70 protein-coding genes (2 of these 70 only partly in view) are annotated in these 57,671 nt (G+C 29.7%); 69 read left to right on the top strand and 1 reads right to left on the bottom strand.

All coding sequences use genetic code 11. The features are described 5' to 3' along the window. From KQI86_RS01570 to KQI86_RS01420, 32 genes are all read left to right on the top strand, one after another. On the top strand, positions 1-274 hold the final stretch of the coding sequence (locus KQI86_RS01570; protein ID WP_216437403.1) for a DegT/DnrJ/EryC1/StrS family aminotransferase. The gene continues 902 nt to the left of window position 1, outside the view; the window shows 274 of its 1,176 coding nt (coding positions 903-1,176); its start codon lies off the left edge, out of view; the stop codon is at positions 272-274. Positions 275-295: 21 nt separating this feature from the next. Next, positions 296-1,417 carry a DegT/DnrJ/EryC1/StrS family aminotransferase gene (locus KQI86_RS01565; RefSeq protein WP_216437402.1) on the top strand — a complete coding sequence of 374 codons (1,122 nt, stop codon included), beginning with the start codon at positions 296-298 and terminating at the stop codon, positions 1,415-1,417. 135 nt (positions 1,418-1,552) lie between these two features. After that, positions 1,553-1,720: a hypothetical protein gene (locus KQI86_RS01560; protein WP_216437401.1), complete on the top strand. Its 168-nt coding sequence runs from the start codon at positions 1,553-1,555 to the stop codon at positions 1,718-1,720. A 16-nt stretch (positions 1,721-1,736) separates the two neighbouring features. Then, the gene (locus KQI86_RS01555; RefSeq protein WP_216437400.1) at positions 1,737-1,928 is read left to right on the top strand and encodes a hypothetical protein; all 192 of its coding nucleotides are present in this window, start codon (positions 1,737-1,739) and stop codon (positions 1,926-1,928) included. Between the two features lie 202 nt (positions 1,929-2,130). Next, positions 2,131-2,559, top strand: a complete 429-nt coding sequence (mraZ, locus tag KQI86_RS01550; RefSeq protein WP_216437399.1) for a division/cell wall cluster transcriptional repressor MraZ — start codon at positions 2,131-2,133, stop codon at positions 2,557-2,559. 21 nt (positions 2,560-2,580) lie between these two features. Then, a complete protein-coding gene (rsmH, locus tag KQI86_RS01545; protein ID WP_216437398.1) occupies positions 2,581-3,513 on the top strand; it encodes a 16S rRNA (cytosine(1402)-N(4))-methyltransferase RsmH in 933 nt (310 codons plus the stop codon). 34 nt (positions 3,514-3,547) lie between these two features. Further along, positions 3,548-3,994: an FtsB family cell division protein gene (locus KQI86_RS20465; RefSeq protein ID WP_216437397.1), complete on the top strand. Its 447-nt coding sequence runs from the start codon at positions 3,548-3,550 to the stop codon at positions 3,992-3,994. 27 nt (positions 3,995-4,021) lie between these two features. Next, on the top strand, positions 4,022-6,214 hold the full coding sequence (locus tag KQI86_RS01535; RefSeq protein WP_216437396.1) for a stage V sporulation protein D: 2,193 nt from the start codon (positions 4,022-4,024) through the stop codon (positions 6,212-6,214). 72 nt (positions 6,215-6,286) lie between these two features. Then, positions 6,287-7,738: a UDP-N-acetylmuramoyl-L-alanyl-D-glutamate--2,6-diaminopimelate ligase gene (locus tag KQI86_RS01530; protein ID WP_216437395.1), complete on the top strand. Its 1,452-nt coding sequence runs from the start codon at positions 6,287-6,289 to the stop codon at positions 7,736-7,738. Between the two features lie 20 nt (positions 7,739-7,758). Further along, positions 7,759-9,150, top strand: a complete 1,392-nt coding sequence (locus KQI86_RS01525; protein ID WP_216437394.1) for a UDP-N-acetylmuramoyl-tripeptide--D-alanyl-D-alanine ligase — start codon at positions 7,759-7,761, stop codon at positions 9,148-9,150. 46 nt (positions 9,151-9,196) lie between these two features. Then, positions 9,197-10,153, top strand: coding sequence for a phospho-N-acetylmuramoyl-pentapeptide-transferase (gene mraY / locus KQI86_RS01520; RefSeq protein WP_216437393.1), 957 nt, complete (start codon positions 9,197-9,199; stop codon positions 10,151-10,153). Positions 10,154-10,172: 19 nt separating this feature from the next. Further along, on the top strand, positions 10,173-11,276 hold the full coding sequence (spoVE, locus tag KQI86_RS01515) for a stage V sporulation protein E (protein WP_216437392.1): 1,104 nt from the start codon (positions 10,173-10,175) through the stop codon (positions 11,274-11,276). A gap of 132 nt (positions 11,277-11,408) precedes the next feature. Further along, the gene (locus tag KQI86_RS01510) at positions 11,409-12,191 is read left to right on the top strand and encodes a cell division protein FtsQ/DivIB (RefSeq protein WP_216437391.1); all 783 of its coding nucleotides are present in this window, start codon (positions 11,409-11,411) and stop codon (positions 12,189-12,191) included. 11 nt (positions 12,192-12,202) lie between these two features. Further along, positions 12,203-12,916: a DUF881 domain-containing protein gene (locus tag KQI86_RS01505; RefSeq protein WP_216437390.1), complete on the top strand. Its 714-nt coding sequence runs from the start codon at positions 12,203-12,205 to the stop codon at positions 12,914-12,916. Positions 12,917-12,943: 27 nt separating this feature from the next. After that, a complete protein-coding gene (locus KQI86_RS01500) occupies positions 12,944-13,285 on the top strand; it encodes a small basic family protein (protein ID WP_216437389.1) in 342 nt (113 codons plus the stop codon). Between the two features lie 11 nt (positions 13,286-13,296). After that, on the top strand, positions 13,297-14,019 hold the full coding sequence (locus KQI86_RS01495) for a DUF881 domain-containing protein (RefSeq protein WP_216437388.1): 723 nt from the start codon (positions 13,297-13,299) through the stop codon (positions 14,017-14,019). A 75-nt stretch (positions 14,020-14,094) separates the two neighbouring features. Then, a complete protein-coding gene (locus KQI86_RS01490) occupies positions 14,095-14,760 on the top strand; it encodes a YggS family pyridoxal phosphate-dependent enzyme (RefSeq protein ID WP_216437387.1) in 666 nt (221 codons plus the stop codon). A gap of 11 nt (positions 14,761-14,771) precedes the next feature. After that, complete coding sequence (locus tag KQI86_RS01485) at positions 14,772-15,227, top strand: cell division protein SepF (RefSeq protein WP_216437386.1); 456 nt, start codon at positions 14,772-14,774, stop codon at positions 15,225-15,227. A 14-nt stretch (positions 15,228-15,241) separates the two neighbouring features. After that, on the top strand, positions 15,242-15,502 hold the full coding sequence (locus KQI86_RS01480) for a YggT family protein (protein ID WP_216437385.1): 261 nt from the start codon (positions 15,242-15,244) through the stop codon (positions 15,500-15,502). A 13-nt stretch (positions 15,503-15,515) separates the two neighbouring features. Beyond that, positions 15,516-16,289: a YlmH family RNA-binding protein gene (locus KQI86_RS01475; protein WP_246582618.1), complete on the top strand. Its 774-nt coding sequence runs from the start codon at positions 15,516-15,518 to the stop codon at positions 16,287-16,289. Between the two features lie 15 nt (positions 16,290-16,304). Further along, the gene (locus KQI86_RS01470; protein ID WP_216437384.1) at positions 16,305-16,919 is read left to right on the top strand and encodes a DivIVA domain-containing protein; all 615 of its coding nucleotides are present in this window, start codon (positions 16,305-16,307) and stop codon (positions 16,917-16,919) included. Between the two features lie 62 nt (positions 16,920-16,981). Then, on the top strand, positions 16,982-18,064 hold the full coding sequence (gene aroB / locus KQI86_RS01465; RefSeq protein WP_216437383.1) for a 3-dehydroquinate synthase: 1,083 nt from the start codon (positions 16,982-16,984) through the stop codon (positions 18,062-18,064). Between the two features lie 2 nt (positions 18,065-18,066). Then, positions 18,067-18,759: a 5'-methylthioadenosine/adenosylhomocysteine nucleosidase gene (locus KQI86_RS01460; RefSeq protein ID WP_216437382.1), complete on the top strand. Its 693-nt coding sequence runs from the start codon at positions 18,067-18,069 to the stop codon at positions 18,757-18,759. A gap of 11 nt (positions 18,760-18,770) precedes the next feature. After that, complete coding sequence (aroF, locus tag KQI86_RS01455; protein WP_216437381.1) at positions 18,771-19,571, top strand: 3-deoxy-7-phosphoheptulonate synthase; 801 nt, start codon at positions 18,771-18,773, stop codon at positions 19,569-19,571. Then, a complete protein-coding gene (aroA, locus tag KQI86_RS01450) occupies positions 19,568-20,869 on the top strand; it encodes a 3-phosphoshikimate 1-carboxyvinyltransferase (protein WP_246582617.1) in 1,302 nt (433 codons plus the stop codon). The genes aroF and aroA overlap by 4 nt, the downstream gene beginning before the upstream one ends. 64 nt (positions 20,870-20,933) lie before the next feature. Next, positions 20,934-21,542 carry a TraR/DksA C4-type zinc finger protein gene (locus tag KQI86_RS01445; protein ID WP_216437380.1) on the top strand — a complete coding sequence of 203 codons (609 nt, stop codon included), beginning with the start codon at positions 20,934-20,936 and terminating at the stop codon, positions 21,540-21,542. A gap of 222 nt (positions 21,543-21,764) precedes the next feature. Further along, positions 21,765-22,238 (top strand): signal peptidase II, encoded by a 474-nt coding sequence (gene lspA / locus KQI86_RS01440; RefSeq protein WP_216437379.1) that lies wholly within the window; start codon positions 21,765-21,767, stop codon positions 22,236-22,238. Beyond that, positions 22,210-23,118 carry an RluA family pseudouridine synthase gene (locus KQI86_RS01435; protein ID WP_216437378.1) on the top strand — a complete coding sequence of 303 codons (909 nt, stop codon included), beginning with the start codon at positions 22,210-22,212 and terminating at the stop codon, positions 23,116-23,118. The genes lspA and KQI86_RS01435 overlap by 29 nt, the downstream gene beginning before the upstream one ends. Before the next feature lie 194 nt (positions 23,119-23,312). Further along, positions 23,313-23,849 (top strand): bifunctional pyr operon transcriptional regulator/uracil phosphoribosyltransferase PyrR, encoded by a 537-nt coding sequence (gene pyrR / locus KQI86_RS01430; RefSeq protein ID WP_216437377.1) that lies wholly within the window; start codon positions 23,313-23,315, stop codon positions 23,847-23,849. 65 nt (positions 23,850-23,914) lie between these two features. After that, positions 23,915-25,234: a uracil permease gene (gene uraA, locus KQI86_RS01425; RefSeq protein ID WP_216437376.1), complete on the top strand. Its 1,320-nt coding sequence runs from the start codon at positions 23,915-23,917 to the stop codon at positions 25,232-25,234. Between the two features lie 78 nt (positions 25,235-25,312). After that, entirely contained in the window at positions 25,313-25,444 is a 132-nt protein-coding gene (locus tag KQI86_RS20310) for a hypothetical protein (RefSeq protein WP_281417144.1), read from the top strand. 46 nt (positions 25,445-25,490) lie between these two features. Beyond that, positions 25,491-26,249: an exodeoxyribonuclease III gene (locus KQI86_RS01420; protein WP_216437375.1), complete on the top strand. Its 759-nt coding sequence runs from the start codon at positions 25,491-25,493 to the stop codon at positions 26,247-26,249. 41 nt (positions 26,250-26,290) lie between these two features. Here KQI86_RS01420 and KQI86_RS01415 read toward each other — a convergent pair whose 3' ends face one another. Then, positions 26,291-28,027 carry an Rqc2 family fibronectin-binding protein gene (locus tag KQI86_RS01415; RefSeq protein ID WP_216437374.1) on the bottom strand — a complete coding sequence of 579 codons (1,737 nt, stop codon included), beginning with the start codon at positions 28,025-28,027 and terminating at the stop codon, positions 26,291-26,293. 131 nt (positions 28,028-28,158) lie between these two features. Between KQI86_RS01415 and dapF the strand changes: the two genes are divergently transcribed. The 37 genes from dapF to KQI86_RS01230 form a co-directional block, all read left to right on the top strand. Next, complete coding sequence (gene dapF, locus KQI86_RS01410; protein ID WP_216437373.1) at positions 28,159-28,980, top strand: diaminopimelate epimerase; 822 nt, start codon at positions 28,159-28,161, stop codon at positions 28,978-28,980. Position 28,981: 1 nt separating this feature from the next. Next, complete coding sequence (locus KQI86_RS01405; protein WP_216437372.1) at positions 28,982-30,055, top strand: hypothetical protein; 1,074 nt, start codon at positions 28,982-28,984, stop codon at positions 30,053-30,055. Positions 30,056-30,269: 214 nt separating this feature from the next. Next, positions 30,270-31,385, top strand: coding sequence for a GspE/PulE family protein (locus KQI86_RS01400; protein WP_216437371.1), 1,116 nt, complete (start codon positions 30,270-30,272; stop codon positions 31,383-31,385). A 16-nt stretch (positions 31,386-31,401) separates the two neighbouring features. Beyond that, entirely contained in the window at positions 31,402-32,478 is a 1,077-nt protein-coding gene (locus KQI86_RS20460) for a type II secretion system F family protein (protein WP_343216143.1), read from the top strand. Positions 32,479-32,496: 18 nt separating this feature from the next. Continuing rightward, the gene (locus tag KQI86_RS01390; RefSeq protein ID WP_216437369.1) at positions 32,497-32,913 is read left to right on the top strand and encodes a type II secretion system protein; all 417 of its coding nucleotides are present in this window, start codon (positions 32,497-32,499) and stop codon (positions 32,911-32,913) included. Next, positions 32,906-33,352: a pilus assembly FimT family protein gene (locus KQI86_RS01385; RefSeq protein WP_216437368.1), complete on the top strand. Its 447-nt coding sequence runs from the start codon at positions 32,906-32,908 to the stop codon at positions 33,350-33,352. The genes KQI86_RS01390 and KQI86_RS01385 overlap by 8 nt, the downstream gene beginning before the upstream one ends. Continuing rightward, the gene (locus KQI86_RS01380; protein ID WP_216437367.1) at positions 33,336-33,782 is read left to right on the top strand and encodes a prepilin-type N-terminal cleavage/methylation domain-containing protein; all 447 of its coding nucleotides are present in this window, start codon (positions 33,336-33,338) and stop codon (positions 33,780-33,782) included. Before KQI86_RS01385 ends, KQI86_RS01380 begins: the two co-directional genes overlap by 17 nt. Then, on the top strand, positions 33,767-34,228 hold the full coding sequence (locus KQI86_RS01375; protein WP_216437366.1) for a hypothetical protein: 462 nt from the start codon (positions 33,767-33,769) through the stop codon (positions 34,226-34,228). The genes KQI86_RS01380 and KQI86_RS01375 overlap by 16 nt, the downstream gene beginning before the upstream one ends. A gap of 123 nt (positions 34,229-34,351) precedes the next feature. Further along, the gene (locus KQI86_RS01370; protein WP_343216142.1) at positions 34,352-34,888 is read left to right on the top strand and encodes a shikimate kinase; all 537 of its coding nucleotides are present in this window, start codon (positions 34,352-34,354) and stop codon (positions 34,886-34,888) included. 102 nt (positions 34,889-34,990) lie between these two features. Continuing rightward, a complete protein-coding gene (gene aroQ / locus KQI86_RS01365; protein WP_216437364.1) occupies positions 34,991-35,446 on the top strand; it encodes a type II 3-dehydroquinate dehydratase in 456 nt (151 codons plus the stop codon). Between the two features lie 20 nt (positions 35,447-35,466). Next, positions 35,467-36,534, top strand: coding sequence for a M24 family metallopeptidase (locus tag KQI86_RS01360; RefSeq protein ID WP_216437363.1), 1,068 nt, complete (start codon positions 35,467-35,469; stop codon positions 36,532-36,534). 73 nt (positions 36,535-36,607) lie between these two features. Beyond that, complete coding sequence (efp, locus tag KQI86_RS01355) at positions 36,608-37,165, top strand: elongation factor P (protein ID WP_216437362.1); 558 nt, start codon at positions 36,608-36,610, stop codon at positions 37,163-37,165. Positions 37,166-37,249: 84 nt separating this feature from the next. After that, on the top strand, positions 37,250-37,651 hold the full coding sequence (locus KQI86_RS01350; protein ID WP_216437361.1) for a CD1247 N-terminal domain-containing protein: 402 nt from the start codon (positions 37,250-37,252) through the stop codon (positions 37,649-37,651). Between the two features lie 121 nt (positions 37,652-37,772). Then, entirely contained in the window at positions 37,773-38,687 is a 915-nt protein-coding gene (gene spoIIIAA / locus KQI86_RS01345) for a stage III sporulation protein AA (RefSeq protein WP_216438270.1), read from the top strand. Position 38,688: 1 nt separating this feature from the next. Continuing rightward, positions 38,689-39,207: a stage III sporulation protein SpoIIIAB gene (spoIIIAB, locus tag KQI86_RS01340; RefSeq protein ID WP_216437360.1), complete on the top strand. Its 519-nt coding sequence runs from the start codon at positions 38,689-38,691 to the stop codon at positions 39,205-39,207. A gap of 12 nt (positions 39,208-39,219) precedes the next feature. Continuing rightward, positions 39,220-39,417, top strand: a complete 198-nt coding sequence (spoIIIAC, locus tag KQI86_RS01335; RefSeq protein WP_216437359.1) for a stage III sporulation protein AC — start codon at positions 39,220-39,222, stop codon at positions 39,415-39,417. A 9-nt stretch (positions 39,418-39,426) separates the two neighbouring features. Continuing rightward, complete coding sequence (spoIIIAD, locus tag KQI86_RS01330) at positions 39,427-39,813, top strand: stage III sporulation protein AD (protein WP_216437358.1); 387 nt, start codon at positions 39,427-39,429, stop codon at positions 39,811-39,813. 9 nt (positions 39,814-39,822) lie between these two features. Beyond that, entirely contained in the window at positions 39,823-40,986 is a 1,164-nt protein-coding gene (gene spoIIIAE, locus KQI86_RS01325; protein ID WP_216437357.1) for a stage III sporulation protein AE, read from the top strand. Positions 40,987-40,990: 4 nt separating this feature from the next. Beyond that, complete coding sequence (gene spoIIIAF / locus KQI86_RS01320) at positions 40,991-41,572, top strand: stage III sporulation protein AF (RefSeq protein WP_216437356.1); 582 nt, start codon at positions 40,991-40,993, stop codon at positions 41,570-41,572. Positions 41,573-41,585: 13 nt separating this feature from the next. Continuing rightward, entirely contained in the window at positions 41,586-42,212 is a 627-nt protein-coding gene (gene spoIIIAG / locus KQI86_RS01315; RefSeq protein WP_216437355.1) for a stage III sporulation protein AG, read from the top strand. 59 nt (positions 42,213-42,271) lie between these two features. Then, a complete protein-coding gene (locus KQI86_RS01310) occupies positions 42,272-42,778 on the top strand; it encodes a SpoIIIAH-like family protein (protein WP_216437354.1) in 507 nt (168 codons plus the stop codon). 89 nt (positions 42,779-42,867) lie between these two features. Further along, positions 42,868-43,260: an Asp23/Gls24 family envelope stress response protein gene (locus tag KQI86_RS01305; RefSeq protein ID WP_216437353.1), complete on the top strand. Its 393-nt coding sequence runs from the start codon at positions 42,868-42,870 to the stop codon at positions 43,258-43,260. Positions 43,261-43,367: 107 nt separating this feature from the next. Then, entirely contained in the window at positions 43,368-43,841 is a 474-nt protein-coding gene (gene nusB / locus KQI86_RS01300; protein WP_216437352.1) for a transcription antitermination factor NusB, read from the top strand. A 4-nt stretch (positions 43,842-43,845) separates the two neighbouring features. Continuing rightward, positions 43,846-44,691: a bifunctional 5,10-methylenetetrahydrofolate dehydrogenase/5,10-methenyltetrahydrofolate cyclohydrolase gene (locus tag KQI86_RS01295; RefSeq protein ID WP_216437351.1), complete on the top strand. Its 846-nt coding sequence runs from the start codon at positions 43,846-43,848 to the stop codon at positions 44,689-44,691. Beyond that, positions 44,681-45,877, top strand: a complete 1,197-nt coding sequence (gene xseA, locus KQI86_RS01290) for an exodeoxyribonuclease VII large subunit (RefSeq protein WP_216437350.1) — start codon at positions 44,681-44,683, stop codon at positions 45,875-45,877. Before KQI86_RS01295 ends, xseA begins: the two co-directional genes overlap by 11 nt. A 26-nt stretch (positions 45,878-45,903) precedes the next feature. Beyond that, positions 45,904-46,125: an exodeoxyribonuclease VII small subunit gene (locus KQI86_RS01285; RefSeq protein ID WP_216437349.1), complete on the top strand. Its 222-nt coding sequence runs from the start codon at positions 45,904-45,906 to the stop codon at positions 46,123-46,125. A gap of 1 nt (position 46,126) precedes the next feature. Further along, positions 46,127-46,996 carry a polyprenyl synthetase family protein gene (locus KQI86_RS01280; protein WP_216437348.1) on the top strand — a complete coding sequence of 290 codons (870 nt, stop codon included), beginning with the start codon at positions 46,127-46,129 and terminating at the stop codon, positions 46,994-46,996. Positions 46,997-47,710: 714 nt separating this feature from the next. Next, entirely contained in the window at positions 47,711-48,301 is a 591-nt protein-coding gene (locus tag KQI86_RS01275; protein ID WP_246582615.1) for a hypothetical protein, read from the top strand. A gap of 2 nt (positions 48,302-48,303) precedes the next feature. Continuing rightward, positions 48,304-50,178 carry a 1-deoxy-D-xylulose-5-phosphate synthase gene (gene dxs / locus KQI86_RS01270; protein ID WP_216437347.1) on the top strand — a complete coding sequence of 625 codons (1,875 nt, stop codon included), beginning with the start codon at positions 48,304-48,306 and terminating at the stop codon, positions 50,176-50,178. Positions 50,179-50,193: 15 nt separating this feature from the next. After that, positions 50,194-51,006 carry a TlyA family RNA methyltransferase gene (locus tag KQI86_RS01265; RefSeq protein ID WP_216437346.1) on the top strand — a complete coding sequence of 271 codons (813 nt, stop codon included), beginning with the start codon at positions 50,194-50,196 and terminating at the stop codon, positions 51,004-51,006. 9 nt (positions 51,007-51,015) lie between these two features. Then, entirely contained in the window at positions 51,016-51,840 is an 825-nt protein-coding gene (locus tag KQI86_RS01260; protein ID WP_216437345.1) for an NAD(+)/NADH kinase, read from the top strand. Between the two features lie 24 nt (positions 51,841-51,864). Next, positions 51,865-52,317 carry an arginine repressor gene (locus KQI86_RS01255; protein WP_216437344.1) on the top strand — a complete coding sequence of 151 codons (453 nt, stop codon included), beginning with the start codon at positions 51,865-51,867 and terminating at the stop codon, positions 52,315-52,317. A gap of 11 nt (positions 52,318-52,328) precedes the next feature. Continuing rightward, positions 52,329-54,020, top strand: coding sequence for a DNA repair protein RecN (gene recN, locus KQI86_RS01250; RefSeq protein ID WP_216437343.1), 1,692 nt, complete (start codon positions 52,329-52,331; stop codon positions 54,018-54,020). Positions 54,021-54,197: 177 nt separating this feature from the next. Further along, positions 54,198-55,412, top strand: a complete 1,215-nt coding sequence (gene spoIVB / locus KQI86_RS01245; protein WP_216437342.1) for a SpoIVB peptidase — start codon at positions 54,198-54,200, stop codon at positions 55,410-55,412. Between the two features lie 143 nt (positions 55,413-55,555). Next, on the top strand, positions 55,556-56,368 hold the full coding sequence (spo0A, locus tag KQI86_RS01240; RefSeq protein WP_216437341.1) for a sporulation transcription factor Spo0A: 813 nt from the start codon (positions 55,556-55,558) through the stop codon (positions 56,366-56,368). 158 nt (positions 56,369-56,526) lie between these two features. Further along, a complete protein-coding gene (locus KQI86_RS01235; protein ID WP_216437340.1) occupies positions 56,527-57,075 on the top strand; it encodes a tyrosine-type recombinase/integrase in 549 nt (182 codons plus the stop codon). Between the two features lie 448 nt (positions 57,076-57,523). Beyond that, on the top strand, positions 57,524-57,671 hold the 5' portion of the coding sequence (locus KQI86_RS01230) for a hypothetical protein (RefSeq protein ID WP_216437339.1). It continues 38 nt past the right edge of the window; only the first 148 of its 186 coding nucleotides appear in the window; its start codon is at positions 57,524-57,526; its stop codon lies beyond the right edge, outside the window.

The raw sequence follows: 57,671 nt of genomic DNA, 5'->3' as shown, positions 1-57,671 counted from the left end.
TCTATATCCTTTAAGAATAAAAGGTTTTGAAGAAGAAAGTAGAGATAAAGTTATTCAAACTTTAGCAGATAAGGATATAGCTACTAATGTACACTTTATACCTGTTCCTATGTTAAGTCTTTATAAAAACTTAGGATATAATGTTCAGGATTATCCAAATGCTTATAATCAATACAAAAATGAAATAAGCTTACCAGTGTATTCTACTTTAGCATTAGAAGATGCTGATTATTTAATTAAAGAGCTTATAAAAGCTGTAGAAGAGTTATTATAACTTAGAGGAGGATTATTATTTATGGAAGTTAATTTTTATACGTCTCAAAGAGAATATTTAGCTAAGAGGGAAGAATTTCAACAAGCCATTGAAAATGTACTTAAGGATGGAATAGCCACTCTTGGGAAGGAAGTTAAAGATTTTGAAAAATCAATAGAAGATTTTACTGGAGCAAAGCATGCAATTGGAGTAGCATCAGGAACAGATGGATTGATTCTTACTTCAGACATATTAGGATATAAGAATGGAAAAGAGATTATAACATCACCCTTTACTTTCCTAGCATCCACATCTTGTATAGCAAGATATGGTGGGAAGCCAGTGTTTGTGGACATAGATCCTGAAACTTTTAACATAGATACTACAAAGATAGAAGAAAAAATTACAAAAGATACTGTAGGATTGCTACCAATTCATCTATTCTGCCAGATGGCTAATATGGATGATATAATGGACATTTCAAAAAAACATAACCTATCTGTGTTAGAAGATGCTGCAGAAGCTTTTGGAATGAGATGGAAAGGAAAGGGAGATACTTATAGACATGCAGGAGCTATAGGAGACATAGGGATTTTCTCATTCTTCCCAACTAAAACTTTAGGAGCTTATGGCGATGGAGGAATGGTTATAACAAATGATGATAAATTAGCGGAACTAACTAAAATATATAGAGTTCATGGAGCTAAGGCAAAATATCATTATGACTACATAGGATATAATTCAAGATTAGATACAATGCAGGCAGCTATACTACTTGTAAAAATGAAATATATTAATGACGCTATTAAGAGAAGAGAAGAAATAGCAAATATTTATAAAGAAAGATTAAAAGACATAGAAGAATTAAAACTTCCAGTTATCAAGGGAGATCAAATGCCAGTTTATTATGTATTTAATATACTTTGCGAAAAAAGAGATGAGTTAAATGCATTCTTAAAGAAAAGTGGTATAGGAACAAGTATTTACTATCCAATGCCATTACATCTTCAAAATTGCTTTAGCTATTTAGGATATAAAAAGGGAGATTTCCCAGTAGCTGAAAAAGTGTGTGGAGAAATTCTTGCATTACCAATATATCCTGAAATAAAAGATGAAGAAGTAGAATATGTATGTGAAAAAATAAGAGAGTTCTATAAAAAATAATAAAGTAATAATGAAAAAGACTGTTGATAGCATGTGTTATTAACAGTCTTTTTATCGTTGGGAAAAACTATAGAGGATAAATAAAATATAAAATGAACAAAATATTATTGAACTCTAAGAAAGGAGTGAATAGCAATGGGAAAGAAAAAAGGTAAGCATGAAGCTTCTGTAGAGTTTGCTAAGGAATTATTAGAAGAAGGAACAGGAATGGAAGAAATAGTTGAGAGAACGGGATTAAATCATTCTCAGATAAAAAAGGTAATGTTAAAGATGGAAAAAGGAGTAATAAATAACCTAGAGTAGATAAGGAGCGATTCCTGTGGCGTTAAAAGATATAAATGATAGAAAGAATTTTATAAATAAGTTAGAGAAAAAATTTGATGGAATAGATAAAGAAAGTGAAATATCTATACTTCAAAATGTTCAAGAGTTAGGTAATTCTTTAAGTTTCAATAATATGATAACTCCTAGACCATTTCCATTTGAAAAAAATCAAGATAATTCCTATTAATATACTTTATGGTAGGCTATTCCACTGATTTAGGTAGTGGAATAGCTTTGTATTTTTTTACCATTGTATTTTATTAAAAATTTTATTAAAAACTTTATTAAAAGCACTTTAAAAGAAGGAATTTTTGGTTTATCATAGAATTGTACATATAGTGGTTAAAAGTGGTTTAAAGTGGAGGAAAATAGTTCATAGGGGTGTGAAAATGTTTATAGGGGAGCACATACATGGAATTGATTCTAAAAATAGAATAATAGTTCCCTCTAAGTTTAGAGAAAACCTAGGTGATAAATTTATTTTAACTAAAGGTTTGGATGGATGTCTCTACATATACCCTATGGAAGAATGGTATATATTAGAAGAAAAATTAAAAAAACTCCCTTTAACAAGCAAAGATGCCAGAGCTTTTTCTAGATTCTTTTTCTCAGGAGCTAATGAAATAGTAGTAGATAAACAAGGAAGGGCACTAATACCACAAAGTCTTTTAGAGTATGCTAATATACAAAAAGAAATAGTAAGTATAGGTGTATTAAATAGAATTGAAATTTGGAGTAAAGAAAAATGGGAAGACTATAATGAATCTAATATAGATTTCGATGAGATTGCGGAGAAAATGAGTGAATTAGGAATATAAATTAAGAATGGAGTAATATATATGGAATTTAATCATGTATCAGTATTATTAAATGAATGTTTAGAAGGATTAAATATAAAAGAAAATGGAATATATGTAGATTGTACATTAGGTGGAGGAGGACATTCATCTGAAATACTAAAAAGATTATCAAAGGAAGGTACTTTGATTGGTATCGATCAAGATGAGGATGCTTTAAGAGCTGCAAAGGAAAGGCTTAAAGATTTTGAAAATGTAATTTATGTACATAATAATTTTTATAATATCGATTCTATATTAAATGAATTAAATATAGATAAAGTGGATGGTATACTAATGGATTTAGGGGTTTCTTCCTATCAATTAGATAGAGGAGAAAGAGGTTTTAGTTATATGAAGGATGCTCCTTTAGATATGAGAATGGATAGAAGAGGAGAGGTGGATGCTTACTATATTATAAACAATTATTCGGAAAATGATTTAGAAAGAATAATTAGAGATTATGGTGAGGAAAGATTTGCAAGGAGAATAGCTAAATTTATAGTGGAGAAAAGAAAATCACAGGAAATTAAAACTACAGGAGAATTAACAGAAATAATTAAAGAAGCTATACCTGCTAAGTTTAGAAGGGAAGGGCCTCATCCAGCAAAAAGAACATTTCAAGCCATAAGAATTGAAGTTAATAGGGAATTAGATATTTTAAACAAGGCTGTAGAGGACAGCGTTGCACATTTATCTAAAGGTGGAAGAATAGCTATTATAACATTTCATTCATTAGAAGATAGAATAATAAAAAATAAGTACAAAGATTTAGAAAATCTTTGTAGTTGCCCTAAAGATTTTCCTATATGCGTATGTGGTAATGTACCTCAATTAAAGATAATAAGTAGAAAGCCTATAGAACCATCAAAAGAAGAGATTGAAATAAATCCAAGAAGTAGAAGTGCAAAACTAAGAGTGGGAGAAAAACTATAATTAGATGTTCTAATTAAAAAGGGGAGTGAATAAAGTGATAATAACTGATAAAAATCAATACATAAACGGAAGTACCGTGCTTGCTCCTAATTCGTATCCAGAAGTAAAAAAGGGTACGAAAGAAAAGACAAATGCTGATAGAAAAGCCTTAATTGAAGAAAAAAATAAAAGACTTAAGAATAAATTTAAAATTATAAGAAATATATCGCTTGTATTTATAGTAGGAGTAACCATAGTAGGAAGATATGGCCAAATATACAATATGCAGAGAGAATTGAACGGCTTAAACAAAAAAATAAGTGATATAAATAAAGATAATGAAAATTTAAGGATAGAGCTTCTAAAGTACAATAACTTAAGCTTCATTGAAGAAATAGCTACAACTAAGTTAAAAATGGTTAAACCAACAAAAGCAGATATTATATATGTTGATATGACAAAAGATGCGATGAAAGCAGGAGAGGATGGGAAGAAGAAGTAAGCAAGAGATTTTAACGGAGGTATAATTTTGAACAAAAAAGTATACAGAGACAGAGTTAAAGCAAAGAAAAGAATGTTCGTAATATTGTTGGGATTATCTGTTTTATTTATTGCTCTTATAGGCAGACTTGGATTTTTGATGATACATAAGGGTAAAGAGTATAAGAAACTAGCTATTAATCAATGGACTAGTGAGGTAAAAATAGCAGCTAAAAGAGGAAGGATTTTAGATAGAAATGGTAATGAATTAGCTGTAAGTGCTAATGTTTACAGGGTAGACTTAGATTTAAATACTTTAAGACAAACTATGGAAAAGAAAAAAATTACTGATAAAGAAGTAGCTGCACAATTAGCTCAAGCGCTAGAGATGGAGCAGGAAGATGTTTTGAAAATTATAAATAAGAAGTTCCCTAGTGGTTTGCCATATGGTTCTGCTACTTTAAAAAGAAGAATAGAAAAACCTATGGCAGATAAAGTAAGGGAATTAGATTTAAGAGGAGTATTAGTTTCAGCAGATACAAAGAGATATTATCCTAACGATAATTTTTTAGCTCATGTATTAGGACATACTAACTCCGATGGAGATGGTTTAACTGGAATAGAAATGTATTACAATTCAATATTATCAGGAAAACCAGGAACTAGAATAGCTGAAATGGATAGCGCTAGAATTAGTGAATTACCATATGTAATATCTGAATTTACTGAACCAGAGGATGGAAAAGATGTTGTTTTAACAATAGATGAAATGATTCAACATTTTGCAGAAAAAGCTGCTGATCAAGCGTTAAAAGATAACAAAGCTAAAGCAGTTACAATTATAGTTATGAATCCTAGTAATGGAGAAATATTAGCCATGGTCAACAAACCTGATTATAATCCTAATAATCCTTGGATAGAAGGTAAGACTGGAGATGAGCTTCAAGCGGCATGGAGAAATAGAGCAGTTAATGATACTTTTGAACCTGGATCTATCTTTAAAGTTTTAACTATGGCGGCAGCTCTTGATGAAAATATATCTCCACCAGGTGAAAAATTTCACTGCAATGGCTTTACTACTATTGGAAAACAGACAATAAAATGCTGGAACTGGTATAATGGAGGTCACGGCACTCAAAGTCTTGAGGATATAATAAAAAATTCTTGCAATGTTGGTTTTGCAGAATTAGGAAGAAGATTAGGAAAAGAAAAATTACCTTCATACATAAGTAAATATGGATTTGGTCAAGCAACGGGCATAGACCTTCCAGGAGAAGCTAAAGGTATAGTAAAAAAAGCAGACAAAATGGCTGAAATAGATTTAGCTACTATAGCCTTTGGACAGGCAAATACTGTTTCAACAGTGCAATATATGACTGCTTTTAATGCAGCAATTAATGGTGGAAAATGGATAAGGCCACACTTATTAAAAGAAGTTTCTCATTATGATGAGAATACTAATAAATATGTTGTAGATAAAAAATTTGATAATTACGGAGAAAAGCAAGTAATTACTCCTGAAACATCAAATACTTTAAGAGGTTTCTTAGAGAAGGTTGTAACTGAAGGAGGAAGTAAGAAAGCCTTTATAGAAGGATATAGAATTGGAGGGAAAACAGGTACAGCTCAAAAACCTGTTGGAGGTAAATATGGACAGGGTAAGTATATATCTTCCTTTGCTGGAATGGCTCCGGTAGATAACCCCGTAGTTTCATTGCTTGTGTCTATAGATGAGCCTGATCCATCAAACTATTATGGAGGTCAGATAGCAGCGCCAGTTGGGCAACAAGTATTTAATGATATTTTTAATTATTTATCATTAAAGAGCGATGCATCTCCAGAAAAAGTTGCGGAAAGCCTTAAAAAAGATGTGATAATACCTGAAGTAAGAGGATTAAAGAAAAATGAAGCGCTAAAGGTTTTAAAAGAGCACGGTCTAGATTATAAAATTGATGAGACAGGTGAGTATATTGTGGATATAAACCCAAAACCTGGATATAATGTAAAAGAAGGAAGTAAAATATTACTTTACACCGGAAGTACTGATAATTATAATAAAGTAGTAGCAGTTCCTAGTTTAACAGGATACACTGCAGAAAGAGCTTCTCAAATTCTTAATAGTATAGGTCTTAAAGGAAATTACTCAGGAAATGGATTGATCTATCATCAAAACATAAAAGCAGGGCAAGAGGTCAATAAAGGAACTACAATATACCTAAAATTAGAAGAAGTCATTGAGTAATATTACAGTGAACGGCCATTTCCGTTCACTGTTGTATTGTAAACTTACATAGTAGTTTTAAGAGGTGAAGAAATGAAGCTGAATGAAATATTAAATGGAATTGAATATGAAGTGGTAAAAGGAAATATAGATATAAATATTTCAAATCTACATTATAATTCTCAAAACATACAGAACAATGATCTATTTATTGCTATAGAAGGATACAACACTGATGGACATAAGTATATTAAATCTGCTATTGAAAGAGGGGCAGTAGCTATCATTTGTAGCAAAGATATTGAAGAAGAAATAGAAAATTGCACCATAGTTAAAGTTAAAAGTGGAAGAAAGGCAATGGCTATACTTTCATCTAATTATTATGGTAATCCAAAAGATAAACTAAAGATAATAGGAATTACAGGTACAAATGGAAAAACCACATCAACTTTTATGATAAAATCCATATTAGAAGAAGGTGGTTACAAGGTTGGACTGTTAGGTACTATTGCAAACTACATAGGAGATAAAAAAATTCACACTGAAAGAACTACACCAGAATCTTTAGAAATTCATAAATTATTTAGAGATATGGTGGATGAAGGGGTTGAATACTGTGTAATGGAGGTATCTTCACATTCTCTATATTTAGATAGAGTATATGGAATAGAGTTTGAGGAAGGTATATTTACTAATTTAACTCAGGATCACCTTGACTTTCATAAGACTTTTGAAAATTATTATAGCTCTAAACTTTTACTATTTAAAAATAGTAAAAAATCTGTAATTAATATAGATGATAAGTATGGGATAAACATATTAAAAGACCTATCTAGTTCTTGTTACACTTATTCAATTGAAGGAGAAGGAGATTTAAGAGCAGAGAATATTGAAATGCATCCAAGAGGTATAAAATTTTCAGTAGACTATAAAGGGCAAAGAGAAGATATAGATATTCATATACCAGGAAGATATAATATTTCAAATGCATTAGGTGCAATGCTTTCTTGCTTAAATGAAGGAATGTCCTTAGATATAGTTAAAAGAGGATTAGAAAATCTATCAGGAGTACCTGGAAGATGTGAAATAGTAACTAAAAATTATGATTTAGGTTATGATGTGATTGTTGACTACGCTCATACTCCAGATGGTCTAGAAAATATATTAAAAACCGTAAAAGAATTTACCGAAGGAAGATTAATTAGTATTTTTGGCTGCGGTGGGGATAGAGATAAAGGTAAAAGGCCTATAATGGGGAAAATAGGAACAGAGCTAAGTGATATATCTATAATAACCTCAGATAATCCGAGAAAAGAAGAACCATTAAAAATAATTGAGGATATAGTAATTGGATTAGATAAAGACAATTATATAATTGTTGAGAATAGAAGAGAAGCGATTAAAAAGGCTATGGAAATGGCTAAAAAAGGTGATGTAATTGTTCTGGCAGGAAAAGGCCATGAAGATTATCAAATATTAAAAGATAAGACTATACATTTTGATGAAAGAGAAGTTATAAAAGAAATAATAGATGAGCTTTATTAAAAAGGGAAGGGGTCTTTTATTTGGAGTTTTTGAGTATAGATGAAGTAGTTAAAGCTATTAATGGAAAAATAGTTAAAGAGGGTAATTCTTTTAAATTTAACGGCGTATCCACAGATACTCGTAAGATTGAAAAAGGAAATATATTTTTCGCATTAAAAGGAGAAAATTTTAATGGCAATAGTTATATAAATGACGCAAGCGATAAAGGAGCTACTTTATGTATTATTGATGAAATTATGTTTAATGAAGAGAAGATAAAAGAATATACTTCAATAATAAAAGTTGAAAACACTAGAAAAGCATTATTAGATTTAGCGGAATATTATAGAAGTAAATTAAATATAAAAATAGTAGGCATAACAGGTTCAACTGGAAAAACTTCCACTAAAGATTTAACTGCTGCTGCTCTTAGTTCAAAATATAAGGTTTTTAAAACGGAAGGTAATTTTAACAATGAAATAGGCTTGCCACTGATGATATTTAAATTAAACAATGATTATGATGTTGCAGTTTTAGAATTTGGTATGAATAACTTAGGAGAAATTCATAGAATGTGCAAAGCAGCAAGACCAGATATAGCCCTAATTACCAATGTTGGTATATCTCATATAGAGAATTTAAAAACCAGAGAAAATATATTAAAAGCTAAATTAGAAATTGCTGACTTTTTCCATGAAGATAACGTACTTATTGTAAATGGAGATAATGATTTATTGAGTCCTTTAAACAGCCATAAGTTTAATATTATTAAAGCTGGTTTTAATAATAAAGAAGATTATTATGCCAATCATATAATTCTAAATGAAGACAATGTTTTGTTTACAGTGTGTGAAGAAAAGACTGGAGAGAATGAGGAGATTGAAATCAATCTTCCAGGAAAGCACAATGTATGGAATGCACTGCTAAGTATAGCTTGTGGAAGAGTTTTGGGCATGAGCTTAAAAGAAATTAGAGAAGGACTTAAAAATATAAGCACTACTGGTATGAGACTTGATATAATTAGAGAAGAAAAATATACTATAATAAATGATTGCTATAATGCAAGCCCTGATTCTATGAAAGCAGGAATAGATGTTTTAATAAATATTAAGGGTGAAAGAAAAATAGCTGTTTTAGGAACAATGAAAGAATTAGGTGATGAGGCTTATAATGCACATAAAGAAGTAGGAAAATATGTGGCTGAAAAGGGAGTAGAAGTCTTAATTACCCTTGGAGAATTTAACAAAGCTTATGAAGAAGGATATGTAAATGAAACTAAGGGTGAGAAAAAAGAAATTTTTAATTTTAATAGTGAAGATGAAGCAGCTAATTTTTTAAGGGATCATATTAAATATGGTGATGTTTTATTGTTTAAGGCATCACGATCTATGAAATTTGAAGGTATAATTAAAAAATTAAAAACTAAAGAATAAAAACGCTTAAGGAGGTGACTTTGCTCTAAAATGGAGCATTAATATAATGAACAGTAAAATAATATATTCAGTACTTGTAGCATTCTTTTTTTCAATAATTGGAGGGCCAATATTAATTCCAATACTTCATAAGCTAAAATTTGGTCAAAGTATAAGGGAAGAGGGGCCAAAAAGTCATCAAAAAAAAGCTGGAACTCCTACTATGGGGGGAATAATATTTATTATATCTTCCATAATTTCTATGATAATACTTGTAAGAAAACCTAGTGATGAGGCTATGTTTGCTTTATATGCATTTTTGGCCTTTGGAGCAATAGGGTTTATAGATGACTTTTTAAAGATAGTACATAAGAAAAATTTAGGTCTTAGAGCATATCAGAAAATGATATTATTACTGGTTATTTCTTATGGATTCGCATATTATGCTGCTAATAATCCAGATATAGGAACTTCAATAATAATACCATTTACAGGAAAATCTTTGGATTTAGGGATATTTTATATACCTTTTATAATTTTCTATTTTACAGCTACAACTAATGCGGTAAATTTAACGGACGGTCTTGATGGACTTGCTACTTCTGTTACTATTCTTGTAATGACTTTCTTTGTAATAGTGAGTTACAATATGGGATACTATACCTTATCAATATTCTGTGGCGTTGTTGCTGGAGCATTATTAGGATTTTTAAGATATAATGCTTTTCCAGCCCAGGTTTTTATGGGAGATACGGGTTCCTTGGCTCTAGGTGGAGCTGTAGCAGCTGTGGCTATGATATTAAAATTGCCATTATTAATAGTGATAGTAGGCGGAATATATGTAATGGAGGTTTTATCAGTAATTATACAGGTAACTTCTTTTAAATTGACGGGAAAAAGAGTATTTAAAATGAGTCCACTTCACCATCATTTTGAATTAAGTGGATGGCATGAAACAAAAGTTGTGTCTGTATTTTCGATTATAACAGTTATATTGTGCATGATAGCATTTTTATCTTTTTAGTAATTGGTAGGAGGTTAATATGAAAAAACTCCAAAAGAAGATGGGAAGTATAGATTTTTTTCTGTTTTGCGTAATTATGCTTTTGGTTGCTATTGGTATAATAATGGTATATAGTGCTAGCTCTTACTTTGCTTTTTATAAGCATGGGGATGACATGTTCTTTTTAAAAAGACAAGGTGCTTTTGCTATAGTAAGCATTGCATTTATGATAATAACCATAAATATTGATTATCATTATTATAAAAGATACACAAAATTACTTATGATAATAACTACTATACTGCTACTAGTGGTTTTTGCCTTCCCAGCGGTAAATGGTGCTAGAAGATGGATTGCATTAGGACCAATAAACATACAACCTTCTGAAATCGCTAAGTATATGATAGTTGCATATTTAGCAAAAAGCATCGATGCCAAAGGAGAAAAGATGAAAAGCTTCACAAAAGGTGTGCTGCCACATCTTTTGGTAGCGGTATTTTACGCAGGATTGATTTACGCTGAGAAAAACTTAAGTATTGCAACGGTGGTTATGGCAGTAACTTTTTTCGTACTGTTTGTAGGAGGAGCAAAATTCATACATCTTCTTATAGTAGTTACTCCTGTAATATTAGCTGGTGCTGCAGCTATACTATTGGTGCCTTTTAGGAGAGCTAGATTTTTTTCTTATAGAAATCCTTGGGTAGACCCCTTGAATACAGGCTACCAATTAATACAATCTTTTTTAGCTTTAGGTTCAGGAGGTATATGGGGAGTAGGTATTGGTCAGTCAAGACAAAAATGTTATTATATACCAGAACCGCATAATGACTTTATTTTTGCAGTAATAGGTGAAGAGTTAGGGTTAATAGGGTGTACTTTTATTATAGTTCTATTCGTACTTTTTGTATGGAGAGGAATTGTAACGGCTGTAAAAGCAAAGGATACCTATGGGACTCTATTGGCTATAGGGATTACTTCTGTAATAGCAGTTCAAGCTCTTATAAATATAGCTGTTGTAACAGGATCTATACCTGTTACGGGGGTACCATTACCCTTTATAAGTTATGGAGGCTCATCCTTGGTTGTAAATATGACGGCAATGGGTATATTATTGAACATATCTAGACATAAAAGTAGTATATAATGAAATAGCATTGCAGTACTGCAATGCTATAATTATATTTAAAATTAAATTTAAATATAAAATTTAATGAAATTAACTTTTAAAAATGTTATTATATATTTATATCCTATAATTAAAAAGGTGGAGATAAACATGGGAGAAGTTATACCTTTTCGCAGAAAGGAAAAAAATGAACTTATAATGAAAAGAAGAAGAAAAAAATTTCTTAAAAAAAGCATCATTTTTTTTCTTTTTCTTATTTCTACTCTTATTACCTTATGTTTAAAACATCCATTTTTCAATGTGAAAAATATTGAAATACAAGGTAATAAAAATATTTCACCAGAGATAATAAAGGAACTATCCAATATACAAGTAGGTAACAATATTTTCTATTTAAATATGGATAAAGCTAAAGAAGATATTAAAAATAACCCATACATAATGGAGGTTAAAATTGCAAGAAAATTACCTAGTACTGTGGTTATACAAATTAATGAAAGAGAGGCAGTATTCTATGGAAAAACATCAGACGGGTATGTTATAATTGATAAGTATGGGGTGGTTTTAGAAAAAAGGAAAGATATTAAAGGTATGAATTTAGTAAAACTTCAAGGATTTGAAATAGAAAAATCTCAAATAGGGGAGCATATTGTAGTGGAAGATGAGAGGAAACTAAAGGCTGCAACTACCATAAGTAGTCTTCTTGGTCCTAGAAAAGATAATTACAAAATAGCTCAAGTAGATATAAGTGATATTAACAATATACAATTTTTGTATAAAAATATTGTTATTAGAGCTGGAAATGAAGAGAATCTAGAGGGAAAATTAAATAAAGCTTTTAATATAATATCACAGAAAGAAGAGTTGAAAAATGCTAAGGGATATATTGATGTAAGTTTTAAAGGCAATCCCGTAGTTTATATAGAGAATTAGGAGGAAGGCTTATGCGTAAATGGAGTTCACAAGTAAGCGTGGCTATGGTCTGCGCTATACTAGGTTTTATGCTGGCATACCAGTTTAAGGTATTGTATAGAAGAGAACAGTTGGGAGTAAATCCGTATAATACTGCGGATATGACTGTTCAGATAGAACAATACAAGAAGGAAAAAGAAAGCCTAAATAAAAAGATTAATGAGACTCAAGCAAAATTGAAAGAATATGAAGAAGCAGCTGCAGGGAAAGATGATAGAACTAAAGCTCTTTTAAAGGAATTAGAGGATACAAGAATTACTACGGGAACCACAGATGTTGAGGGAGAAGGTGTAATAGTTTATTTAACTCCTAATAGTGGACTGTTTGGAAATATAGATGCAAAAATAACTGATAAGCATCTTGTTTATTTAGTTAATGAGTTAAGATATGCAGGAGCAGAAGCTATCTCAATTAACGATATTAGAATTACAGGAAAGTCTGGTATTAGAACTTCAGGTAACAGTATTTCTATAAATGGAGAAGATAGAGTATCTCCATCTAAGAGAATTGTAATAAAGGCTATAGGGCCTAAAAAGAATCTCCAGGCAATGCTGGATTTCCCTGAAACCTTTGCGGATTTTAAGGGAATATCTGAGGTAAAGTATGAGCCATCAGATAATATAAAAATAGAGAAATATAATAAATCATTTAAGTTTGAATATGCGAAACCAGTGCAACAACAATAAATTCTTTTAATTCAGGGGTGGTAAAAAATGATTGCGTTTTTAGGATTAATAATAGGAGTAGTGATAGGAGCAGTATGGAATATTAATATTCCAGAAAAGTTTTCTCCTTATATGTCAGTTGCCATATTGGCTTGTTTGGATTCTGTGTTTGGAGCAATTAGAGCTACTTTATCAAAAAATTTCCAAGCAGATATTTTTATATCAGGTTTTTTTGGTAACTCAGTGTTAGCTGCTGCGCTAGCCTATCTTGGAGATAAGTTAGGAGTACCCATATATATTGCAGCAGTAATAGTATTCGGTGGGAGAATATTCGATAACTTTGCTATTATAAGGAGATTGCTTATAGAAAAAGCTAAATCCCATAACTGAGGTGAGTGTATATGAGAAATAGCGAAGCTAGTGTATTTATTTTTATTGCTTCAATTATAATTGGTGTACTTATATCTATGAATATAAGTCTTACGAGAGAAAGTAGCATAGTTTTTTTGAGTAGTAAGGAATATCAAGATGCTTATTCTTATAGAAATCAGTTGGTTAACAACGTAAGTAACTTAAATAAGGAATATTTAAAGTATTTAGATAAACTATATAGTTATGAAAAAAATATCGCTGATAGGGATAAAATAATTGAGGAAATAAATAATGAATTAACTGAGAACAAAGAACTAATTGGGTATTCAGAATTAGAAGGTCCTGGAATTAAGATTACATTAATGGACGCTACTACTGAGTTTGTAAATGATCCTTTTGAATATGAATCAAGACTGATACATGACAGGGATATGATAAATGTAGTGAATGATTTAGCCAGCGCTGGTGCAGAGGCAATTTCTATTAATGGAATAAGATTAATTCCTTCTTCGGGTATTTTCTGTAATGGAGCTTTTTTAAGGATAAATGGAATCCAGATAAGTGCTCCATTTTATATAAATGTTATAGGAAATAAGGAAGCGTTAAAAAGCTATATGTTAGCTGAAGAAAATTATTTAAGAATTTTAATGTTTAGGGAAATACAAGTAGAAGTTACAGAAGAAGAAAATGTAAGAGTACCAGCTTTTCAAGGAAAATTAGAATATAAATATAGTAAACCAATAAAAGAATAATTATATGAAGGAATTTTATGATTTATGAAGAATAATAAAATATTAGATAGAATAATAGTCTAAGGGGCGATGGAGTTGACAATTACAGAGAACATAAAAGAAGTTTACAAAGACATAAGAGAAGACATAACAGTAATTGCAGTATCAAAGACAAAGCCACTGGAGGATATTAAAGAGGCTTATAACTCTGGAGTAAGAAACTTTGGGGAAAATAAGGTACAGGAACTAATTTATAAAATGGATAATTTTCCTCATAGAGATGTAAACTGGCATTTGTTGGGACATCTTCAAAGAAATAAAGTTAAATATATTGTTGGCAGAGTTAATTTAATACATTCCTTAGATAGTGTAAAGCTATTGGAGGAAATACAAAGACAATATGAAAAGCAAGAAAAAGTGGCTGAAGTTTTAATACAAATAAACATAGGAAAAGAAGAGAACAAAACTGGAATATTTATTGAAGATTTAGAAAATATGATAGAAAATTGTAAGAACTGCAGCAATGTTATGGTAAAAGGATTAATGGCTATAATACCTATTGGGGATGAGGAATCCTGTAGAAAATACTTTAAAGATATGAAAAAAATCTTCGATAAAATAAAAGAAAAAAGTTATGAGAATGTGCAGATGAAATACCTCTCCATGGGAATGTCAGGAGATTACAAAATAGCCATAGAAGAAGGCTCTAATATGGTTAGAATAGGAGAAGGTATTTTTGGTAAGAGAGATTATAACATATAGGAGGAGATAAAATGTCAAGTATACTAAATAAAATGATGGGATTACTAAAATTAGAAGATGAATATGATGAATTTGATGAAGATATAGAAGCGGAAGAAATGGAAGAAAGTGAAGAGGAATTTGAACCTATAGTTCATTCATCAAGCAGAAAGCCAGGAAAAGTTGTTAGCATACATACAGCAGCTACAGCAAAGGTGGTTATTGTAAAACCTTCCACATATGATGAAGTAGTTGATATTTGCGATAATTTAAAAAATAGAAAAATTATTGTTGTGAATTCTACAGCATTGGAACAGAAAACAGCTCAAAGATTATTAGATTTTATAAGCGGTGCAACCTATGCATTGGCTGGAAGCTTAGAGGAAGTAGAAAGGGGCATATACATAGTGTCACCATCCAATGTTGAAGTTGATACTACACTAAAAAGTGAACTTTCAAGTAAAGGATTGTTTGCTTGGACTAAATAGTTAGGGAGGAAATAATGAGAGGAATATCATACAGGATTATAGTTAACTTCTTTAATATAGTAGAATGGGCAATACTTATCGATGTTATATTATCTTTTATTCCTATGAATAATAATTTCACTCAAATTTTAAGAACAATTACTGAACCTCTATTGATTCCAGGCAGAAGAATTCAGGAAAGGTTATTACCTGGATTAATGATTGACTTTTCACCTGTTTTTGCATTACTTATGATTAACCTTTTAGAAAAACTATTATTATCTATAATATTATAAACTAAGCTTAAATATGATAGATAAAGCTTATTTTCTAAATATTATAGAATATGAGGACAAAAACAGGATTTCAAATATTTATGATAAAATTATTTTAGCCAATAAAGCAAATAGGGGGATATATACAGAAGATTTTTATCCCCCTAATGTTTGGAAGAAGTTAGAGCAATTAGGAGGAGTTTTACCAGTAAACGTTTATAGCAATGGAATTTTTAAAGAAGCTGAGAGAAGGATTTTAGCATTCTCTCCTGAAGAAGTATGGTATTATCCTTTAAATTTAATAAGAATTACAAATTTATCTTCCTTTTCAACCCCAAATCATAGAGACTATTTAGGAGCTTTAATGTCTTTAGGACTAAAGAGAGAAAAATTTGGAGATTTAATAATTAAAGACCATAGTTGCTATTTACCTGTTAAAGAAGATTTAAGTAAATATATTATTGAAAACTTAAAAGGAATAGGAAATTGCCCTTGCAATGTGGAAGTGGTTGATGTTTATACAGAGGCAATACCTGATTTTGAATTTAAAGATTTATTTTTAAATATAACCTCTAATAGGATTGATTGTATTGTTAGCGCTTTAACTAATTTATCTAGAAATAAGGCTACAGAATTAATTGAAGGTGGTAAGGTACTAATAGACTATTCAGTTGTAAAAGATAAAGATAAAACTCTATCTAATGATTCCATAGTTACCATAAGGGGATATGGAAAGTTTAAGTACATAGGTGAAAATGGGTTTACAGGTAGTGGAAGAATGAAAGTTAATTTTAAAAAATTTGTTTAATATGAGGTGTTTGGCATGAAAATAACTGCAATGGACATTACGGGTAAAGAATTTAAAAAAGGCTTCAGGGGTTATGATATGGATGAGGTGGATGAGTTTTTAGAAGAAGTGGCAGAAAATTATGAAACTTTATATAAAGAAAACTCAGCAACAAAGGAAAAAGTAAGTTTGATGGAAGAGAATTTAAATCATTATAGAAAAATGGAAGAGACAATACAAAACACATTACTACTAGCTCAAAATGCTGCAGATCAGTCTAAGAAATCTGCACAACAAGAAGCTGAGTTAATTATAAGAAGCGCTAATGAAACTTCGAAAAAACTATTAGACAAAGCTCATGATGATGTAATAAAGATAAATGATGAATATGAAAAAGTGCAAAATGAATTTATTATATTTAAAAACAAATTTAAGAATTTTATGCAATCTCAAATGGAAATGTTTGAAGATATGGAAAAAGATTTTATGAAAAAGTATAATATTGGTAACATAATTGATTTGGAAATGCCCAAGGAAAAAGAAATTGATGATTTAAATAAAGAATTATCCTTCGATGAAAAAGAAAATATAATCGAGGATATTAGAAATGATAGTTTTGAAGAAATAAAGAATTTTTTTGTTGAAGAATAAAGTCTCGCTCACCACAGAGTGAGATTTTTTATATGTAAATAAGTAAGCTAATGGAGGTTTTTATGAAAGAGTTAGAAATATTATCTGGAAAGCCATATAAAGTTTATATTGATAATGATTTAGATAAATTATCTAAAGTCTTAGAAGAGCATAAAATTAAGCATAAGGCTAGATTTTATTTATTAACTGATGACAAAGTTTATGAATTATATAAAGATAAGATAGAAAAATTCAAGGATATTTTTAAAGTAGAGATTTATTATTTTAATAATGGGGAAAAAAGTAAGAATTATAATACTGTAAAGGATATATATTCTTTTTTAATAGAAAAAAACGCCAATAGAAACAGTATCCTAATAGCATTAGGTGGGGGAGTAGTTGGGGATTTAGGAGGATTTGTTGCCTCTACCTATATGAGGGGAATTAAATATATTAATATACCTACTACTCTTTTATCACAAGTGGATAGCTGTATAGGAGGAAAGGTAGGATATAATTTTAATGGTGTAAAAAACATAATAGGAAATTTTTACAATCCAGAGTTTGTATATATATCCACTAACTTTTTAAAAACCTTAGATAAGAAGCAATTTGTTGACGGATTAGGAGAGGTAATTAAGTATTCTCTTATTAAAGAGGGAACAATGATTTCATATTTAAGAGAGAATTCAAAGGGTATTTTAGAAAGAGAAAATGATAAGATGCTCTATTTAGTTAAAAATTGTTTAAAGATAAAAAAAGATATTATAGAAGAGGATTATAAGGATTTAGGAATAAGAAATATTTTAAATTTTGGTCATACCGTGGGCCATGGACTGGAGATTACTTCTAATGGAGATTTGAGTCACGGAGAAGCTGTGGCATTAGGTAGCTTAGTAGCTTTAAAACTGTCAGAAGATATTTTAGCTTTGGATAAAGGAATTTATAAAGAGGTGGAAGAGGTTTTAAATAAGCTTAATTTACCTACTAAACACAAAGTTGACAATTATAAATTATTTATGTATTCTATTAATCATGATAAAAAAAATGATGAAGATTTAAATTTCGTATTACTTAATAAAATTGGAGATCCTAAAATAAGAACAAAAGTAAGCAAAGAGCAGTTATATAGTGCTTTAAATAATAGTATAAACAAGGGGGAATAGAAATGACTATAGGAATAATTGGTGCAATGATTGAAGAGGTAGAACCATTATTAAAAGAATTAAAATTAGAAAGAAAATTAGTAAAGGCAGGCATGGAATTTAACCATGGAGAGCTTTGGAATAATAAAGTGGTTATAGTTAAAAGTGGTATAGGAAAAGTGAATGCAGCAGTATGTACCCAAATATTGATAGATGATTTTAACGTAGATGCTGTCATAAACGTAGGAGTTGCAGGTGGCGTAGGAGAAGATGTTTATCCAGGTGATGTAATCATCGCAGAGAATTTAGTTCAGCATGATATGGATTCAACGGCTTTTGGAGACAAGAGAGGGCAAATTCCAAGATTAGATACTTTTGATTTTAAGTGCGATGAAACTCTATTACTTAAATCAAAAAGAGCTTGTGAGAAAATGAATAATTGTAAGTACTTTGTGGGAAGAATTGTAACTGGAGATCAATTTATAGCTGACTCAGATAAAATTAAATGGTTAAGTGAAGAATTTTCTGCATTAGCTTGTGAAATGGAAGGCGGAAGTGTGGCACAGGTATGTTATTTAAATGATATTCCTTTCGTAGTTATTAGATCAGCTTCAGATAATGCTAACAACGGTGCACATATGGACTATGAAAAATTTAAACCTATTGCAGTTAATAATTCAGTAACTATACTTAAAAACATGTTAGAAACTATGTAGGTGATAATTGAATGAAAGATTTATTGGTAGATTTAAAAAGTGGAGATAGGATAAAGGTAAAAGTAGGGGATGTTGTTATAGGTGGAACCGAAAAAGTTTTTATATCTGGTCCTTGCTCCATTGAAGACTACGAAACTATGAGAAAAATAGGGAAAGAATTAAAAAATATCGGAGTCCATATTTTAAGAGGAGGGGCATTTAAGCCTAGAACTTCTCCTTACGATTTTCAAGGTCTTAAAGATGATGGACTTAAGATTGTAAAAGCAATAAGTGAAGAGTTTAATATGCCTTTTGTCACAGAAATAATGGATACAAGAGATGTAGAAAAAGCTATTGAATACATTGATATGATTCAAATAGGGTCTAGAAATATGTATAATTATAGTCTTTTAAAGGAAGTAGGAAAAACTGATAAGCCTATTTTGCTTAAAAGAGGTATGAGTGCAACTTTAGCAGAATGGTTATATGCAGCTGAATACATCATGGCAGAAGGGAATATGAATGTAGTTTTATGTGAAAGAGGTATAAGAACCTTTGAAAGTTATACTAGAAATACACTAGATTTAAATAGTGTAGCAGTAATAAAAGATAAATATAGGCTACCTGTAATTGTAGATCCAAGTCATGGTACTGGACTAAGAGAATTAGTGCCTAAAATGAGCATAGCATCAATAGCTACTGGAGCAGATGGACTTATAATTGAAAGCCATATTAGCCCTGATAACTCTGTATCTGATGCAAGGCAAACCGTATCAATAGATACTGTAAAAGATATAATGGATAAAGCATTATTACTGGAGAGATTAGTATGATAGATGATGTATTAACTCTAGGTGGATATAAAGAAAATGTCAGTGGCACTTATATTTTGCCAGGAGATAAATCTATAGCCCATAGGTCACTTATAATTGGAGGACTTCCCAAAGGACAATATAAGATTTTTAATTTTCCTAACAGTAAAGACTGTAATGTTACTTTGAATTGTATGACTAAACTAGGTATGGAAATTAAAAAAATAGATGATATACTCTATGTAGAATCTCCAGGTTATCAAAATTTTAATAAAAAAATAGAAGAACTAAACTGCAAAAATTCAGGGACTACTATAAGATTATTATCTGGAGTATTATCAGCATTAAATATAGAAGGAAGATTAATAGGAGATAATTCTTTAAGCAAAAGACCAATGGATAGAATAACTATGCCATTAATAAAAATGGGTGCCAATATAGTTAGCAATAGTGGCAATCTCCCTTTAACTTTTAAGAAAAGCAAAGGTTTAGAGGGAATTGCATACAATATGCCTATAGCTTCTGCTCAGGTTAAGTCCTGTCTACTTATTTCAGGATTTTTATCCTATGGAACTACTGCTGTAAAAGAAAAGTTACCTACAAGAGATCATACAGAAAGGTTATTTAAATACATTGGAGCGGATATAGATGTTGTAGATGACCTTATAAAGATAAAAAATTCTTCCATAAAATCTAAGGATATTGTTGTGCCAGGTGATATATCTTCAGCAGCGTTTCTAATTTCTTTAGCTCTATTAGGCAAGGGTAATTCTATAAAAATAGAAAAATTGTTGCTAAATGAGAGAAGAAGAAGATATTTAGATATATTAATAAAAATGGGAGCCAATATAAATTATATCATTGAAGATGTGATGAACAATGAAGAGATTGGTACAGTTGAAGTTAAGAGCAGCAATTTAAAAGGTGTAATCATAGAAGAAGAAGAAATACCACATATAATCGACGAAATACCAATGTTATCTGTTCTAGCAGCTTTTAGTCAGGGAGATACTATAATAAAATCTGTAGAAGAATTAAAGTATAAAGAAAGCAATAGAATAGAGGCTATAATAAGCAATTTAAATGAGTGCGGTGTAGAAGCTTATTTTGATTCTGGAAATCTAATAATTAAAGGTGGAAATAGTTATTTTCATAAAGATATAAATCTAGATAGCTATAATGATCACAGGATCGCTATGAGCTTTTTAAGTGTAGCTATGAAAAATCACGGTAGGACAAAAATAAAAAATTGGAGTTGTAGTGAGATATCATTTCCTAATTCTATAGATTATTTTAAAGACTTTGTTAGAATAATTTAAGAGATTAAAGAAAAAATAATTATAGTTACAAAAATCCATGAGGAGAAAGGGGTTAACTATAATTATGAATAATAAAAATATGGAAATGTATAAAAGGAGATTGCTGGAGGAAAAGAAAGATGTAGAAGATTTATTGTTGCTTATGAAAAATACGGAGACTATAAATTCTAACAGTGAAATGTCCAATGAGTTATCTGTTTATGATAATCATCCTGCCGACGTAGCGACTGAATTATTTGACAAAGAAAGAGGATTGGCCCTTAAAGAAAATGAAATGAACATATTAAACAAGATAGATTCAGCGTTGAAGATGATAGAAGAAGGAAGTTATGGAAACTGTAAAAAATGTGGTAAAGAAATTAATGAAGAGAGATTAAAATTTATACCTTACGCTGAATATTGTGTGGATTGTCAAAAAGAGGTGAACTCTCCGGTAAATGAAAATTTACACACAAGGGATTTTGCACCTAAGAATAGGGCCTTAGAAGAGTTTTACACAGGCTTTAACCGTTTAGGAGAAGTAGGGTTCGATGGAGAAGATAGCTATCAAGGGGTAGGTAGATATAATAACAGAGAGAAGATATATGATGAATATTATGAAGACGAAGAAGACGGAGTAGTAGAACCAATTGAGAGAATAAGCAATCAACAATATAAAAATACTTTATATTAGTGAATAATAAAGAGGTTAGGATAGAATTTTGGCAATCAGAATTCTATTCCCCTTCTCTTTTTGCTTTTAAATCGTTGCTTAAGGCATCTTCAAAATAATAACTTGATAGTTGATAGCACCACTATCAACTGAATCTATCTCCTTGTCGGACACAAAATATTCGTCGCATCATTGACTAGTTATTTTATTTCAGATGCTAAAATAAAAAGTGGGGGTGTTCTAATGGAGATAGCAATTATAATTTTAGGTATTGTTATAGATAGGATTACTAAGCTATGGGCTGTTAAAAACTTATCATCAGGAACAGATATAGTGATTATTAAGGACTTTTTTCAGTTTTCGTATTTAGAAAATACAGGTGCTGCTTTTGGGATATTTAGAGACAAACTATTCTTTTTAACGGGTATTACATCCATAATAACAATTTGTTTAATAATATTTTTATTTAAATACAAGCCAGCAAGTATTTTGTTTAGAATTAGTTTATCTTTGGTGATAAGTGGAGCCATAGGAAATCTTATTGACAGAATACAATATAAATATGTGGTAGATTTTATACTAGTTCACTATAAAGATAAATATTATTTTCCCACATTTAATGTAGCTGATATTTTAGTTACATGCGGTGCAATTTTACTAATATTTTTTATATTAAAGGAAGAAAATTATGGAGATACGGGAATTTTTGGTAAATAAGGATTTCGAAAATGTAAGATTAGATGTGTTTTTAGCAGAACATTTAGATGGAAAATCAAGATCATTCATACAAAGACTCATTGAAAAAGAAGAAGTAAAAGTAAATGATAAGGTAAAGAAAAGCAATTATAAATTAAAAGATGGAGATGTAGTTATCACATATATTCCTAAGTCAGTTCCTTTGAATGTAGAGGGCGAAGAAATACCTTTAGAAATATTATATGAAGATAATGACGTCATAGTAGTTAATAAGCCACAAGGTATGGTAGTTCATCCAGCTCCAGGTAATTATAATGGCACCTTAGTTAATGCACTAATGCATCATTGTAAAGACCTATCAGGAATAAATGGAATAACTAGGCCAGGGATAGTACATAGAATTGATAAGGATACTTCAGGGGTGTTAGTAGTAGCTAAAAATGATATTGCTCACAATAAATTGGCTTATCAACTGAAAGAGCATACCATGACTAGAGTTTATATTGCATTAGTAGAAGGAGTTATAAAAGAAGATGAGGGAACTGTAGATGCCCCACTTGGAAGACATCCTGTGGAGAGAATAAAAATTTCTGTAATTCCTGGTGGAAGAAGGGCGGTTACGCATTTTAAGGTCTTAGAACGTTATAATTCAAATACCCTTGTTGAATGTAGATTAGAGACAGGAAGAACACATCAAATAAGAGTTCATATGTCTTACATAGGGCATCCATTGGTAGGTGATCCGGTATATGGATACAAAAAACAAAAATTTAATTTACAAGGTCAAATGCTCCATGCTAAAAAATTAGGATTTATTCATCCCACAAAGGGAGAATATATGGAGTTTAATACAGACATACCTGAGTATTTTAAGAAAATATTAGATATTTTACAAAAGTAGTTGTATTCATCATTGTAATATGATATGATTTAATAAATTAAAATTCCTTTAAATGATCCAGAGAGATTATAAGGCGTTAATTAAGAGAGATGTAATTAGATAATTGTTTGGAATTTTACGCCTTGACTCTATTATGGGTCAAGGCTTTAATTTTATATTTAATTAAAAGCTTATGGTTGAGAGGTGAAGAATTTATGAAACTTAAAGCATCCATATTAGATGACAAATCTATAAAAAGGGCTTTAACAAGAATATCTCATGAGATAATTGAAAAAAACAAAGGTGTAGAGGATATAGTGCTGATTGGTGTGAAGAGAAGGGGATATCCTTTAGCTGAGAGAATATCAAAGAATATAGAAAACTTTGAAGGATCAAATGTGCCTGTTGGAAGTGTAGATATCACACTTTACAGAGATGATTTAACCAGTGTTGATGTGCAACCACAAGTAAGTGATGAAGAAATTGGTGTAAATGTAAAGGACAAAAATGTAATAATAATAGACGATGTTATTTACACAGGAAGAACTGTAAGAGCTGCTATTGATGCAATATTTAAAAATGGAAGACCTAAAATGATTCAGCTTGCAGTACTTGTAGATAGAGGTCATAGGGAGTTACCAATAAGGCCTGATTATGTAGGCAAAAACATACCTACATCAAAGAGTGAAATAGTTTCTGTAGAAGTAGAAGAAATTGATGGAGTGGACTCAGTAAAGATTTATGAAATATAATATATAAATAGAAATCAAAAATCTTTTAAATTAGTTCAGTGAGACTAAAAAGGGAGGAATAATATATGAAAAATTATGTCGATGTTAATGAAAAATTACCCATTAGTAAAACAATACCACTAAGTTTTCAACATCTATTTGCTATGGTAGGAGCAACTATTTTAGTACCTATGCTAACAGGGATGAGCCCGTCAATGGCACTTTTCTGTAGTGGTGTGGGAACCTTAATCTATACCTTGTGTACTAAAGCTAAGCTTCCAGCATATGTTGGGTCATCCTTTGCATTTATAGCACCTATGACTGTTGCATCTGCAAGTTTTGGACCTAATGCTATGCTGTCAGGTATAATTGCCGCAGGGTTAGTTTATGTAATTGTAGCTTATATAATAAGCTTAACAGGTACAGAGTGGTTAAACAAACTTTTACCACCAGTAGTTGTAGGATCTGTTGTCTTAGTTATTGGATTAGGATTAGCAGGGGTTGCAGTTAATTGGGCAGGATTAAATTCAGGATTTATAGATCCTTCAATGGCGCATGTACCAAGATGGGCATGGATAACAGTATCAATGATAACTTTAGGTATTGGTATATTTGGGACAATGTATTTCAAAGGATTTTTAGGGGTTATTCCTATCCTCATATCAATGATTGCTGGATATTCAGCGGCTTTAATGTTAGGTGTAATACCACCAGAAAGTATAGCTAAAATTACCAATGCAAAGTTCTTTCAATTACCACCTTTTATGTTACCAAAGTTCAATATAAATGCCATGATATTAATGGCACCTGTAGCTTTTGTAACATTAGCAGAGCATATTGGACATGTATATGTAACTAACAATGTTATAGGAAAAGACTTTACAAAGGAACCAGGTCTCCACAGATCCATACTTGGAGATGGATTAGCAACTGTGTTTGCAGGTTTTGCAGGAGGTCCTCCAAACACTACTTATGGTGAAAACATTGGAGTTATGGCAATAACTAAGGTTTATAGCGTATGGGTAATTGTAGGTGCTGCAATAATAGCTATAGCACTATCCTTTATAGGACCTGTATCAGCTATAATAGAAACAATGCCTATGCCGGTTATGGGAGGAGTAAGCATTCTTCTGTTTGGTATAATCGCATCTTCAGGATTTAGAGTTTTTGTAGAGGACAAAGTAGATTTTAGTAAGAAAAGAAACCTTGTAATAGCTTCAGTTATAATAGTTCTTGGAATAGGTGGAGCAGGAATTAACTTTGAATTGAATGGTTCACCAGTTGAAATAGCAGGAGTTGCTTTAGCAACTTTAGTTGGAATAATATTAAATTTAGCACTACCAAAACAAAGTAAAACTGAAGAAGATGAGAATATAGATGAAAATAACAGAAAAACAGTAGCTTAGCTACTGTTTTTTTTATTGGTTTTATATATAATTAAAGATATAAAGTATAGTAAACCTAGGATTGGAGGAAATATTAATATGGTACAACTATTAAGTCTATGTGATGTAATAGATTCTGTCGTTACCATAATGGCAAAGATGGCATTTATATTTTTAGCCTATAAAGCTATATATGCTATGAATGTTTATATAAATAGGAATAACAAATAGTATTAATTTACTTTAATGAAAATTTATAATATAGAGGGTGATAGTAATGAGAATATATTCATGGAATGTAAATGGATTAAGGGCAATAGCCAAGAAGAATTTTTATAGTTGGATAGAAGAAGAAAAGCCAGATATACTCTGTATTCAAGAAACAAAAATTCAAGAAGAACAGTTAAAAGATGATTTAGTTAATATGGAAGAATATAAATCCTACTTTAGTTTTGCAGATAAAAAAGGATATAGTGGTGTGGCTACTTACACAAAAGCAGAACCACTAAAAGTAGAAAAAGGTATACATATTGAAAAGTTTAATAATGAGGGTAGAATATTAACAACAGAGTATAAAGAGTTTACTTTGCTCAATATATATTTTCCAAATGGGCAGATGAATGAAGAAAGACTTCAATACAAGTTAGATTTTTATGATGCTATACTGGATTATTGTAATTCATTAGTTAGTGAAGGAAAAAAGCTAATAGTATGTGGAGATTATAATACTGCTCATACAGAGATGGATATAAAAAATGCAAAAGCAAATGAAAAGACATCAGGATTTTTGCCAATTGAGAGAGCTTGGATTGATAAATTTATTGAAAATGGATATACAGATGTTTATAGATATTTATATCCAGATAAGGTTGAATACAGTTGGTGGAGTTATAGATTTAAAGCTAGAGAAAGAAATACAGGTTGGAGAATAGACTACTTCTTTGTATCGAATAATATGTTAGATTTAATAAAGGATGCTAAAATACTGACAGATGTGATGGGATCAGATCATTGTCCTATAATGATTGAGATTTAAATAAGATAAATAAAAGAAAGGATTCTGCTTAAGCAGAATCCTCAATGATTTACTCTCTCAAGTTTTGGTTCCTCAGGAGTTATATATATAGTTTTATTAGTATAATAAATCACCATGCCTGGTTTAGAACTATTTGGTTTATGGACATTTCTTATTTCAGTATAGTCCACGGGAACATTAGAGGAATCTTTTGCTTTACTGTAATATGCTGCAAGATTTGCTCCTTCCTCTAAAGTTTTATTTGTAAATTCTTTTGTTGTTTTTATAACTACATGGGAACCGGGGATATTTTTTGTATGCATCCAAATGTCATTTTTATTTCCAAATTTCAATGTTAAATAATCATTTTGAATATTGTTTTTACCAACATATATATCTATGCCCTCTGAGGAAAGAAAATGCATTGGCTTGCTGATAGAATCCTTTTTTTTCAGCTCTCTTTTAAATTTAATATACCCTGCTTCCATAAGCTCTTTTTTTATTTCATCTATACCTTTATAGTCTTCTAAATTAGCTATATTTGTTAAAACCGATTGAAGATATGTTACTTCTTCTTCTGTGACTTCAATTTGTTTTACAGAAACTTCTTCAGATTTTTTTAGCTTATTATATTTTTTATAATAGTTTTGTATATTATGAGAAGGTGTTTTGTGAGGATCTAATGAAATATTTATATATTCTTCATCTTCACTATAATAATTTAAAACATTTATCTCACTGTCTCCAGGTTTTATATTATAAATATTTGCAGTAAGCAGTTCACCATACATTCTGTATTTTTCTTTTTCTTTACATTCTTCTAAATTATTATTAAGTAAATTTAATTTTTTGTAGCATCTATCTAAGTTATTATTTATAAGTCTTTGAAGGTTAGAAGTTCTGCTATTTAGCCTATCTCCTTTATCTTTATCCTCATAATACCTATCTATTAATTCTGAAGGAGTAGAGAATTCTTTTATAGAGTATCCTTCTAAATTATATAATTTTAAACAATAGAAATCCTTATTTCCATCTAAGTTTTCATAAGAGGCAAAGTAAAAGCTATTGATTTTTATAAGATTAAATATTTCTAAAAGGATTTTATTTATTTCTTGTAATGTATCAATACTTAATTCTATATTGTTTTTTATAATTCTAAAATAAATTTCTTTAGAAAATTGACTGCTTATACCTTCAAATACCTTTGAAGGAAAATTTTTATCAAATTTAATGTTTTTTTCTGATACAAAGCTGTATAAACTTTCGTAATTATAATTTAGAGGATTTAATTTATTTGAGCTTGGAGGAAATACATAAGGTATTCCAGGATAAAGAGATCTAAAACTATTCATGTTAGGAGTGACATGTTTAATGCTATCCATTATAATATTATCTCTTTCCCTTATCAATGTAATATTACTATGCTTACCCATTATCTCTACTACTAGAGTATAGATACTATTAAAACCAAGCTCATCTTTGCTTTCAAAATCTAGAAACAGCACTCTATCAGCATTGAGTTGGCGTATATTTACTAATCTAGAGTTATTCAAGTGTTTTCTTAAAAGCATACAAAACATAGGAGGGGAAAGTGGGTTCTCCTTAGTAATATTAGTAAAATGTATTCTAGGATAAACAGGACTAGCACTTATAAGAAGTTTATAATTAGATCTATCTTTTCTAAGCAATAATACTAGTTCATCTTTTTCAGGTTGATTGATTTTTTCTACTTTACTATTTATAATTGAATTTTTTAATTCTTCTGCTATACTATATAAAAAAATACCGTCTAATGCCAAAGCTATCATCCTTTCAAGTATAATTATGAATAATAGTATAACACTATAAAAAATTAAAATAAAGTTGAATTTGTTATTGATATTACAGTATTAAAATAGTAAACTATTTCTGGAGTTTAGGAGGGGAAGAAATGAGATTTATAAAAATGCATGGAAATGGCAACGATTTTATTCTTATTGAAGATTTCCATAAGAATTTATTGAAAAGAGGAGAAGAAATAGCTAAGAGATTATGTGATAGGCACTATGGTATCGGAGGAGACGGTTTAATACTAATAAGTGGTAGTGAAGTTGCTGATATAAAAATGGATATTTTTAATGCAGATGGTTCTTATGCTTCAATGTGCGGAAATGGGATAAGATGCCTTGCAAAAAATATATATATTGAAGGAATTTGCAATAGGGATAGAATTAAAATAGAAACTGGAGATGGAATAAAAGAAGCAATATTAGGATTGAAAAGTGGAGAAATTACTGATATTACTATAAATATGGGGATGCATTCTTTTGATCCCAAGCAAATACCTGTATTATGTACTGAAGAAGTTATAAATAAATCTATAAAAGTAAATGAAAAAATCTATGATATTACCTCGCTTTTTATGGGGGTACCTCATACTGTTATATTTGGCAATATAGAGGATTTTGATATATTAGAAGGTGGACATATTGAAAAATTGAGTTTATTTCCACAGGGGACAAATGTTAATTTTTGTGAAATATTAAGCAGAGATAGGATAAAGGTAAAAACATGGGAAAGAGGAGCGGGTATAACTCTTGCATGTGGTACTGGCAGTTGTGCAAGTGTAATAGCTGCAAATAAGGTAGGGTTAGTGGATAATAGGGTTCAAGTTGACTTACCGGGAGGAGTTCTTTTTATAGAAATTACATCTAATGGTATAATGATGACTGGACCCGCAGAAATTGTATATAAGGGAGAAGTAAATTTATAAGATGTCATCAATATATAAGTTTATCTCCTTAGTTATGACTATGTTATTAGCCCTTACCGCGTCATCCTGCAGCAGAACAAATGAAGAACATTTTGAGACTAAAGTTACAGTGACTAATTTTAAATTTAATGATGTAATAATTATGGAAAACAAGGATGTTAAATCTAATATTTATAAGATAAATAATAATTCCCTTGCTAAAGTTGATAGTTTAGAATATGTATCAGAAATTGCATACAAAAAAGATGCATCTTTATATATTTTATTATTGCATGATGAAAACGAAATTAAAAAAAATAGTATAAACATATTAAAAAACGATAAAGTAAGTAATATAAATGAATTTTATTATGCAAAAGATTTAAGAATCTCTCCTAAGGGTGGTAATCTTGCTTATAGGAGTTATTCTAGCCAATCATTAGATAGCGCTGAGGGTTTATCTTTATATGGAATTGATACTAGAGAAAAAATCCAATTTAATAGTAGTGTATTGGTTTCGGGAAATTTATTTCATTGGATAAATGATGATGAAATATTATACTATGGTGTTTGTGACGAAACAAGGACTACTGCGATATATAAATATAATGTTAAAGATAATAAAGAAGAGATATATACAAAATTACCTAAGGGATATTATACTTATTTTTTACCCTATGAAAATAACTTAATGATTTTATCTAGAGATTTGAACAAAAATACTATTTATCTTTATGAAAGAGATAGCGATAAAATTATTTCAATAAGCGAGTCTATAGAAGAAATATATGATGGAGTTTATAATAAGATGAATAATGCTATGTATATTATAGGATTAGAAAAAGGAAGTGATCTTCCAGCTTTATATTCTATAAATTTAGAAAATAATAAAGTTGAGAGGATAACTTTTGATTTTCCTGTAGAGGCAGATCCTTATGGAGGATTAAAAGTGGACGATGAAGGCTCAGTATATTATTGTGGCTACACAGGATTAGATGGTCAAAATAATGAAGTTTTCAAATATAACCCTAAGGATAACTCTAATAGTTTAATATCAATAAATCCATCGAAATATAGAATAATAGGAAGTAATTAATTCTGAAATAAAATATTCGTCGTATCATTGACTAGTTATTTTATTTCAGATACTTTAAAAAGCTACATCAAATTTTATTTGATATAGCTTTTTTTATGCAGAAATAATTTTAATACATATATAGGTAGTTCTACAATGCTTTAGTGCGTATATTTGTTTAATATTTTTCCAAAGGGGTATAATGTGAAATAAATAATAAAAGGAGGGTTAATAAATGCTATCTTCATCTATAGCTTTTATAGATCATATATTAACAGAGGCTATGGAAAAGGGTGCAAGTGATATTCATATTGATCCTTGTAGCGATTATGTAATGATTAAATATAGGATTCACGGAAGTATATATGATATTCATAAATTGCCCTTGGAAGGATATGAGAGGGTTGTAGGAAGAATTAAAATAATGTCACAAATGGATACTATCGAAAAGAGAATGCCTCAAGAAGGAAAATTCCAATTTAAATTTAAGGAAGAACTTCACGATATAAGAGTATCCATATTGCCCACTATAAAAGGAGAAAAAGTATCTATTAGAATACTATATAACACATTTAAGATTATAGAATTAGATAACTTGGGTTTTGATGATAAAGAAAGAATAAAAATAAAAAGACTATTGAGTTATTCCCAAGGGATGATACTAATAACTGGGCCTACTGGTAGTGGAAAAACAACTACTCTATATGGAATGTTAAATGAAATACATAATGAAAATAATAATATAATTACTTTAGAAGAACCTGTTGAATATTCTATTGATGGAATTAACCAGGTAAATGTAAATAACAGAATAGGCCTTACCTTTTCTAAAGGGCTGAAGAGCATAATAAGGCAAGATCCAGATGTTATAATGGTTGGAGAAATAAGAGATAAAGAAACAGCTGAAATATCTGTAAGAGCATCCATAACAGGTCACTTAGTCATGTCAACTATACACACGCCAGATGCTGCCACATCTTTATTAAGGTTAATAGATATGGGTATACCTAAGTATTTAGTAGTAGATTCAATTGAAGCTGTTATAGCTCAAAGGTTAATAAAAACACTTTGTCCATATTGTAAAGAAGAAGATAATAGTATGGATTTAGAGGTGAAAATATATAAAAGCAAAGGGTGTGACATTTGTGACAATATAGGGTATTTAGGCAGAACTTTAGTGTATGAACTAATGGAGATAGATGAAAGGCATAAGGATATAATAATTAATAATTTTTCCATTAGTGCACTTAGAAATTATAGTATAAAATCTGGAATGAAATCTATGAAGGTTAGAGCTATGGATTTGGTTAAGAAAGGTATAACCTCCTTAGAAGAGGTAAACAAGTTATAGATAGGAGGGAAGAGTAATAATATTAAATAAGTTAGGACTAAATAAGCTAAGACTAAAAAGAAAGACTAATGAAAAAGATTTATATATTCTATGCAGTGAAATATCCTCTCTACTAAATGCAGGTTTAAATTTGCCATCAGCCATTGATTTAATGCAAGAGTATTTTCAGTTTAACATGAATGTGAGCCTTAAAACCATGAAGGATAAGCTATATTTAGGAGGAAGCTTTTATTCTGCTTTAAAGGATTTTGAAAAAATATACCCTAAATTTTATATAGAGATGATAGGAGTAGGGGAAGAAGCAGGAATACTATCAAAAACTTTAGAAAGATTAAGCCATTACTATAAAAGACAATTTGATATTAAAAAAGAAGTTAGAAAGGTACTAATTTATCCATTATTTTTATTTATAGTAACTAATATAATCATATCATTTCTAGTAGTTTATATTTTACCTCAATATATTAGCATGTTAAAAGAATTTAAAATCGATATTCCTAAAGTTACATCAATATGTTTCTTTGTAATCACATCAATTTATAAAAATCTTTATATTATAATACCTGCTATTATCATATCTATTTATTTATTAATTATTTCATTTAAAAAGGGAAACCAATTGTTGCATAAGCTCATATTTAAGATACCTTATATAGGGAAAATTTATAAAAAACTTCAAATATCTAGGGTGTTTTTGGCTTTAGCATTTATGTTGAATTCTGGTATCAATATTGTAGATTCTGTAGAAAAAGCTTCTAATACATTAAACAGTATTTTATTAATTAATATGTTTGATAAGTCTAAAAAACATATTTTAAGAGGAGAAAGCTTCAGCAAATCCCTAAGTAAGGATAGCTTATTAGATAAAAAACATATTATCTTAATTTCTTCAGCGGAGGAAAAAGGTGAGCTACCAGAAATACTATATAAATTATCCTCTATGGAGGAAGAGGAAGTTTTATACTCATTCTCTAGGGCAGCAAAATATATTGAACCTATAATTATTACGATAATGTCTTTACTGGTTGGGGTGTTAGTTTTTACTTTTATATTTCCAATGGTAAATTTGATGGATTCATTAATTGGAATATAAATTGTGGAGGTTTGAAAATTGATTAACATTAAGATTAATAGTAAGAAAAAGGGATTCACTTTAATAGAATTATTATTGGTGATGTCTATAATGATTATATTTATGAGTATGCTAATTCCAAGATTTAAGGGATATAGTGCAAAAGCGAACCATATAAAAGCTGATAATATTGCAAGACAATTATATTCAACGGTAATGATTAGTTATACGGAGTCAAATGGAAAGTTTGACGAGAAGAAGATAAAGGGGAATATTGAAGAACTGATGGGTATTATGACAGGAAATGATGAGGAGTACGGTGTAACTGTGGATACTTTTAATGATAATGCAGTAATAAGGTTTAAGATAGGTGACCAAAATTATAGCGTTGATATGAACAAAGATAGATACGAGTTAGAAGTAGAATCTATTAAAGCAGAATCTATTAATGAATAGGAAGGTTAAAAAGGGATTTACATTAATTGAGTTAATGTTGTCTGTAACATTTTTCATTGCAGTTTTAGGGATATTTAGATTTAGTTATGCTGGGTTTAATAAAGTATTTAATAATGTAGAGGTCATTAATTGTAATAATTCAATTTTAAGCTTTGTTAATGCTAGTAAGCAACATTGTAGAGAAAATTATACATTAGGAAGGGTATATTTTTCTAAAAAGGAGAATACTATAATGTTTTATACAAATATGAAAAAATTAAATGAATATAAACTACCTAAAGGATTTCAGTTTACTTTTGTAAATGCTGTAAATAGCGAGATAAATATAAATAGATTTGGTAGAACTAGTGATGGATGTACTATAAAATATAGAGACAGGAATAATGAAGAACAAGAAATTACTATTTCAGTAGGTACTGGGCATGTTCAAATCAAATAAGAGAGCTTTTTCTTTAATAGAAGTAGCAATAAGCATATCTTTGTTCACAATTTTATTTATCTCATCATCATTGGTAACAATGAATTATCTAAGGTTAAAAGACTATAATTCGAATTTTAAAAACTCTATATATTTTTTGGAGGGGCTGAAGAATATACTAGAATATAACAACTGTGTAGAGGATATAGAAGCTATAAATAATATTTCACCGGTTTACTTTTATGGAGAAGATATGAATGTAAAAAGCTTAAAGGAAGGTAGTTTATATTCTTTAAGTAAATTAGAATTACCAACAGATGAAACGGCATATATTTTATTAGATATAGTAAAACAAGAGAATGAAAATCATGTGTATGAAATAAAAATATTGTATATACATGGAGATAAGCTATATGAATATAAATTTATGAAGGAATGGAAAGCTCTATGAAAAAGGCATTCTCAATAATTGAAGTTATTGTATATATAAGTGTTTTTACAATAATATTCACATTAACAGGAAAAAACTTAATTCTTCAGTTGTGTAACTATGGCAAAAACATGAATTATCAACAAGAAGAACTTTATGTAGACCAAGCATTTATTTATATTGAAGAGAAGTTAAGAGAAGGAGATCATATAGAAATATTAGAGGATAAAAGTGGCAGTGAAATAAAAATAGTTACAAAAGGAATTAGTGATTACATCAAATATAATAGAGGAAAAATTATAATCTCCTATGGTAAAAGCAATTATGGGCCAACTAACAATATAATGTTAAATGTAAAAAAGTTTTTGGTGCATGATATAGAAAATACTATATATATAAATATTATTACTATGAGTGGGAAGGAATATGAAAGATGTTTTGGTGTAAAAAGAAAGAAGGATTTATAATTACATATACATTTTTTATAGGGATTTTGTGCTTAGTGATTTCATTTTACTTATTATCTGCTGAGTATACTATATACAAAAATAATTATTCCTTACTAAAATATATCATGAAAAGGAAGTAAAATATATGGTATTATAATAATATGGATAGCAAATAGAGGAGAGGGTATTATTAACATCATATTAATTGGTATGCCAGGATGTGGAAAGACTACATTAGGAAAAAAACTCAGTAAAATAACAGGGTATAATTTTATAGATACAGATCTGTTAATAGAAAAAAGGATAGGTCTACCTATAAAAAAAATATTTAATGAAAAAGGCGAAAAATATTTTAGAATATTGGAAAGAGATTTACTTTGTGAAATAAAAAACTATAAAAATCATATAATTTCTACTGGAGGAGGTTTTCCTATATATAATGACAACATGGAAGTGTTAAATAACCTAGGATTAACAGTTTTTTTGAAAGTGCCTATAGAAGAATTAATGAAGAGAAATTTAACAGAAAGACCTTTATTAGTAGAAGATATGGAAGAAAAATTAAAAGAATTGTATAAAATAAGATCTCCAATCTATAATAAGGCTAAACTTACGGTAGATAATTATAATATATCATTGGATGAAGTGGTAAAATCAATTATAGATAAAATGAAATAATTATACAATATTATTTGCAAATAAGTAGAAGTTTTGATAAAATATCATTGTTCAAATGTATTCCAGTTTATATAAATAATTCATCGAGAGGGATTGTTAAATGTGCAACCATCAAGGGTATTGATAATAAATGGACCTAATTTAAATTTACTAGGAATAAGAGAGAAAGATATATATGGTAATCTTACTTTAGATGATATTAATAATATCATAAAAGAGAACACTAAAGAGAATAATATATATCTAGACTTTTTTCAGAGTAATTATGAAGGAGAGATAGTTACTGTTATTGGTGAAAGTATAAATAAATATTCAGGAATTATAATAAACCCTGGAGCTTATTCACATTACAGTATAGCGATCTTAGATGCTATAAGAGGTGTTAACATACCTGTTATTGAGGTTCATTTAAGCAATATATATGGTAGAGAGGAATATAGAAGAAAAAGTATCACAGCTGAAGGGTGCATTGGTGTCATAAGTGGTTTTGGATATTATGGGTATATTATGGCCATACATGCATTAATTAATAATATTAATAAAGTTATTAAGCCTTAAGGATACATAGAGGTGAAAAGATGTATAAAAATAGAATTGATAATTTAAGAAAATCAATGAAATCTAAAGGAATAGACGGAATATTATTGATAGGAGATCACAATAGAAACTATATATCAGGATTTACTGGTGATGAGAGCTATGCAATAATAGGATTAGAAAAGTCAGTTTTTATAACAGACTCAAGATACACTCAACAGGCCAAAGAGGAAGTTGAGGAAATGGAAATAAGAGAGTATAAAGGCAAAATAGAAAACTTTTTAAGAGATACCATAGAAGAATTAAACATAAAAAAAATAGGATTTGAAGAAAATATTATTACCTATAAAAATTATGTTACATACAAAGAAAACTTTACTTGCGAAATGATTCCTCTTGAAGGAATTGTAGAAGAACTTAGAGTTATAAAGGATAAGAATGAAATAGAATGTATAAAAAAAGCTGCATCTATTGCAGATAAAGCTTTTGAAAAAATACTACAATTTATAAGACCAGGGACATCAGAAAAGGAAGTGGCCGTAGAACTTGAATATTGGTTAAAGAGATATGGAGGATCAGCACTTTCATTTCCTTCCATAGTTGCATCTGGTGAAAGATCAGCATTACCTCATGGTCAACCAACGGATAAAGTTATTAGAATGAATGACTTTGTTACTTTAGATTTTGGTTGCGTTTACCAAGGTTATTGTTCAGATATGACAAGAACATTAGTTATGGGTAATGCTTCTGAAAAGATGCTTCATGTATATAACACAGTTTTAAAAGCACAAGAAGAAGCTTTAAAGTCAATAAAACCTGGGCTTACAGGAACTGATATTGACAAAGTAGCAAGAGATATAATTACATCAGAAGGATATGGAAAGTATTTTGGCCATGGACTTGGTCATGGAGTAGGCAGAGAAGTGCATGAAAATCCTAGAATAAGTCCAGCAGGATCTAATGTTTTAAAACCAGGAATGGTGATTACAGATGAACCAGGAATTTATATTCCAAATGAGTTTGGAGTTAGAATTGAGGATTTAGTTTTGGTTACTGAAGAGGGATACGAAGTTCTTTCAAAGTCACCAAAAAATTTAATAATAATATAAGTTTAACAAGTATTATCTTACCTAATAAGGTTATAATATAAATGAATTAATTGTTTTGGAGGGATTCTTAGATATGATATCAGCAGGAGATTTGAGAAAAGGAACTACATTTGAATTAGATGGACAAGTTTACACAGTTGTGGACTTTTTACACGTTAAACCAGGAAAAGGAGCCGCTTTCGTTAGAGCTAAGATGAAAAATGTTATTTCTGGCGGTGTTACAGAAACAACATTCAACCCAACTCATAAGCTTCAAGAAGCTGTAATTGAAAGAAAAGAAATGCAATATTTATATACAGATGGTCAATTATACTACTTTATGGACCAAGAAACTTTTGAGCAAATTCCATTAAACTTTGAACAGGTTGAAGAAGCAATAAAATTCTTAAAAGAAAATATGTTTGCAGTAATTAAATTTTACAAAGGAGAAGCTTTCTCAGTTGAAGCTCCAAACTTTGTTGAATTACAAATTACTCATACCGAACCAGGTGCAAAGGGTAACACTGCAACTAACGTTTTAAAACCAGCAACTGTTGAAACAGGAGCGGTTGTTCCAGTTCCACTATTCGTTAATGAAGGAGATGTTATAAGAGTAGATACTAGAACTGGTGAATATATGGAAAGAGTTTAGTCAATAATATAATTAACGTGTTTTGATAACGGCATACAATAATTTGTATGTCGTTATTAATTATAATAAAAAGGGAGTGAGAATATGAGTTCAATTAACTCAAAAATATCATATCTAAGTGGATTGGTAGATGGATTAGATCTAGATGAAGGAAGTAAAGAAGGAAGAATAATAAAAGAAATGGTAAGTGTTCTTCAAAAAATTGGCGAGGAAATGGAAGAAATTAAAGATGCACAAAAAGATATGCAGGAATACATAGATGTGTTAGATGAGGATTTAACTTCATTAGAAGATGAATTATACGATGATGAAGATTATGAAAATATTGATGACTTTATCGACATGACCTGTGAGAGTTGTGGAGAGACCATATATGTTGATTCAAATATCTTACAAAGTAAGGAAAGTATAACCTGTCCAAGTTGCCATAAAGATATCTTATTAAGTGAAAATTCTTGTGACTGTGAAGAAGATTGTGATTGTTAATAATTATTTAAAGAAGAGTATCCATATAAAGGATGCTCTTTTTTATTTTTTTGATTTTCTATGTCATATTTTTCTTAATTCTAAAATACCTTTTAATAAGAAAGAAAGGAGGATAAAAATGATAAACACTAAAGAGATAATTAATATATTACCAGAAAATATAATAAAATTAGTAAATTTAGAAAAAATGGGGCTTCTCCAAGAAATAAGAATAAAGGCTGGGAAAAAGACAATTTTACAATTAGGAGAGGATGAGATTATCACAAATTATATAGCTACATTAGAAGATATTAAAGCTATTTTACAAAGAATTAGTAATTATTCTATATATGCTTATGATGAGGAAATAAGACAAGGCTATATAACTATTAGAGGCGGTCATAGGGTTGGCATATGTGGAACTTGTGTAATTGAAAGAGGTAACGTAAAGACAATAAAAGATGTAGCTTCTTTAAACATCAGAATATGTAATGAAATAATAGGTTGCTCTAATAAAATATTTAATTACATTATTCAAGGAAGGGAAGTATTAAATACTATAATAATATCTCCTCCAAGGTGTGGGAAAACTACGCTCTTAAGAGATCTTGGAAGAAATATATCCAATGGTATAAAAAATATAAATTTTAGTGGAAAAAAAGTATGTGTAATAGATGAAAGAAGTGAAATATCATCCTGTTACAATGGTATGCCTCAACTAGATGTAGGTTTGAGGACGGATGTATTAGACGGTTGTCCTAAAAGTGAGGGAATTATGATGGTGATAAGAAGTATGTCACCAGAGGTAATAATGTGTGATGAAATAGGGACAATCCCAGATATGGATAGCATTATTAAAGCGGCGAACTCTGGAGTTTCTATAATTACTACTATACATGGTTATGGCATAGAAGATTTGTATGCAAGAGAAGTATTTAAAGACATAATGGAAAACAATATTTTTAGCAGAGCTATCGTGTTAAGTAATAAAGAGGGCGTAGGAACTGTAGATTACATTTATGATTTTAAGAAAAAAAGTCATATCTATAGGGGGTAATATGTTAAAAATAATTGGTAGTTTAATGGTAATAATATCAACCACTTTGAGTGGAATTTTATATGGAGGAAATTTTAAAAAAAGAACACATCAATTAAAGGAACTGCAAAGATGTATTTATCAGCTGCAAAATGAAATAGTATACACCTATACTCCCTTACCGGAGGCATTCTTAAATATTAGTAAAAAAAGTGTATATCCAATAAATAATTTTTTCGAATCCATTTCAAAGTTACTGTACTTGAATAAGGTAAATAATGTATATGATGGATTCCAAAAAGCCTATGAAGAGGTGAAAGACATATTAAATCTTACAAAAGAAGATACAAATATATTATTTAATTTAGGCAAAAGTTTAGGAGAATCGGATATAGAAGGACAAAAAAAGGTATTTGCTCTTTCTTTAGACAGTATTAAAAATCAAATAGAGGAAGCAGAAATATTGATGAAAAAAAATGTGAAAATGTATAGATTTCTAGGTTTTTCCATAGGGATGATGATAGTGATTATATTCATTTAAAGGGGGATATAAATGTTAGATGTAAATTTAATTTTCAAAATAGGCGCAGTGAGCATTCTAGTTATGGTATTAGATAAAATATTAAAAACAAGTGGATATGATGAGTACGCCGTTATAACAAACTTAGCTGGATTGCTAATAATACTTATGATGGTGATTAATCTAGTGAGTAAACTATTTAACGTTGTTAAGACCATGTTCCAGTTGTAGGAGGATAATATGGAAATAGTAAAAATAGTGGCTTTTGCCTTTACAGCATTATTTATTGTTCTGGTAATAAAGGATGGTAAAAAAGAAGAATTAGCAATACAGATAAGTATATGTGCCGGGATAATTATATTTCTATTTATGATGAATAAGATAACAGCCATTATGAATTTGCTTCAACAGTTATCATTAAAGGCCAATATAGACTTTGTTTACTTAACTACTGTATTTAAAATTTTAGGAATATCATATTTGGCCTCCTTTTGCAGCGAGATTTGTAGAGATGCAGGACAGGCAAGTATTGCTTCAAAGGTTGAATTTGGCGGGAAAATATTGATTTTAGCCTTAGCTATTCCAATTTTAATGGCTGTTTTACAGTCAATTTTGAAAATAATGTAGGGGAGAGATATGAAAAAATATTTAAAAAGATACTTCATTATTACAATAGTGTTTTTAAGCATTTTTTCTTTAAAGGGTTATGTTGTACAAGCATCTCCTGTAGAAAATACAAAAAATAGTGAGGTTGAACAATTATATGATTACATAACAAACATGAAAAATGAACATGAACTTTTAAAAGATATGGATGCTAAATCTTTTGTTAGTAACTATATGAAGAAAGGAGAAGGGGGATTTTCTGTTAATAAATTTATTAAAGCAATAACTACATATATGTTAAGAGAATTAATAGTTTCTTTAAAGCTGATGACTACCTTAATAATAATTTCTATTGTTTGTGCATTGATAACAAATTTAGAGAAGGCCTTTAGCAATGAGCAGTTGTCCAACATAGCTTATTTTGCCTGTTATGCATTATTAATTGTTATTATGTCTAGAAGTTTTTATGTAGGTGTACAATTGGCAAGAGAAACAATAACGAGAATGTCAGACTTTATGCTAGCTTTAGTTCCTGTGCTAATAATGCTTCTAGTAGGCATAGGTGGAGTAGCTGAAGCAGCAGTTATGGACCCAGTGGTAATAGGAGCAGTAAATATAAGTGCAAGAATATTTTCAAACATACTAATACCTTTAATTTCAGCTACTTTTGTACTTCAGTTTGTAAATAATATGACAGAAGAATTTAAAATTGAAAAGCTAACAAAATTATTGAATCAAGTGGCCTTATGGGGGCAAGGAATATTGATGACTATATTTATTGGAATTATGACTGTAAGAGGCATATCATCAAAAACCTTGGACCAAGTAGTAGCTAAAACAGCAAAATATGCAGTAGATAATTTTGTGCCAATAGTAGGAAAGTGTTTATCTGATGCTATATCAACTGTTGCAGGGTATTCACTATTACTAAAAAATGCTTTGAGTAGTGTTGGATTGATTGTATTAATACTCATAGTTATTTTACCTATAATTAAGATAGCATTGACAGCTCTACTTTATAAAATTACTGCAGCATTAATTGAACCTATTGCTGAAAAGAGATTGGTTAATAGTATAACTTCTGCTGGGGATTCACTGATTTTAATTACTTCTTGTCTTATTTGTGTATCGGTAATGTTTTTTATAATGATCTCTATAATTGCTACAGCAGGTAAGATGGCAATAGGGGGGTAGACAAATGATAGATATTTTAAAAGAGTGGATTATAAATATAGCATCTTTAATATTATTTATAACTGCGGTAGAAATGCTTTTACCAGATAATAGTTTAAAAAAATATTCTAAATTTGTATTAGGCCTAATATTAATGACGGTGTTAATAAATCCAATAATTAAGATTTTTAATAAAAATTTTAATATAAGCGTATATAGTCAGAATATATCTAGAGTAATATATGACGAGGAAAAAGTGGATTCAATTGAAAAATATAAGGAAGAAAGTTTAAAAAATACAATAAAAAACTTTGAAACGAATCTGGAACAAATTATTGGAGATAAATTAAAAGATGAGTTTAAGGTTTTAAACACTAAGATAGAAATTCAAGCAGAGTATAGTGATGAGGATAATAATTTCAATATAAAAGATATAAAAATTGGTATTAAGGATGGAAAAGTTGAAAAAGTAAAAAAGGTAAAAGTAAGTGTAGGTGAAAAAACCTTAGAGGAAAAAGAGAAAGACAAGCTTCACGATGACATTAAGTCTTATTTATCTAAAGAATTAAGAGTGGAGGAAAGTATAATTACTGTTTACAAGTTATAAAGGGAGGTACGTTATGAATTTAAAAAAAATTTTAGAAAAAATAAAAAATATTGAAAATAAACCTTTAGCAAACAAAAATATTATGAATTTAATAATAGTATTCCTTATGGGAGTGCTTATATTGCTTACTGCTAATTTATTTAAGACAACAGCTAGTTCTATGAAAGGTAATTTAATTCAAAATGATAATAATAATAATAAGGAAGTGAGCGTTGATGAAGTAGTTCAAGATCCAGCTGGAGAGGAAATAGAAAAAGAACTTAAATTTGAACTGAAAAATATACTTCAACAAACAGAAGGAGTGGGAAGGGTAGAGGTAATGATATATTTTTCTAGTGGAGAAGAATATGTACCAGCAGTTAATATGAATGACTCAACCAATAACACTGAAGAGATAGACAATGAAGGAGGAAGAAGAAATACAACTCAAAAAAACAGTGGTACTACTGTAGTTATGACTACACAAGGAGATAAAACCGAACCTCTGATTGTTAAAAAAAATAAGCCTAAGGTAACAGGAGTATTAATAGTTGCCGAGGGAGCAGAAGATAAAGTTACAGAGTATAGGATAAGAAAAGCGGTTACAAATTTATTTAATATATCTGAGAATAAGGTAAATGTTTATCCTATGAAAAAGTAGTATATATTTTAAATTTTGAGCATATAATTTTGTAGAAAGATAGATGGGGGGAATAAATTATGAATAAAAAACAAGCGGCAATAATCGTAACCTTATCAGCACTAATAGTGTGTATGGGATTGTTGGCTACGAGACTTAATAATCCATTGTATGTACAAGGAGATGGAGAGAAAAGCGCAATATCACTAAAGAATAATGAAAAAGATAAGGTAGGAGTAAACTCAAATTACTTTGTAGAGGCAAAGATGGCTAGAGATAATAAAAACGCTCAAACCTTACAAGATTTAAAGATTATAATGGAAGATAAGAACATATCACAAGAGCAAAGAGATAAGACAGCTGAACAATATGTATCACTGTCAATGGCATCAACTCATGAAAATAAAGTAGAGCTTAATTTACAGGCAAAAGGATATGAAGATGTAGTTTGTTTAGTAAATGATGACAGAGCTACAGTTATAGTAAAGGCTAAAGAAAAACTTACTGATAAACAAACAAAAGAAATACAAAGCGTGGTTATCAGTGAGACAAAAATTAAAAATGTAGAAATTCAAGAAATGGAATAGTAATTGTAAAAGATATATCTATTTGATATAATATACCTTAAGATTAAGCTTTTATTGAAGTAAAAGAAAAAAGCTAGGGGGTATAGACTATGGAAGAATCAGTAAAAAAAGAAATGGATTTAGGAATAGTGAGAATATCAGATGAAGTAGTTGGAGTTATAGCAGCATTAGCTACTACAGAAATAAATGGAATTGTAGGCATGAGTGCTGGCCCTGTAGGAGGTATAACACAAATTTTAGCAGGAAAAAAGAACCTTTCAAAAGGAGTAAAGGTTACGGTGGGAGAAAATAGTGCTACTATAGATCTTCACGTAGTTGTAGAATATGGAGTGAAAATTCCAGATACAGCTCTAAAGGTTCAAGAAAATGTTAAAAAAGCTGTAGAGACAATGACTGGCTTAACAGTTTCAGCAGTGAACATACATGTTCAAAACGTAATTATTCACAAAAATGAAGAACCGGATGCAGTAGAAAATGCATAAGAACCGCCCTCTGATATCAGAGGGTGTTTCCATATTGGTGATTAATCAGTATAATTATGAATTGTTTGACAATAATTAATAATAAGCATTAACTAGGAGGATAAAGGATGAATAGAAAAAAAACAAGAGAATTAGCAATGAAACTACTATTTGAAATGATAATTAAAAAAGAAACATATTTAGAAGTAATCCAAAACCTAAAGGAAGCTAACATAGAGGAAGAAAAGGATATAGATCTGATGGAAGAAAAAGCAGAGATTGATCCAGAAAATTGGGATTTAGAAGATATAGATATTCAGTATTTAACTAAAGTATTAAAGGGAATAGAAGAAAATAAAGAGAACTTAGATAAGAAAATAGAAGCTAATTTGAAGAATTGGAAAATAAGTAGATTAGCTAAAGTGGATTTAGCTATACTTAGATTATCTACTTATGAAATATTATTTGAAGAGAATATTCCTATTAAGGTTTCAATAAATGAAGGAGTAGAATTGGCTAAAAAATATGGTGAAGACAAATCATCGGCATTTATAAATGCTGTTTTAGATAATATAGCTAAAGAAAATAATAAGGAGTGTTAAATAAATGGGGGCCACAATAGATGGAAAAAGAATTGCAGCAGAATATAAAGAAAGATTAAGATTATTAGTAGAAGAAAGGGTAGAAAAAAGATTGAGCCCACTATGTATTGCCAGTATATTAATTGGAGATGACAAAGGATCAATTTTCTATATGAATAATCAAAGTAAAATTTGCACGGAAATTGGAGTTGAATATAAAAAAATAATTATAGATAAAAATACTCCGCAAGATGAAATATTAGAAGTTATAGATAGATTAAATAATGACAGCAATACCCATGGGATAATAATTCAACTTCCTCTACCAGATAATTTGGATGAAGAAGTTATTGTTAATAGAATTAGTTATTTAAAAGACGTAGATGGACTTACAGACATTAATGCGGGTAAGTTTTATAAGGGAGAAAAATGTTTTGTGCCTTGTACATCCCAAGGCATAATGGAACTTATAAAAAGCACGGGGATAGATATAAGTGGAAAACGAGCTGTGGTTTTAGGTAGAAGTATTATAGTTGGAAAGTCTATTGCACAATTGCTGTTAAATGAAGATGCTACAGTTACTATATGCCACTCAAAAACAGTAAATGTTAAAGATATATGTAAAGAAGCGGATATATTGATATCTGCTATAGGAAGGCCTAAATTTGTAAAAGAGGATTTTATAAAAGATGGAGCTGTAGTTATAGATGTAGGCTTTAACGTGGTAAATGGAAAAATGGTAGGAGATGTTGATTACGAAAATGCAATTAATAAAGCAAGTCATATAACACCTGTACCAGGTGGTGTAGGATCTATGACTCCAATAATGCTTATTAAAAATACATGTGAGGGATTGGAAGATGAATATTAAAACCTTATCTGTTTCCGATGTAAACAATTATATAAAAAGGGTAATAGATAATGATTTTATTTTAAATAATACTTCAGTAAAGGGTGAAATTTCAAATTTTAAATTACATTCTTCGGGACATGCTTACTTTTCTTTAAAAGATTCATTGAGTAAGATTAATTGTGTAATGTTTAGGAGTTATGCTCAAAATTTAAAATTTAAACCTGAAGATGGCATGCAAGTTGTAGTAAAAGGAAGAGTATCTCTTTATACAAAAGAAGGTACTTATCAACTTTATTGTGAAGATATACAAAGTGAAGGACTTGGAGAACTATATATTTCATTTGAGAAGTTAAAGAGTAAGCTAGAGAGAGAGGGCTTGTTTGATATAAAATATAAAAAGCCAATTCCTAGATACTCTAAAAGAATTGGAGTAATAACCTCTCCTACAGGAGCAGCAATTAGAGATATTATTAATGTCACTAAAAGAAGAAATGATAAAATTGAATTAATTATATATCCATCTGCAGTTCAAGGTATAGGAGCAAGCAAAGAGATAATAAAGGGCATTGATAAGTTCAATAGTATGAAGGATATTGATGTGATTATACTTGCTAGAGGAGGAGGTTCTATAGAAGAATTATGGGCTTTTAATGATGAAGAATTAGGAAGAGCTATTAGTAAATCTAAAGTTCCTATAATAACAGGTATAGGTCATGAAATAGATTTTACTATAGCTGACTTTGTAAGTGATAGAAGAGCTCCAACTCCATCTGCAGCAGCTGAAATAGCTGTATTTAATATGGTAGACTTTAAAAACACAATTGAATATAATATAAAAAGCCTTAATAACTATATTACTAATAATATAAAGAATAAGTACAATAAAATTGAATTGCTAAAAAGAACTCTAGAACATAACAGTCCGGAAAAAGCTATTGTAAATGAATATAAAAAAATAGAATCACTAAGGGAGAAATTAAACTTAAGAGCGAGGTTAGATTTAGAGAAAAGAAAAGAGACCTTAGGCAAGATAAATGCATTACTAAATGCACATAATCCTCTTAATGTTTTAAACAAAGGTTATTCTATAATTCAAGATGATAATAATAGGATAATAAGTGATATAAATCTCATTAATGATGATAAAAGCATAACAATAATTATGAAAAATGGAAGTGAAAAGTACAGAGTAAAAAGAATATAATATAAAAATAAAAAGGATGATGACAAATGGCTAGAAAGTTAGAAAGTTATGAAAGCCTATTAGAAAAATTAGAAACAATAGTAGATAGCATGGATAAGGAGGAGTTATCATTAGATGATTCCATGAAAAAATATGAAGAAGGAGTAAATATTTGTAATAAGCTCTATAAGGTTTTAAATGAAGCTGAGGGTAAAATTAGAATACTAACGGAAAATGGGGAAAAAGATTTCCAAACGGAGGAGATTTAATATGAATATTGAAGTGCTAAAGGAAGATATCGATAGATGGCTATCGGATTATTTTAATAATAAAGGAAACTTTAATAAGACTATTTACGAATCTATGAGATATAGCTTAGAAGTTGGAGGAAAAAGAATAAGACCTATTTTAATGATTCTTACATACTCCCTTTATAAAGATAATTATGAAGAGATACTTCCTTGTGCTTGTGCATTAGAAATGATACATACCTATTCTTTAATTCACGATGATTTGCCTTGTATGGATAATGATTCTTTGAGAAGAGGAAAGCCTACGAATCACATTGTTTTTGGAGAAGCTATGGCTCTTTTAGCTGGAGATGGCTTGCTAAATGAGGCATTTAATATAATATTAAATGAAGCATTAGTTAAGGGAGAAACTTGGCTTAAGGCGGGCAGTATAATAGGGAAATCATCAGGAGTAGAAGGAATGATAGGGGGGCAGGTGGTAGATATATTATCCACTAATAAAGCTGCAACTGAAGAAGAACTATACTACATTCACAATAAAAAGACAGGAGAGCTAATAAAAGGGGCAATATTATCTGGGGCAGTACTAGGGAAAGCAGAAGAAAGAGAATTAAACATATTAAAGGAATATGGAGAAAAATTAGGCTTGGCTTTTCAAATTAAAGATGATATTTTAGATATAGTTGGAAATACAGCAACTTTGGGAAAGAGTGTGAACAAAGATAGCGATCAAAACAAAACAACTTTTATAAAAATATATGGGTTGGATAAATGTAAGGAAATGATGAATAGCATAACGGAAGAATGTATAGCGTTATTGAATAATATAAACGCAGATACAACTAATTTAAAAAATTTAACTTTGTTTCTACTTAAAAGAGATTATTAGGACATTGACTTTAGAATTTATATAATGTAAAATGTTGAAATATCGACAAGATTTAAAATGATAGTAACGAAATTAATATAAATAACATTAGAAAATAAGGGAAAATGTGGTGCAGTATTCTAGTCAGGTAAGTATCCTTTGAAGGCGGGGCTAAAAATCCGTCAAAGGGCATATCGATGAAGTTCCTTGTGCTGGCTTATGACGCCCAGTTATGGGCTGGTGCTGGGAGTAAGGAAGATGGGGCGGCCGCAATGGCATGCGACAACTGACCCTACTTTCGTGGAGACCACTATTTGTGTTTTAGGTTAGTCGCCTATTATACGGTAATGGATTAAACCTGCAATGTGGTGTAAAAGCTATGTGCAGTGTAGCCTGCCTTGAGTAGTGTGGGGAGAGGTAAAATCACCTTTAAACTTTGGCCGAAGTTTTTAAGGCTTTGCTTGCTGAAACCCATATTGCAAAAGAGGCTAGGAGGATGCCTAACTGTCGAGGAAATCTCCTAGACTGTTCCATGGTGAAGTATCTTGAGGATTGCAGTGCGGACTAAGTGGTAATCCAGTCCTGCTATTGGTGACAAAGCAGAGGGAATATTAAAGGGAAACCGTCAGAATGGCGACGTTTTGGTTATTCTTTGGGAAATCCTACTGGACCTAAGCCGCAAGTTTTACTCAATATACTACCACTTTTTCCCTAAAATATTTAGGGGGAAGGATTTTGGATATTTATCCGAAGAAAGAAAACAATAAAGAAAAGAAAAAAGAGGAAAAATCCTCTATTACTAATAAAAGCAATAGGTGGGTTTTAACTATTATTTTTTGGACAATATTAATATCAGGAAGTGCAAATCTTCTTTCCGATGTGCTACTAAGAAATGTTAACATATTAGTAGCTTTTATTATATTAATAATTATTATATTTATTGGTATAATATTTGATATAATAGGAGTAGCTGTAACAGCAGCTGAAGAAAAACCATTCCATGCAAAAGCTGCCAAGAAAATTCCTGGTGCTAAAATAGCTGTGAAGCTTATTAGAAATGCGGATAAGGTCTCTAATTTTTGTAACGATGTTGTAGGAGACGTATGTGGTATTGTCAGCGGATCTGTTGGTGTATTAATTTTAGGTAAGGTAACTGAAAACTTTCCAAACCTTAATGTGACAATAACTTCTGCATTAATCGGTGCATTGATAGCAGCTGCTACCATTGGAGGTAAAGCATTAGGAAAAAGTTTTGCTATGAATGAATGTGAAACTATTATAGATAAGGTTTCAAAAATAGTTTATATAATTAAAAAGGATAGATAAACATGAGAAAAATATTAGATGATTTTGATGATATAAATAAAATTGATATAAATAAAGTTAAAGAAATGTCTCTAGAGGAATTAGAACAATTTTCAAAGGAAATTAGAACTTTTCTAATACAGAATGTTTCAAAAACAGGTGGACATTTAGCTTCTAACTTGGGAGTTGTAGAATTAACCCTAAGTTTATACAATGTTTTTGATTTTAATAAAGATAAGTTAATATGGGACGTGGGACATCAAAGTTATGTACACAAAATATTAACTGGAAGAAAAAATCAATTTGAAACTTTAAAACAATATGGTGGATTAAGTGGTTTTCCTAAGAGAAGTGAGAGTCCTTATGACCACTTTGAAACTGGCCATAGCAGTACTTCAATTTCAGCAGCTCTCGGAATGGCTAGAGCTAGAGATTTAAAAAAAGAAAATTTTGAAGTGGTTGCCGTTATTGGTGATGGAGCTCTTACTGGGGGAATGGCTCTTGAAGCCTTAAATGATGCTGGAGATAGAAAAAGCAAAATGATTATAATATTGAACGATAATCAGATGTCTATAGATCCGAATGTAGGAGGATTATCTGAATATTTAGGGAGATTAAGGGTAGAACCAGGTTATAATAGACTAAAGCAAGATGTGGAAAGTGTATTGAATAAAATACCTAATATTGGAAAAGGTATGGCTAAAACCTTAGAAAGAATAAAAAATGGCATTAAACAAATGGTAGTGCCAGGGATGCTTTTTGAGAATATGGGAATAAAATATTTTGGACCTATAGATGGTCATGATATAAAAGAATTAAGTAGGACACTAAAAAAAGCTAGGGAAATTGACGAGCCTGTATTAATTCATGTGATAACTAAAAAAGGTAAGGGATATAGTTTTGCAGAATGCAATCCAGGCAAATTTCATGGAGTAGGTCCTTTTGATTGTAAGAATGGGGAAATGAATGGCGGAAAATCTTTAAGTTATTCAAAAGCTTTCGGCGATTCTATGGTCAAAATTGGAAAAGAAAATAAAAAGGTTGTAGCTATAACAGCTGCAATGAAAGATAGCACTGGTCTAAAAGAGTTTGGAGATAAATTTAAAGAAAGACTATTTGATGTAGGGATAGCAGAACAGCATGCTGTAACTTTAGCAGCAGGAATGGCATCACAGGGTTTAAAACCTGTTTTTGCAGTATATTCAACTTTTTTACAAAGAGCGTATGATCAAATTCTGCATGATGTCTGTATTCAAAACTTACCTGTAATATTTGCCATAGATAGAGCTGGATTAGTAGGAGGAGATGGAGAAACTCATCAGGGAGTCTTTGATTTATCTTATTTATGTCAAATGCCTAATATGACTATAATGGCGCCTAAAAGGGCTAATGAGATTGAATATATGCTAAGATGGGCACTAAAAGAAAATTCTCCTGTTGCTATAAGATATCCTAGAGGTGGAGATAATAATATAAACTATACTTCTCTAAAAGATTTTAAAAAAGGCAAGTGGGAAGTATTAGAAGAAGATGGAGATATAGTAATAATTGCAGTAGGAAAAATGATAAATCAAGCCTTATTAGTTAGGGAAAAATTATTGAATTCAGGAATAAAGGTAGGAATAATTAATGCTGTCTTTGTAAAGCCTTTAGATGAAGAGCTCTTAAAAGACTTATGCTATAAAGGTAAAAAAATAATTACTTTAGAGGATAATATTTTGAATGGTGGATTTGGTTCTACTGTATTAAGCTTTGTAAATGGATTAAATAAAAATAATAAGGTTGTGAATTTAGGTTTTAAGGATGTATTTGTTCCTCACGGTTCTGTAGATTTATTATTCAAAATTCATGGTCTTGATGTAGATGGCATCATACAAAGTATATTAAAAGTTTTATAAGAAAAGGAGCAAAACATGGCTGATAAAAAAAATAGGCTAGACGTTATATTATTGGAAAGAGGCTTATTTTCTTCAAGAGAAAGGGCAAGAGCCAGTATTATGGCAGGAGAAATATTTGTAGACGGAATTAGAATTGATAAATGCGGGGAAAAAATAAAAGAAGATGCAAAAATTGAATTTAAAGGGGAAGAAATGCCTTATGTAAGTCGTGGAGGCTATAAACTTGAAAAGGCTATAAATTCTTTTAATATAAATTTGTTAGATAAAGTATGTATGGATATTGGTGCTTCCACTGGAGGATTTACCGATTGCATGCTACAAAATGGAGCTAAAAAAGTATTCTCTATAGACGTGGGCTACGGACAACTTGCTTGGAAATTAAGAGTAGATGAGAGAGTTATCTGCATGGAAAGAACAAACTTTAGATATGTAACTCCAGAAGATATGGGGGAACAGGTGGATTTTGGAAGTATAGATGTTTCTTTCATATCTTTAGAAAAAATAATTCCTGCAGCTATAAATATTTTAGGAGATAGAGGAGAAATGGTAGCTCTAATAAAGCCTCAGTTTGAAGCAGGTAAAGATAAAGTTGGAAAAAAAGGCGTAGTAAAAGAAAAAGAAACTCATAAAGAGGTAATACTTAAGATAGTTAATTTTGTAAAGAATTTAAACTTAAAAATAAAAGGAATTCAGTATTCACCTATAAAAGGCCCAGAGGGAAATATAGAGTACTTAATTTATTTTACTAAAGATAAAGACTATATAGATGACTTTTCTTTAGATTTTATTGATGAAGTGGTGAAAATGTCTCATAGTAATTTAGATTAGAGGTAAGTTATGAGAAACATCGGTATTAATGTAAACACAAGTAAAGATATTGAAGGTAATATATTAAACAAATTAATAAAGATATTAAAAAGTAACTGCGAAGACTTAAATATAAAAGTATTTAAAGATTCTATAGGATTAGAAGATAAAAGTACTTCAGAATTGGATGTAGTTATAGTACTAGGCGGAGATGGAACAATTCTTAAAGCTTCTAAGCATTTAGGTAAATATAATGTACCAATTCTGGGTATTAACATTGGACATTTAGGTTTTTTAGCAGAAGTTGAGAGTTCTTTTTTAGAGTTAGCAATAAAAACTCTTTTAAAAGAGGAATACGAAATTGAAGAAAGAAAAATGATTCAATGTAGAGTACATAATGATGGTATTCCTTTTATTGCATTGAATGATATTGTTATAGCCAAAGATGTAACAGGTAGAATAGCAAAATATAAAATAGATATAAATGATAATTACTATACTACATTTGTTTCAGATGGAGTTATTGTATCAACTCCCACAGGTTCTACAGCATACTCTTTATCAGCGGGAGGACCTATAATATATCCTACCATGGATGTTATAAGTGTGACCCCAATATGTAGTCACTCCTTAGGAATTAGAAGCATAGTGCTGGAAGGAAATAGTGTTGTAAATATAAAAATAGATAAGAAATTTGGTAGCGTTCATCTAGTTGTAGATGGGCAAGAGGTTATTGACTTAAAAAGTATTGAAAATGTTATCATTGAACCATCACCCTATAAATGTAAAATTATTAAATTAAACTGTTTTCAAAACGATTATTTTACTTTACTAAGAAAAAAACTACATCTATAATTAAAAATAAGTAGGTGATATATTTTGAAAGTAACTCGTCATGCTAAAATATTAGAGCTAATATCTACTAAGGATATTGAAACGCAAGAGGAATTGGCAGATGAATTAAGAAAATCTGGAATGAATGTTACTCAAGCTACTGTATCTAGGGATATAAAGGAATTAAAGTTAATTAAAGTATTATCCTCTAATGGTAATTATAAATATGCTACAATTAATCATACAGAAAACTATCCATCTAATAAATTGGTTAGTATATTTGCTCATTCTGTAGTTAGCGTAGAGAATGTATCAAATTTTGTAATTATAAAAACATTATCAGGATCTGCCTCAGCAGCAGCAGAAGCTATAGATTCTTTAAGATTTGAAGGAATTGCAGGCACAATAGCAGGGGATAATAATATATTTGTTATGGCTAGAACTCCAGAACAAGCAGTAGTAATAACCCAAAGGATGAAAAAAATGATTAAAGAATAGGGGGTAAAAATGTGCTTCTTCAGTTAAATATTAAAAATTTTGCCTTAATTGAAGATTTAAGCATTTCTTTTGATAGGGGATTTAATGTATTAACGGGTGAGACTGGAGCAGGTAAATCTATTTTAATTGATGCTATAAATTATGTATTAGGCGGAAAGTTCAATAAGGATTTAATAAGAACTGGAAAAGATAAAACCTTCGTTGAAGCTATATTTACTTTAAGTAATGAAAAAACTAAAAGTGAGCTTATAAAGCAAGGAATTGATTATGAAGATTGGATAATTATAAGCAGAGAAACATTTCAAACAGGTAAAAGTATTACAAAAGTGAATGGAAGATCCATATTGTTGACTAATGTAAAACTTATAACTCAGACTTTATTAGACATTCATGGTCAACATGAAAATCAAAACTTATTAGATTCTGTAAATCATATTAGTTATCTAGATGCATTTGCGGGAGAAGATTTAAACAATTTAATGAATAAATATAGAAGTATTTATAGTGAATTAAAAATAATAGAAGATAAAATAAAAGAACTTTCGGGAAAAGATGGAGATAGGGAAAAGTTAATAGACTTTTTAAAATATCAGATAGATGAAATAGATAATGCTAAATTAAAGATTGATGAAGAGGAAGAATTAGAAGAAAGATTTAAAATTCTTTCAAATGCTGAGAAAATAAATAAAGTATTAAGCTATACATATGAAATCTTATACAATGGAGTAGGAGAAAATAGTTCTATTTTAGAAACTATTAATTATATAATAAGAGATTTAAGAAGTGTAGAAATGCATATGGAAAAGATAAAGGAAATATCTCAAGCATTAGAGGAAGTTTATTATAATATTGAGGAAAAAGTACATAATGTAAGAGATATTAAAGATTCTATTTATTACGATGAAGAAGAACTCAATGTTATAAATAGTAGGCTATATCAAATTGGAATATTAAAGAAAAAATATGGAGAAGATATTAAAGAAATATTAAGCTATAGAGATAAGATAAAATTGGAATATGACGAACTGGTAAATAGTGGACAAATAATAGAAGAACTAAATGAAAAAAAAGAAAAAATTATTGAAAAACTGAAAATATACGGTAATGATATACATAATATAAGAAAACAAAAGGCTGTATTGCTGGAAAAAGATGTAAAAAATCAATTGATTTATATAGGACTTGAAAAAAGTAATTTTAAAGTAGGAATAGAATTAAGAGATGATCTAAGTGAAAATGGAATGAATAGAGTTCAATTTTTAATATCCACAAATCCTGGAGAGCCAGAGAAACCTCTAGAAAAAATTGTTTCAGGAGGAGAATTAGCTAGAATTATGTTAGCTTTAAAGAGTATATTTGTGGGAAAAGATGAAATTCCATCAGTAATTTTTGATGAAATAGACACAGGAATAAGCGGAAGAATTGCTCAAAGTGTTGGAGAAAAGATGTATTCTATTTCAACAAAACATCAAGTATTTTGCGTGACGCATTTACCTCAAATCGCCTGCATATCAGATCATCATTATTTAGTTGCTAAAGAAGTTTTAGAAAATAAAACTTATACTCTAATCAAAAAGTTATCTATAAAAGAAAAAAAAGAAGAGATAGCCAGAATGATTGGAGGTAGTGAGGTAACTGAATTAACATTAAAAAATGCAGAAGAAATGGTAAAATTAGCAGATAGTAAAAAAAATCAGATATAATTTAAAATAAAAAGGTTACAATACTAAAGGTTATTGTAATCTTTTTTATTTTTTTTGATTTATAAAATAAGAGCATTAAGGTAAGCAATGCCATTTATGCATTGAAATTATAGCATAATAAAAACTCTAAAAGGGCAACTTAATCATAAACGTTTAATAGAAACAGGAGGTGCAATAATGAAAAAAAAGGGAAAATATAAATTAATTAATAGTTTAATAATATCCGTCCTGTTAGTATCTTCATGTGCTTATTATAAAGCTTTTAAAATACCAACAACTATGTTTATTAGAGAAGGTGAAATGTTAAAATCAAACAATATAATAAAGCTAGTAGAAGATAAAAGCGTAAAAGCTTCAAAAGGATTTGAAACAAAGGATAGAAATATAGATGTAAGTATTTTAGGATTGTTAAAGATTAAATCAGTTTCATTAAAGTCTGTACCTAAAGAATTATCTGTATATCCAGGAGGGCAACCAGTAGGAGTTAAATTAAATACAAAAGGAGTTTTAGTTGTTGCATTATCTGATTTAGAAACCTCTAATGGTAAAGTTAATAGTCCCGCAGCTGTAGCTGGTATTGAAATTGGAGATAGCATAATTAAAATCAATAATGAAGAAATAATAAACTCCGAAAAAGCAAGTTCATTAATCAATAGTTGTGAAGGAAAACCTCTGGTAGTTACATTAGAGAGAAGAGGGGAAACTTTAACTAAAAATATTATTCCGGCAAAAACTAAAGATGGAAATTATAAAATAGGTTTATGGATAAGAGATTCTACAGCTGGAGTGGGAACTCTAACTTTCTATGATGATAAAACAGGAATATTTGCAGCTTTAGGGCATCCAATAACCGATGCAGATACAGGAACTATGCTAAATATCAATTCAGGGGAAATAGTTAATTCTTCAATAATTTCTGTAAGAAAAGGAGTAAAAGGTACTCCAGGAGAATTAAAAGGTATATTTATCGATGAAGATGTAGTTTTAGGTGATATAAAGAAGAATACAGAATGTGGTATATTTGGAGTTAGTAATATGTCATTAAAAAATAAATATAATAAGAAGATGAAAATTGCTTTAAGAGATGAAATTAAAGAAGGGCCAGCCCAGATATTAACAACAATTGACGGTAAGCAACCCAAAATGTATAATATAGTCATAGAAAAACTATTACCTCAAAATACTATAGGTCCAAAAAGCATGATAATTAAGGTAACTGATAAAGAATTGTTAGAAAAGACAGGTGGGATTGTTCAAGGAATGAGTGGAAGTCCTATAATACAAAATGATAAAATAGTAGGCGCTGTAACACATGTATTGATAAATAAGCCAGACACAGGATATGGAATATATATAGAGTGGATGATAAAGGATTCTGATATATTAAAATAAAAATAAATAGATAGCCATGATGCTATCTATTATTTTTTATTTTTATAAATTTTTTCCATGTTTTAGAAGGATTTTCTTTAATCTTTGTCGAACTCTATAATTGCTAAGATATGGGAATTTATTTAGAAAAGGAGAGTATAATTATGGAACATTCAAAGATTACTGTAGTAATTGCTGATGATAACAAAGAGTTTTGTAATATTTTAAATGATTACTTACTCAATCAAAGGGATATAGTTGTTGTGGGAGTTGCAAAAGACGGAATAGAAGCTTTAAAACTAATAGAAGAGAAAAAACCAGATTTAGTAGTATTAGATATAATTATGCCACATTTAGATGGATTGGGTGTTTTAGAAAGACTAAATGGTATGAATATAAATCCAATGCCTAGAATAATAGTTTTATCTGCCGTTGGTCAAGACAAAATAACTCAAAGAGCAATAACATTGGGTGCAGACTATTATGTAGTTAAACCTTTTGACATGGATGTATTTACAAAGAGAATAAGACAAATGTTTAATAATACGATATCTAGTGATGAAGTAAAGAGAACTGTTCCTGTCTCTGAGCCAGCTAATATTAGAGTGAATAGGAATGAACCAATAGATTTAGAAGCGGAAATAACTAATATAATACATGAAATAGGAGTTCCAGCACACATTAAAGGATATATGTATCTTAGAGAAGCTATAACTATGGTTGTAAATGATATGGAACTATTGTCTGCAGTTACCAAAGAGCTGTATCCATCCATTGCTAAAAAGTATAATACTACAGCAAGTCGTGTAGAAAGAGCTATTAGGCATGCTATAGAAGTAGCTTGGTCAAGAGGTCAATTAGATACCATAAATAGAATTTTTGGTTATACAATACATAATGGAAAAGGAAAACCAACTAATTCTGAGTTTATAGCAATGGTTGCCGACAAATTAAGATTGAAAAATAGGGTTGTATAGATCTAGTAAAATCAATGGGTTAGCAGAATTTCAATGCAACCAACGGTATGAAAAGCGAACTGAAAATGTGGCTAATCGCAGGTACTTATGTATAAATTTCTAAAAAAATAGCAATAGACTTTCTCCGTTTATAGGACAATGGAGGAGGTCTATTTTTTATGAAAAAATTTAATTTTTTAATTGATGAGTTTATGATTTATTGTGAATCTAAAAATTTATCTAAAAAAACTATGATGAGTTATGAGCAAGCTTTAAGATTATTTTCTAAGTATTTAGAAGAGGAGTTACAAATAACAGATGTAACAAAAGTAACTGAGAAAATATTACGAGAGTATATTAACTATATTAAGGAGAGAGGTAAGTATACAGTTACAACAGATGAAAGTACTTTAAAAATTAATACTCCACATCGAAGAAAAGATTATAATAAAAAAGTTTCTATATCTACTGTAAATAATTATATTAGAAATATAAAAGTATTTTTTAACTTCTGCTTGGAGAGTAAGTACATTAAAATAAGTCCTACAGCAAGAATAAGGCAGTTTAAAGCTGCTAGAAGACCAAAGGAAGACATTACAGATGAAGACTTCAAAAAGCTTATTAGATCAATAGATACGACAACGTTTCATGGACATAGAGATTATTGTATCTTTCATCTATTAATGGATACCGGGATGAGAATAGGAGAAACATTATGTATGGGTTAGTTTAATAATGGTAGGTACTTATAAATTAGAACAAGTAGCCAGCATTAAGTAACCTAAAGGAAGTAGTAACAGAAGTTGTAAATGTTACAGCATAGACTTATTATCATTGCATATTAGATAATTCCTAATACACTTGACTTATTACATTATATGGAATAATATAAGTAATAAATAAGTTTGTACTAAAATATTAAAAAGGGGATGAGGGTATGAATAATTTTATCGAATATTTAATATGTTTTTTCATAACATTTTTTATTTTCCTTTTCCCAATAGCATTAATTATAAACTGGTTGAGACTAGATGCATTAAATGCTGTAATATTATGTACATCAATTATCTGTGCTACAATAATAAGTTCATCCATATGGATAAAGAAATATATAAAGTAACATATGCAATTAAATAGAAGAAGATTAAAAGCGAACTAATACTAATTGGTTCGCTTTTGAGTAAAACTTTTACAGACAAACTTAAAACTAGTAATTTATTCTCTATTAACTATACATTAGAAGATATATCAGGTGTATTTTCTTCGGGACAAAAATATAAGGTAATAAAATCAAATGGAGAAGTAGGAGTTATGACCCAAAAAT

It is taken from the genome of Clostridium mobile, assembly GCF_018918285.1.
Lineage (GTDB): Bacteria > Bacillota > Clostridia > Clostridiales > Clostridiaceae > Clostridium_AW > Clostridium_AW mobile.
This window is presented reverse-complemented; position numbering and strand designations above follow the sequence as displayed.

Bases quoted from the DNA above. Each gene is read 5' to 3' on its own strand.
- aroA (WP_246582617.1), top strand. From the start codon at position 19,568: ATGATAGATGATGTATTAACTCTAGGTGGATATAAAGAAAATGTCAGT.
- KQI86_RS01500 (WP_216437389.1), top strand. From the start codon at position 12,944: ATGATTGCGTTTTTAGGATTAATAATAGGAGTAGTGATAGGAGCAGTA.
- rsmH (WP_216437398.1), top strand. From the start codon at position 2,581: ATGGAATTTAATCATGTATCAGTATTATTAAATGAATGTTTAGAAGGA.
- xseA (WP_216437350.1), top strand. From the start codon at position 44,681: ATGAATATTAAAACCTTATCTGTTTCCGATGTAAACAATTATATAAAA.
- nusB (WP_216437352.1), top strand. From the start codon at position 43,368: ATGAATAGAAAAAAAACAAGAGAATTAGCAATGAAACTACTATTTGAA.
- KQI86_RS01385 (WP_216437368.1), top strand. From the start codon at position 32,906: ATGAATAGGAAGGTTAAAAAGGGATTTACATTAATTGAGTTAATGTTG.
- spoVE (WP_216437392.1), top strand. From the start codon at position 10,173: ATGAAAAAACTCCAAAAGAAGATGGGAAGTATAGATTTTTTTCTGTTT.
- uraA (WP_216437376.1), top strand. From the start codon at position 23,915: ATGAAAAATTATGTCGATGTTAATGAAAAATTACCCATTAGTAAAACA.
- KQI86_RS01485 (WP_216437386.1), top strand. From the start codon at position 14,772: ATGTCAAGTATACTAAATAAAATGATGGGATTACTAAAATTAGAAGAT.
- KQI86_RS01495 (WP_216437388.1), top strand. From the start codon at position 13,297: ATGAGAAATAGCGAAGCTAGTGTATTTATTTTTATTGCTTCAATTATA.
- KQI86_RS01360 (WP_216437363.1), top strand. From the start codon at position 35,467: ATGTATAAAAATAGAATTGATAATTTAAGAAAATCAATGAAATCTAAA.
- KQI86_RS01375 (WP_216437366.1), top strand. From the start codon at position 33,767: ATGGAAAGCTCTATGAAAAAGGCATTCTCAATAATTGAAGTTATTGTA.
- KQI86_RS01380 (WP_216437367.1), top strand. From the start codon at position 33,336: ATGTTCAAATCAAATAAGAGAGCTTTTTCTTTAATAGAAGTAGCAATA.
- aroF (WP_216437381.1), top strand. From the start codon at position 18,771: ATGAAAGATTTATTGGTAGATTTAAAAAGTGGAGATAGGATAAAGGTA.
- KQI86_RS01460 (WP_216437382.1), top strand. From the start codon at position 18,067: ATGACTATAGGAATAATTGGTGCAATGATTGAAGAGGTAGAACCATTA.
- KQI86_RS01235 (WP_216437340.1), top strand. From the start codon at position 56,527: ATGAAAAAATTTAATTTTTTAATTGATGAGTTTATGATTTATTGTGAA.
- KQI86_RS01445 (WP_216437380.1), top strand. From the start codon at position 20,934: ATGAATAATAAAAATATGGAAATGTATAAAAGGAGATTGCTGGAGGAA.
- KQI86_RS01305 (WP_216437353.1), top strand. From the start codon at position 42,868: ATGGAAGAATCAGTAAAAAAAGAAATGGATTTAGGAATAGTGAGAATA.
- KQI86_RS01435 (WP_216437378.1), top strand. From the start codon at position 22,210: ATGGAGATACGGGAATTTTTGGTAAATAAGGATTTCGAAAATGTAAGA.
- spoIIIAC (WP_216437359.1), top strand. From the start codon at position 39,220: ATGTTAGATGTAAATTTAATTTTCAAAATAGGCGCAGTGAGCATTCTA.
- spoIVB (WP_216437342.1), top strand. From the start codon at position 54,198: ATGAAAAAAAAGGGAAAATATAAATTAATTAATAGTTTAATAATATCC.
- KQI86_RS01510 (WP_216437391.1), top strand. From the start codon at position 11,409: ATGGGAGAAGTTATACCTTTTCGCAGAAAGGAAAAAAATGAACTTATA.
- KQI86_RS01560 (WP_216437401.1), top strand. From the start codon at position 1,553: ATGGGAAAGAAAAAAGGTAAGCATGAAGCTTCTGTAGAGTTTGCTAAG.
- dxs (WP_216437347.1), top strand. From the start codon at position 48,304: ATGAGAAAAATATTAGATGATTTTGATGATATAAATAAAATTGATATA.
- KQI86_RS01505 (WP_216437390.1), top strand. From the start codon at position 12,203: ATGCGTAAATGGAGTTCACAAGTAAGCGTGGCTATGGTCTGCGCTATA.
- spoIIIAB (WP_216437360.1), top strand. From the start codon at position 38,689: ATGTTAAAAATAATTGGTAGTTTAATGGTAATAATATCAACCACTTTG.
- KQI86_RS01530 (WP_216437395.1), top strand. From the start codon at position 6,287: ATGAAGCTGAATGAAATATTAAATGGAATTGAATATGAAGTGGTAAAA.
- spoIIIAD (WP_216437358.1), top strand. From the start codon at position 39,427: ATGGAAATAGTAAAAATAGTGGCTTTTGCCTTTACAGCATTATTTATT.
- KQI86_RS01310 (WP_216437354.1), top strand. From the start codon at position 42,272: ATGAATAAAAAACAAGCGGCAATAATCGTAACCTTATCAGCACTAATA.
- KQI86_RS01405 (WP_216437372.1), top strand. From the start codon at position 28,982: ATGTCATCAATATATAAGTTTATCTCCTTAGTTATGACTATGTTATTA.
- spoIIIAF (WP_216437356.1), top strand. From the start codon at position 40,991: ATGATAGATATTTTAAAAGAGTGGATTATAAATATAGCATCTTTAATA.
- spo0A (WP_216437341.1), top strand. From the start codon at position 55,556: ATGGAACATTCAAAGATTACTGTAGTAATTGCTGATGATAACAAAGAG.
- KQI86_RS01260 (WP_216437345.1), top strand. From the start codon at position 51,016: ATGAGAAACATCGGTATTAATGTAAACACAAGTAAAGATATTGAAGGT.
- mraZ (WP_216437399.1), top strand. From the start codon at position 2,131: ATGTTTATAGGGGAGCACATACATGGAATTGATTCTAAAAATAGAATA.
- lspA (WP_216437379.1), top strand. From the start codon at position 21,765: ATGGAGATAGCAATTATAATTTTAGGTATTGTTATAGATAGGATTACT.
- dapF (WP_216437373.1), top strand. From the start codon at position 28,159: ATGAGATTTATAAAAATGCATGGAAATGGCAACGATTTTATTCTTATT.
- KQI86_RS01400 (WP_216437371.1), top strand. From the start codon at position 30,270: ATGCTATCTTCATCTATAGCTTTTATAGATCATATATTAACAGAGGCT.
- KQI86_RS01470 (WP_216437384.1), top strand. From the start codon at position 16,305: ATGAAAATAACTGCAATGGACATTACGGGTAAAGAATTTAAAAAAGGC.
- KQI86_RS20310 (WP_281417144.1), top strand. From the start codon at position 25,313: ATGGTACAACTATTAAGTCTATGTGATGTAATAGATTCTGTCGTTACC.
- KQI86_RS01480 (WP_216437385.1), top strand. From the start codon at position 15,242: ATGAGAGGAATATCATACAGGATTATAGTTAACTTCTTTAATATAGTA.
- KQI86_RS01265 (WP_216437346.1), top strand. From the start codon at position 50,194: ATGGCTGATAAAAAAAATAGGCTAGACGTTATATTATTGGAAAGAGGC.
- spoIIIAE (WP_216437357.1), top strand. From the start codon at position 39,823: ATGAAAAAATATTTAAAAAGATACTTCATTATTACAATAGTGTTTTTA.
- KQI86_RS01295 (WP_216437351.1), top strand. From the start codon at position 43,846: ATGGGGGCCACAATAGATGGAAAAAGAATTGCAGCAGAATATAAAGAA.
- KQI86_RS01475 (WP_246582618.1), top strand. From the start codon at position 15,516: ATGATAGATAAAGCTTATTTTCTAAATATTATAGAATATGAGGACAAA.
- KQI86_RS01280 (WP_216437348.1), top strand. From the start codon at position 46,127: ATGAATATTGAAGTGCTAAAGGAAGATATCGATAGATGGCTATCGGAT.
- KQI86_RS01285 (WP_216437349.1), top strand. From the start codon at position 45,904: ATGGCTAGAAAGTTAGAAAGTTATGAAAGCCTATTAGAAAAATTAGAA.
- efp (WP_216437362.1), top strand. From the start codon at position 36,608: ATGATATCAGCAGGAGATTTGAGAAAAGGAACTACATTTGAATTAGAT.
- KQI86_RS01420 (WP_216437375.1), top strand. From the start codon at position 25,491: ATGAGAATATATTCATGGAATGTAAATGGATTAAGGGCAATAGCCAAG.
- KQI86_RS01565 (WP_216437402.1), top strand. From the start codon at position 296: ATGGAAGTTAATTTTTATACGTCTCAAAGAGAATATTTAGCTAAGAGG.
- mraY (WP_216437393.1), top strand. From the start codon at position 9,197: ATGAACAGTAAAATAATATATTCAGTACTTGTAGCATTCTTTTTTTCA.
- aroB (WP_216437383.1), top strand. From the start codon at position 16,982: ATGAAAGAGTTAGAAATATTATCTGGAAAGCCATATAAAGTTTATATT.
- pyrR (WP_216437377.1), top strand. From the start codon at position 23,313: ATGAAACTTAAAGCATCCATATTAGATGACAAATCTATAAAAAGGGCT.
- KQI86_RS01350 (WP_216437361.1), top strand. From the start codon at position 37,250: ATGAGTTCAATTAACTCAAAAATATCATATCTAAGTGGATTGGTAGAT.
- spoIIIAG (WP_216437355.1), top strand. From the start codon at position 41,586: ATGAATTTAAAAAAAATTTTAGAAAAAATAAAAAATATTGAAAATAAA.